46 protein-coding genes (1 of these 46 running past the window's edge) are annotated in these 57,671 nt (G+C 40.7%); 19 read left to right on the forward strand and 27 right to left on the reverse strand.

From position 1 onward, the window contains the following. The 4 genes from pheS to K1X56_05460 all read left to right on the forward strand — a co-directional run. The coding region (gene pheS, locus K1X56_05445; protein ID MBX7094145.1) for a phenylalanine--tRNA ligase subunit alpha at positions 1–747 on the forward strand (747 nt) is incomplete at its 5' end. Beyond that, positions 744–1,079: a hypothetical protein gene (locus K1X56_05450; protein ID MBX7094146.1), complete on the forward strand. Its 336-nt coding sequence runs from the start codon at positions 744–746 to the stop codon at positions 1,077–1,079. The genes pheS and K1X56_05450, both read left to right, overlap by 4 nt. 61 nt (positions 1,080–1,140) lie before the next feature. Then, entirely contained in the window at positions 1,141–2,208 is a 1,068-nt protein-coding gene (locus tag K1X56_05455; GenBank protein ID MBX7094147.1) for a T9SS type A sorting domain-containing protein, read from the forward strand. A 286-nt stretch (positions 2,209–2,494) separates the two neighbouring features. Then, positions 2,495–3,772, forward strand: coding sequence for a hydroxymethylglutaryl-CoA reductase (locus tag K1X56_05460; GenBank protein ID MBX7094148.1), 1,278 nt, complete (start codon positions 2,495–2,497; stop codon positions 3,770–3,772). On the opposite strand, the gene K1X56_05465 is transcribed toward K1X56_05460, so the two are convergent. Beyond that, complete coding sequence (locus tag K1X56_05465) at positions 3,773–4,129, reverse strand: response regulator (protein ID MBX7094149.1); 357 nt, start codon at positions 4,127–4,129, stop codon at positions 3,773–3,775. It abuts the gene before it with no gap. A 235-nt stretch (positions 4,130–4,364) separates the two neighbouring features. On the opposite strand from K1X56_05465, the gene K1X56_05470 reads away from it, so the two are divergent. Then, positions 4,365–5,291, forward strand: coding sequence for a bifunctional hydroxymethylpyrimidine kinase/phosphomethylpyrimidine kinase (locus K1X56_05470; protein MBX7094150.1), 927 nt, complete (start codon positions 4,365–4,367; stop codon positions 5,289–5,291). Between the two features lie 41 nt (positions 5,292–5,332). On the opposite strand, the gene K1X56_05475 is transcribed toward K1X56_05470, so the two are convergent. From K1X56_05475 to K1X56_05485, 3 genes are read right to left on the reverse strand one after another with little or no spacing between them, the layout of a single operon-like run. Next, positions 5,333–6,178 (reverse strand): hypothetical protein, encoded by an 846-nt coding sequence (locus K1X56_05475; GenBank protein ID MBX7094151.1) that lies wholly within the window; start codon positions 6,176–6,178, stop codon positions 5,333–5,335. Between the two features lie 3 nt (positions 6,179–6,181). Continuing rightward, positions 6,182–6,655 carry a T9SS type A sorting domain-containing protein gene (locus K1X56_05480; GenBank protein ID MBX7094152.1) on the reverse strand — a complete coding sequence of 158 codons (474 nt, stop codon included), beginning with the start codon at positions 6,653–6,655 and terminating at the stop codon, positions 6,182–6,184. Beyond that, on the reverse strand, positions 6,652–9,012 hold the full coding sequence (locus K1X56_05485; protein ID MBX7094153.1) for a gliding motility-associated C-terminal domain-containing protein: 2,361 nt from the start codon (positions 9,010–9,012) through the stop codon (positions 6,652–6,654). Before K1X56_05485 ends, K1X56_05480 begins: the two co-directional genes overlap by 4 nt. Before the next feature lie 161 nt (positions 9,013–9,173). Between K1X56_05485 and K1X56_05490 the strand changes: the two genes are divergently transcribed. Together K1X56_05490 and K1X56_05495 are read left to right on the forward strand one after the other, a co-directional pair. Beyond that, a complete protein-coding gene (locus K1X56_05490) occupies positions 9,174–10,490 on the forward strand; it encodes a DNA photolyase family protein (GenBank protein MBX7094154.1) in 1,317 nt (438 codons plus the stop codon). Then, positions 10,487–10,936, forward strand: a complete 450-nt coding sequence (locus K1X56_05495) for a peroxiredoxin (GenBank protein ID MBX7094155.1) — start codon at positions 10,487–10,489, stop codon at positions 10,934–10,936. Before K1X56_05490 ends, K1X56_05495 begins: the two co-directional genes overlap by 4 nt. Positions 10,937–10,940: 4 nt before the next feature. Here the strand turns inward: K1X56_05495 and folE are convergent, their stop codons facing one another. Genes folE through K1X56_05530 form a run of 7 tightly spaced genes read right to left on the reverse strand, consistent with a single transcriptional unit; the run spans position 10,941 to position 15,916 of the window. Then, entirely contained in the window at positions 10,941–11,633 is a 693-nt protein-coding gene (gene folE / locus K1X56_05500) for a GTP cyclohydrolase I FolE (protein MBX7094156.1), read from the reverse strand. Next, the gene (locus K1X56_05505) at positions 11,593–12,003 is read right to left on the reverse strand and encodes a 6-carboxytetrahydropterin synthase (GenBank protein MBX7094157.1); all 411 of its coding nucleotides are present in this window, start codon (positions 12,001–12,003) and stop codon (positions 11,593–11,595) included. The genes folE and K1X56_05505 overlap by 41 nt, the downstream gene beginning before the upstream one ends. Then, positions 12,000–12,542, reverse strand: coding sequence for an isopentenyl-diphosphate Delta-isomerase (gene idi, locus K1X56_05510; GenBank protein MBX7094158.1), 543 nt, complete (start codon positions 12,540–12,542; stop codon positions 12,000–12,002). The genes K1X56_05505 and idi overlap by 4 nt, the downstream gene beginning before the upstream one ends. A gap of 16 nt (positions 12,543–12,558) precedes the next feature. Next, positions 12,559–13,071: a hypothetical protein gene (locus K1X56_05515; GenBank protein MBX7094159.1), complete on the reverse strand. Its 513-nt coding sequence runs from the start codon at positions 13,069–13,071 to the stop codon at positions 12,559–12,561. After that, the gene (locus tag K1X56_05520) at positions 13,068–13,910 is read right to left on the reverse strand and encodes a phytoene/squalene synthase family protein (protein MBX7094160.1); all 843 of its coding nucleotides are present in this window, start codon (positions 13,908–13,910) and stop codon (positions 13,068–13,070) included. The genes K1X56_05515 and K1X56_05520 overlap by 4 nt, the downstream gene beginning before the upstream one ends. A 1-nt stretch (position 13,911) precedes the next feature. Further along, positions 13,912–15,396 carry a phytoene desaturase gene (crtI, locus tag K1X56_05525; GenBank protein MBX7094161.1) on the reverse strand — a complete coding sequence of 495 codons (1,485 nt, stop codon included), beginning with the start codon at positions 15,394–15,396 and terminating at the stop codon, positions 13,912–13,914. 10 nt (positions 15,397–15,406) lie between these two features. Then, entirely contained in the window at positions 15,407–15,916 is a 510-nt protein-coding gene (locus K1X56_05530) for an RNA polymerase sigma factor (GenBank protein ID MBX7094162.1), read from the reverse strand. Between the two features lie 225 nt (positions 15,917–16,141). Here K1X56_05530 and K1X56_05535 point away from each other — a divergent pair, with 225 nt between their 5' ends. After that, a complete protein-coding gene (locus tag K1X56_05535; GenBank protein MBX7094163.1) occupies positions 16,142–18,226 on the forward strand; it encodes a CotH kinase family protein in 2,085 nt (694 codons plus the stop codon). Position 18,227: 1 nt separating this feature from the next. Here K1X56_05535 and K1X56_05540 read toward each other — a convergent pair whose 3' ends face one another. Next, positions 18,228–19,874: a hypothetical protein gene (locus K1X56_05540; protein MBX7094164.1), complete on the reverse strand. Its 1,647-nt coding sequence runs from the start codon at positions 19,872–19,874 to the stop codon at positions 18,228–18,230. A gap of 114 nt (positions 19,875–19,988) precedes the next feature. On the opposite strand from K1X56_05540, the gene K1X56_05545 reads away from it, so the two are divergent. After that, a complete protein-coding gene (locus K1X56_05545; GenBank protein MBX7094165.1) occupies positions 19,989–21,371 on the forward strand; it encodes a CapA family protein in 1,383 nt (460 codons plus the stop codon). On the opposite strand, the gene K1X56_05550 is transcribed toward K1X56_05545, so the two are convergent. Then, the gene (locus K1X56_05550; protein MBX7094166.1) at positions 21,361–21,975 is read right to left on the reverse strand and encodes a LysE family translocator; all 615 of its coding nucleotides are present in this window, start codon (positions 21,973–21,975) and stop codon (positions 21,361–21,363) included. The two genes, K1X56_05545 and K1X56_05550, sit on opposite strands and share 11 nt — an antisense overlap. An 84-nt stretch (positions 21,976–22,059) precedes the next feature. Between K1X56_05550 and K1X56_05555 the strand changes: the two genes are divergently transcribed. The 3 genes from K1X56_05555 to K1X56_05565 are packed head-to-tail and all read left to right on the forward strand — an operon-like array spanning position 22,060 to position 25,971. Beyond that, entirely contained in the window at positions 22,060–22,935 is an 876-nt protein-coding gene (locus tag K1X56_05555; protein ID MBX7094167.1) for a sterol desaturase family protein, read from the forward strand. A gap of 54 nt (positions 22,936–22,989) precedes the next feature. Beyond that, entirely contained in the window at positions 22,990–24,222 is a 1,233-nt protein-coding gene (locus K1X56_05560) for a sodium:proton antiporter (protein MBX7094168.1), read from the forward strand. A gap of 51 nt (positions 24,223–24,273) precedes the next feature. Beyond that, entirely contained in the window at positions 24,274–25,971 is a 1,698-nt protein-coding gene (locus K1X56_05565) for a multicopper oxidase domain-containing protein (protein ID MBX7094169.1), read from the forward strand. Here K1X56_05565 and K1X56_05570 read toward each other — a convergent pair whose 3' ends face one another. The 3 genes from K1X56_05570 to K1X56_05580 are packed head-to-tail and all read right to left on the reverse strand — an operon-like array spanning position 25,972 to position 27,618. Beyond that, entirely contained in the window at positions 25,972–26,391 is a 420-nt protein-coding gene (locus K1X56_05570; GenBank protein ID MBX7094170.1) for a PaaI family thioesterase, read from the reverse strand. 51 nt (positions 26,392–26,442) lie between these two features. Next, a complete protein-coding gene (locus tag K1X56_05575) occupies positions 26,443–27,108 on the reverse strand; it encodes a YceI family protein (protein ID MBX7094171.1) in 666 nt (221 codons plus the stop codon). 9 nt (positions 27,109–27,117) lie between these two features. Continuing rightward, the gene (locus K1X56_05580; GenBank protein MBX7094172.1) at positions 27,118–27,618 is read right to left on the reverse strand and encodes an acetyl-CoA carboxylase biotin carboxyl carrier protein subunit; all 501 of its coding nucleotides are present in this window, start codon (positions 27,616–27,618) and stop codon (positions 27,118–27,120) included. Positions 27,619–27,728: 110 nt separating this feature from the next. Between K1X56_05580 and K1X56_05585 the strand changes: the two genes are divergently transcribed. After that, positions 27,729–30,413: a HEAT repeat domain-containing protein gene (locus tag K1X56_05585; GenBank protein MBX7094173.1), complete on the forward strand. Its 2,685-nt coding sequence runs from the start codon at positions 27,729–27,731 to the stop codon at positions 30,411–30,413. Between the two features lie 30 nt (positions 30,414–30,443). Here the strand turns inward: K1X56_05585 and K1X56_05590 are convergent, their stop codons facing one another. The 4 genes from K1X56_05590 to purN are packed head-to-tail and all read right to left on the reverse strand — an operon-like array spanning position 30,444 to position 32,519. Further along, entirely contained in the window at positions 30,444–30,839 is a 396-nt protein-coding gene (locus K1X56_05590; GenBank protein MBX7094174.1) for a hypothetical protein, read from the reverse strand. 47 nt (positions 30,840–30,886) lie between these two features. After that, the gene (gene rnhA, locus K1X56_05595; GenBank protein ID MBX7094175.1) at positions 30,887–31,366 is read right to left on the reverse strand and encodes a ribonuclease HI; all 480 of its coding nucleotides are present in this window, start codon (positions 31,364–31,366) and stop codon (positions 30,887–30,889) included. Then, a complete protein-coding gene (locus tag K1X56_05600) occupies positions 31,363–31,953 on the reverse strand; it encodes a MarC family protein (GenBank protein ID MBX7094176.1) in 591 nt (196 codons plus the stop codon). The genes rnhA and K1X56_05600 overlap by 4 nt, the downstream gene beginning before the upstream one ends. Further along, positions 31,947–32,519 (reverse strand): phosphoribosylglycinamide formyltransferase, encoded by a 573-nt coding sequence (purN, locus tag K1X56_05605; protein ID MBX7094177.1) that lies wholly within the window; start codon positions 32,517–32,519, stop codon positions 31,947–31,949. The genes K1X56_05600 and purN overlap by 7 nt, the downstream gene beginning before the upstream one ends. 51 nt (positions 32,520–32,570) lie before the next feature. On the opposite strand from purN, the gene K1X56_05610 reads away from it, so the two are divergent. From K1X56_05610 to K1X56_05625, 4 genes are all read left to right on the forward strand, one after another. Beyond that, complete coding sequence (locus tag K1X56_05610) at positions 32,571–33,236, forward strand: nitroreductase family protein (protein MBX7094178.1); 666 nt, start codon at positions 32,571–32,573, stop codon at positions 33,234–33,236. A gap of 42 nt (positions 33,237–33,278) precedes the next feature. Then, a complete protein-coding gene (locus tag K1X56_05615; GenBank protein MBX7094179.1) occupies positions 33,279–38,060 on the forward strand; it encodes a carboxypeptidase-like regulatory domain-containing protein in 4,782 nt (1,593 codons plus the stop codon). 331 nt (positions 38,061–38,391) lie between these two features. After that, the gene (locus tag K1X56_05620) at positions 38,392–41,946 is read left to right on the forward strand and encodes a gliding motility-associated C-terminal domain-containing protein (GenBank protein MBX7094180.1); all 3,555 of its coding nucleotides are present in this window, start codon (positions 38,392–38,394) and stop codon (positions 41,944–41,946) included. A gap of 100 nt (positions 41,947–42,046) precedes the next feature. After that, positions 42,047–44,908 (forward strand): glycosyl hydrolase, encoded by a 2,862-nt coding sequence (locus K1X56_05625; GenBank protein ID MBX7094181.1) that lies wholly within the window; start codon positions 42,047–42,049, stop codon positions 44,906–44,908. A 2-nt stretch (positions 44,909–44,910) separates the two neighbouring features. Here the strand turns inward: K1X56_05625 and K1X56_05630 are convergent, their stop codons facing one another. The 7 genes from K1X56_05630 to K1X56_05660 all read right to left on the reverse strand — a co-directional run bounded on the left by K1X56_05630 (position 44,911) and on the right by K1X56_05660 (position 55,352). Then, positions 44,911–45,885, reverse strand: coding sequence for a polyprenyl synthetase family protein (locus tag K1X56_05630; protein ID MBX7094182.1), 975 nt, complete (start codon positions 45,883–45,885; stop codon positions 44,911–44,913). Between the two features lie 65 nt (positions 45,886–45,950). Beyond that, positions 45,951–47,564, reverse strand: a complete 1,614-nt coding sequence (locus K1X56_05635) for a hypothetical protein (protein ID MBX7094183.1) — start codon at positions 47,562–47,564, stop codon at positions 45,951–45,953. After that, positions 47,564–48,622, reverse strand: coding sequence for a 23S rRNA (adenine(2503)-C(2))-methyltransferase RlmN (gene rlmN / locus K1X56_05640; protein ID MBX7094184.1), 1,059 nt, complete (start codon positions 48,620–48,622; stop codon positions 47,564–47,566). Before rlmN ends, K1X56_05635 begins: the two co-directional genes overlap by 1 nt. 91 nt (positions 48,623–48,713) lie before the next feature. Then, entirely contained in the window at positions 48,714–52,220 is a 3,507-nt protein-coding gene (locus K1X56_05645) for an efflux RND transporter permease subunit (protein ID MBX7094185.1), read from the reverse strand. Between the two features lie 21 nt (positions 52,221–52,241). Further along, positions 52,242–53,318, reverse strand: coding sequence for an efflux RND transporter periplasmic adaptor subunit (locus K1X56_05650; GenBank protein ID MBX7094186.1), 1,077 nt, complete (start codon positions 53,316–53,318; stop codon positions 52,242–52,244). Positions 53,319–53,340: 22 nt separating this feature from the next. Further along, positions 53,341–54,693 carry a TolC family protein gene (locus K1X56_05655; GenBank protein ID MBX7094187.1) on the reverse strand — a complete coding sequence of 451 codons (1,353 nt, stop codon included), beginning with the start codon at positions 54,691–54,693 and terminating at the stop codon, positions 53,341–53,343. Beyond that, positions 54,693–55,352, reverse strand: coding sequence for a TetR/AcrR family transcriptional regulator (locus K1X56_05660; GenBank protein ID MBX7094188.1), 660 nt, complete (start codon positions 55,350–55,352; stop codon positions 54,693–54,695). The genes K1X56_05655 and K1X56_05660 overlap by 1 nt, the downstream gene beginning before the upstream one ends. Before the next feature lie 235 nt (positions 55,353–55,587). Here K1X56_05660 and asnS point away from each other — a divergent pair, with 235 nt between their 5' ends. Both asnS and rpoN read left to right on the forward strand, forming a co-directional pair. Beyond that, entirely contained in the window at positions 55,588–57,021 is a 1,434-nt protein-coding gene (gene asnS / locus K1X56_05665; protein ID MBX7094189.1) for an asparagine--tRNA ligase, read from the forward strand. 62 nt (positions 57,022–57,083) lie between these two features. Beyond that, positions 57,084–57,671, forward strand: partial view of an RNA polymerase factor sigma-54 gene (gene rpoN / locus K1X56_05670; GenBank protein ID MBX7094190.1) — the 5' end (the start) only. The gene runs 870 nt beyond the window's last position; the window shows 588 of its 1,458 coding nt (coding positions 1–588); it begins with the start codon at positions 57,084–57,086; its stop codon lies beyond the right edge, outside the window.

Below are 57,671 nucleotides of genomic sequence, written 5' to 3' on the forward strand. Positions count from 1 at the left end.
GCAGAAGTGATGGAATTAGGTGCTCGTCACCCCCTCTCCATTGTGCGAAAAGAAATCGACGCGATTTTTTCCCGTCTCGGATTTATTGTGGCTGATGGTCCAGAAATTGAAGACGACTGGCACAATTTCGGCGCATTGAATTTTCCGGAAAATCACCCTGCACGCGATATGCAGGACACCTTTTTCATTGAAAGCGGAGAACGCAATATTGCTTTACGCACTCATACCTCCTCCATCCAGGTGCGCATAATGGAGAGCACCAAACCTCCGATCCGAATGATTATGCCCGGAAGAGTTTACCGGAATGAAGCCATTTCGGCACGTGCACATTGCTTCTTTCATCAGGTGGAAGGATTGTATATCGACGAGAATGTTTCGTTTGCAGATTTAAAGCAGACGCTCTTATATTTTGCACAGGAAATGTTCGGAGAAAAAACAAAAATCCGTTTGCGTCCTTCTTATTTCCCTTTTACTGAACCCAGCGCAGAGATGGATGTTTCCTGTTCATTATGCAATGGCGATGGATGTAATGTTTGTAAATATTCCGGCTGGTTAGAAATTATGGGTTGCGGAATGGTAGATCCTGCCGTCCTGGAAAATTGCGGAATTGACTCGAAAAAATACAGTGGATTTGCATTTGGAATGGGAGTTGAGCGTATTGCTCAGTTAAAATACCAGGTAAAAGATTTACGACTCTATTCGGAGAATGATGTCCGCTTTTTAGACCAGTTTAAATCGGCGCATTGATGCAGTATCTTTTCTTTAAAGGAAAAACTTTAGGATCATTTTCTCCCGATGAAATGGATCCGCCATTCGGTAGCGGAATGTTTCATGCAATAGATAGTGAAGACCTGCCGGTGATTGATGCGCAAAGCTACCTTGAATTCACGCACAAAGAATTTGAACTTTCGGAAAGCGGAAAAGCCTATGCCGAATTTGAACGATGCCTGGAATGCGATTACGGCGATTTTTATTTTTCCAACCAGTGGCAAATCGGCGAAACACCCGAAAATGCCTATACCATCCTGCAACCGATGTTAAGTCGCGAAGGTTTATTGGTTTTTCAGATGGAAGAATAATTTTTTCTACGCCTTTGAACCCGGAACGGATCTGCGTGTACAGATTCGAAAACCAAAGGCCATGTCTTCACTTTTTATCCCTGAACCCTGCCACGAAAACTGGGGGAAAATGAATCCAACCGAACAAGGACGCTTCTGTGCGGTGTGCACTAAAGAAGTAATGGATTTTACCCGCAAAAACGAAGCGGAAATTCTCCAGCATCTAAAAGAAGCCGACGGCAAAACCTGCGGACGATTTTTACCTGAACAACTGGATCTGAAACTAACACCGCATAACCAAACCTCCAAAAAAGAAACCCGTATTAAACGATGGGCCATTTCGTTGCTGGCTATTGGCGGACTCTTCTCCCTCCAAAAAGAAGCACAAGCTCAGAAGATGGGAAAAGTTGCCATTAAAGGCGAAGTAAAAGCAATAGAAACGCATAATACCAATACACAAACAAGTGTGGTTTACGGACAAGTTCTGAATATGGACAACAAAGGCGTATCCGGTGCCTATGTTTCTGTGTATTCCGGAACAGAACTCATTGCAGAAACAAAAACCATGGCCAACGGAACATTCAGAATTGAGTTGCTTCCCGGAAAAATTATCAATGGAAAAATTTCTGTACACGCATCGCATATCAACCGCTATCGTTCTTTAGAAGATATTACCATCACCAAAGAAAGCACCCGCCTGTCGATCCGGCTGGAAGAGACTTATGCTATAATGGGTGATGTGGCCTATGTGGAACCGGAACAAGTGATTAAAGAAACTACGATCGACAGTTTAGCTGCCGATACTCTTTCTACATTGCCTGTGGTGTGCGAATCCACTCCTGAACGTATTCAGGAAGAAGAAAAAATTCAGGAAGAAATCCGTTCCTTTTCCATTGAGGAAAGCACTAAAATTCACTTCACCCAACTATACCCTAATCCGGGATCTTCTTATCTCAATATTCAACTTGAGCAGGAAAACACATCATTGGTGGAAGTATATAATCTCGAAGGAAAACTGATGTTATCCGCTCAGTATTCCAGTTCATTCATTACCATAGATACCCCGGGATTTAGTCCGGGCACCTATATCATCCGAATTGTTTCTGATGGAAAAACAGATTTGCATAAATGGATAAAAATGGCCGATTGATGCTTTTCGGAATTCTTCATTTTTACAACTGATTTTCCAATTTCCTGTTCCTTCCGAAGGGGGAAGCGATGTGTTTGTAGTGCACGCAACCATTGCTTCTCCCGTTTTTTTTATCACCCTGCGGGTGACAAAACCATTTTCTTTTTTCTGCGTACAAGCCATTCCGGCCGATTATCTAAATTAAATTTGAAAGCTTGTTTAGGTGCTAAAGCCGCTCATTTTCAATCCGTCCGAAGCACATTGGGGGATTTAATTTTGATGTATATTTGTTATAAATCTTTTCGTTATGAGCGCTTCGTTGGAGAAAGCAAAAAAGAACATTGAAAAACTCGTTCGCAATAATAAACTTGGTAAACTTTCTGATGATGTAAAGAATAGAATCATGCTTAATCGTGATGATTCTTTACAAAGTGATGAGCAGGTGTGCAACGCAGGTCAGATTCGCAGAATGGAATTGGTATCTGACAGCACCGGAAAAAATTATGCTGTATTACGTTCCAATGGCGGATTGAAAGATCTTGCCCACATGCAGGGAAATATTGAAAATTACATTGGAATGACCATGATTCCAACCGGAGTAATTGGTCCTGTTAGTGTATTAGGAAGTGAAGCAAGCGGTGAATTTTTTGTCCCCATGGCCACGAGTCAGGGTTCGCTTGTGGCGGCATACAACCGTGGAGCTAAAGCTTGTCGTTTGGCAGGAGGAATTACATCGGTTTGTGTTTCCGAAGGTGTGCAGCGCTGTCCGGTATTTAAATTCAACGACCTGTCTGAGGTGATGAATTTTTTGCATTGGGTATTGCAACAAGAAGTTATTTTCAGAAAAATATCTGCAGAAGAAAGTCGCTTTGCCGAATTATCGGAAATGAAAGCGCACGTTGAAGGGAATCACGTTATCCTCACTTTTGAATTCAACACCGGTGATGCGGCCGGACAAAACATCATCACTTTTTGTGCCGATGCCATTTGTAAATACATTGAAGAAAAATCGCCGGTTACGCCGAAAGAATGGTTTGTAGAAGGGAATTTCAGCGGAGAGAAAAAAGCGACGATCAATTCTTTTGTTGGAGTACGCGGTAAAAAAGTTTCTGCAGAAGTCCTCTTACCAAAGTCCATTGTGACTTCCGTTTTAAAAACCACTCCTGAACGTTTAGAAGAATATTGGAGAACCTCAACGCTTGGTGTTATTCAAAGCGGCGCCATTGGTGCGCAGGGACATGTTGCGAATGGACTAGCAGCTATTTTTATGGCTTGTGGTCAGGACGTAGCCTGTGTTTCTGAAGCCAGTGTAGGAATTACCCGAATGGAACGCACGCAGGAAGGCGACATTTACGCATCGGTTACTTTACCTAACCTTATTGTGGGAACCGTAGGTGGCGGAACACATTTACCCAGTCAACGTGAATGCCTTGAAATGATGGATTGTCTGGGTGCGGGTAAATCACGAAAATTTGCAGAGATCATCACCGCGGTGGTGTTAGGAGGCGAATTGAGTATTTCCGCTGCATTATCTGCCGGTCATTATGCCAAAGCGCATAAAGAATTGGGAAGAAAAAAAATCTGATTATTTCATCATTTCGCGAATCTTCCGAAGAAGCAATTCCGATTCAACGGGTTTGGTCATAACAAAACAATTCGGGATATCGGAAATATCCTGATTGGTTTTGATGTAACTGTTTCCTGTTGTAAAAACAATGGGACCATTCCATGATTTTCGCAATAAGCGCGCAAAACCGATTCCGTCTGCTCCACCCTTAAGCTGAACATCCAATATAATGGCATCAGGTGTTTCATTTTTCATGATTTCAATGGCATCATCCGGATGAGTGACGGTGGCAATAACCTGCACGCCTGATTTGGAAAAATGAATGGAATACACTTTTGCGATCAGGAGCTCATCTTCTACAATAAGGACTTTCATAAAGTAGAGAATGAGGTGATTATTATTCCATTAAGTTGTTCGCCGAATAATCGATTATCGCGCAAAAGCCCAATAGCTATAGGTGTTGGCCTGGTTTTCATATTCTGAATATATTAAAAAAATTGAAAATTTCCAAAATTGGGAAAGAGGAATTCGCGATAAATTATTTAGTCGGCTAACTATCAATGGTTTTCTAATGCGATGAATCTCTTATATTTGCAAAAAAAATTAAACCATGAGTCTTTTAATTGTAGGAACTGTTGCCTTTGACGCCATTGAAACGCCTTTCGGAAAAACAGATAAAATTGTTGGCGGAGCGGCTACTTATATTTCTCTTGCTGCTTCATATTTCAACAAAAAAAATCAATTGATAAGTGTTGTTGGCGACGACTACGATATGGGAATGCTGGATAAATTAAAATCAAAAGGCATCGACATTGAGGGACTGCAAATTAAAAAAGGCGAAAAATCTTTTTTCTGGGCCGGTAAATACCATTACGATTTAAACTCGCGTGATACTCTCGATACGCAATTAAATGTGCTCGCCACTTTTGATCCTGTAGTTCCGGAAGCTTATAAGAACGCAGAATTTCTGATGCTTGGAAATCTTGATCCGAAAGTCCAAATGCGCGTGATAGAGCAATTACCTCAGCGTCCGAAACTGGTGGTGCTCGACACCATGAATTTCTGGATGGACATTGCAATGGATGCACTGCGTGAGGTGATGAAAAAAGTAGATGTAATTACCATTAACGACGAAGAAGCGCGCCAACTTTCCGGTGAATATTCATTGGTAAAAGCTGCACGTAAAATTCTTACGATGGGTCCGCGCTATGTGGTAATTAAAAAAGGTGAACACGGAGCCTTGTTGTTCGATAAGGAACACATGTTCTTTGCTCCTGCTTTACCATTAGAAGAAGTTATGGATCCAACCGGAGCGGGTGATACATTTGCTGGTGGATTTATCGGATTTATTGCACACACGAAAGATATTTCATTCGAAAACATGAAACGTGCGATTATCATCGGATCATCGCTGGCTTCCTTTACCGTTGAGAAATTCGGAACGGAACGTATTGCCGATTTAAAAGAAGAAGAAATCGATGCCCGTATTCAAAGCTTTGTTGAATTGGTCGATTTCAATATTGAGTTTGTTGAGTGATTCTTCTTTAATCTATCACTTAAAACTGAAGAACACTGCGATTACAATCCGATTACAGTAACTGTTAATGTCCCCTGTAATTGCGGAGCGCTTCCTGAACTTACATTGGCAGTAGAAGCTCCGGTACCGGTTGGATAAACCGCTTTCACCTGAAAGGTGTGTGCACCCGCAGATAAGGTGAGGACTCTATCCATGGACCAGTTCTCAATCACCTGTGCAAGTCCTGTAGTATTCGCTGCAACGATTCTGCGTTCGGTTTGAATGGTTCCATTCACTGCGATTCCAACATCAACAATTGAATACGCATTACCTGTTGCTGTACATTGAATTCCTCCATCGGTATGCACAATCACTTTTGCATTTGCAGGAATAGTGATGTTAAGCGATAAGCCCGGAATGAGGGTATACGTTGTTACTCCACTTGTAACGGAAAGTTGTCCTGTTCCTGTAGCCTGATATGCATTCTGACCCAAACTACTCACGCTCGCCGCCGATTGTGCGTGCAGTGCATAAGGAACCGATAACAATTGAGTGGTTCCCATTAACTGATACGCTGTACCACCGCTGGCATCCATTTCTACTTTAATGAAAAAATTATTTCCTGCCCATTGGATGGTAGAAAAGGTTCCGCTAATTACTGTTCCTAATCCGATTTTTAGATTAGCTAATCCAAAATCATTGGTTGTTACATTATGACTTTCGGAATACACGGTTGTTCCCACTACACTGCCTTGTAAAATAGAAATTCTGAAGGACACGTTTTGTTGGCCCAATACATTTCCGCTTAAATCACGCGCCACGGCCTGATAGGAAAATGATTGCGGAGCTTGTGCCTGAGTGAACAAAAACTGAATAGAGAAGGCTAAAACTGCTAATGCTTTTTTCATGGTTTATTGTTTGATCAATGTAAAATGTTGTTTGAATTCATTGTTTCTTATTTCCAATAAATAAATTCCGGAAGGATAGGAATTCATGTCGATTTGAAAACTTGAGGCTATGTTATACCCGGTAGAATAAATCTGTTTTCCATCAATGGTAAATAACTGACATTCCAATAAAGAATACGTTTGTGTTGAACTGAGTTTTACCATTCCGGTTGTTGGATTTGGAAATGCACTCCAGGAAAATTGCTGACTCTGCTCTTCTACCGAATTGGCGTTTAAATCGGACTGATGAAAGCCTTGCGTTAAGATTGCAGATGCGCTGCCCACGGTTTCGATAACCGTTTCGCCGAGGGTCCAGCTGATTTGTGCAGTGGCTGAAGAAAAATGATCCCCTGCCGAAGCAATAACCGTTGGAGTTATACTTTGGGAATAACCTGTTGCAAGGGAAATAAAAAACAGAATTGTAAAAACTTTTCTCATTTGTTTCTCATAATATGAAAGTATCCGGAATAATCCTGATCGCCGGCATGGAGCACAAAATAATAAACTCCGTCGGGGTGACCATCACCTGTCCAGTCATTTTGATAATTATTTTTTTCGTAGAGTGTTTGTCCCCACCGGTTCATAATAACCAATGTATTTCCATTATAGAATTCAAGATACGGAAATACCAGTGCATCATTTATTCCATCACCATTGGGTGAAATAACATTAGGTGGTACAATGGTTAAAGGCAGTACATTGATTAAGCGGCAAAGTGTATCTACACAAGCATTGCTGGTTGCCGTTCCTAAGCAAATGAGATATTCGCCCGGAGTGGTGTAGATGTGTTGCGGATCAGAAAGGCTTTCTGTGGTTCCGTCGCCAAGATTCCAGTAATAACCAAGCAATGTTCCCGGTGTTTGAATCTGGGGATGAAAAGTGGTGTTCTGCGTAATGAAAACAGGATCGGGATCACTGGTAAAATTGATGTTCAAATTTGGTTCAACGGTAACCGGAATAAGAATGGTATCGCTGGTACAACCGTTCATGGTTACAAATGCCGAATAATTACTGGTATGAAGTATAGTATCGGTATTGCTCAGCAAACTGTCTGTAATATTTCCGGTACCTGAAATTCCATTTCCAAACCAATTGATTGTTGCACCGGGCAAGCAGGCGTTTAATGCGAGGTTCACATCTGCGCCGTTGCAAATGGCGAGACTATCCGGTGTAGCGGTGACTTGCGCAACCGGTTTAATGGTAAGTGATAAAGACGGCCAGCCACTCACTGAATTTCCGCAGGCATCAGTCACCGTTGGTGATGGAACCGCCAAGGAAGTTGCCGGATCGCAATAGTTGGGACAATTCGGAAGATCGAGGGTGAGATGTTCAATTTCATTTACGGGACTACAACCTACCGGCACACCCGCAGTTGAAGTTGTTCCACTCCAAGGATGCGAAAACGTAAACGGCGGAACACCATAACGCGCATAAATGGTAGCGGTGGTTTGACAAGTATTGGCACAAAGTGTAGCAGGATTGAGGTACACCTGTGATGTATAACTTTCTACTGTGTTGCCTTCGATATAAGCAGAAAAAGGCCAAAGGGTGGATGGTGTATAGTAGAGATAGGTTGTATTGCAACTGCTACCGTTGGAACTGCGCGACAAATGCATTCGCAGATAGAATGTGTATTGATTACAGGTTTGCGGATAACAACACATCAAAGGACTTTTCATATTAAAATCTTCGAGGTAAGCCGTACCCGGTGTATTTCCCGTTGGGGGTTGAACGGTGAAAATGGTGGACTGATTACAACTGGTGCTAAAATACATGGAACCATCTCCCATCACGGTAGTGGTAAAAGGATCGGCATAATAACTGGAAGTAACACTGAGGTTGTTAACCGTAATTGCTGCAGGAACCGTTATTAAAATACTATCCACATTATAATTGGGCGCGAAACAAGAGGGCATGTAAAAATTCGGATAGGTAGTGGTTGGTCCCACCACCAGCGGATCGATGGTAATGGGAAACTGACGCGCAGGATCGTGCATCCACTGATCGTTGACGATCAATTGAAGCTGAACCCGATTGCCGCGTTGCACAAAACGATATTCCCCAACGGTCCAGTTATTCGCTGCATCATAACAAAACACGGTATTGAGGTGCAAAATTTCTTTACCGGCAGAATTGATCATTTGTAAATGACCCGCCACTCCTTTTGCGCGCTGTTCACTTAATTCTTCCGCTGCAGAAATAACAAAGGGTTCATCCGCTGTATATTCTTCTTCAATAATTAAATCTCCCTGAGGAACGGCGGATGCATTTTTAAAAATGTAATTGTATTTAACTGCGCCCTGACGAAACAAAATAAACTTGTCCACACCATTCACCACATTGTGAAAAATGGCTGTATCGCCATGAACATTGGCAGAACCGGAAGAGAGGGATTGTCCGTTAATTTTTACAGCCGAAGAAAAAACAATTTGTTTTTCATTATAGCGAAACGACAATTCTCCTTTGGTATTGACAAATGCAGGCAGCGGTTGTTCGCTGACAGACCATCCTTCCTTTTCCTGTTTTAATTCGATATTAACGGGGATTAATTTTCCCTCCGGTGAATAATAATTCACCAGCTCTTTCGAAAAATAACTTACGTAAGTACCATCCGCTTTGCGAAAAGCAGAAGAATGTAATCCACGTTCCGAAACGATTTCATTCCATTGCTGTTTTCGCAAGCGATAGGGCAAGGATTCGATGGTTCCTGATTGAACAGGAGAGGAGATTTGAGCAAATAAAGATCCCGAGCAGAATAAGCCCGATAGAATCATAGCAACAAGGCGCTGTTTCATGTTCTTTTGGCAATAGGAGAAGCTATCAATGATACCTAAAAAAAGGGAGAAATCAAAGGAAAGAGGGTTGAAAATTCGGGTCTAATTATCAAGCAGGTAGTGGCCGGGAATGGAGGTAATATTCACCTTAAACAAAATCGGGACGCTGTTGTTTACCCTTTATGAGTTCATCCATCAGCATTTTCTGGCACCGGCGTGATTTAAGAACAGAGGATCTTCGTCCCCTCTCCGAAGCGCTGCAAAAAGAAAAAAACGTACTTCCCTTATTTATTTTCGACACGAATATTCTGAACCGACTGGAGAATAAAAAGGATGCCCGTGTAGAATTCATTCACCGGAAATTAAAGGAAATAAAAACGACCTATCAGGAACACGGCTCAGACCTATTGATAAAAATTGGAGAGCCCTTAAAAATCTGGAAAGAAATCCTGAATGAATACAAGGTGGAAGCAGTATATGCGGGGAGGGATTATGAACCCTATGCATTGGAACGCGACAAAGCAGTTTATGAATTTTTGCAAACAAAAAACATTCGCTTTTACGGCTTCAGAGACCATGTGATTTTTGAAAAGAGTGATATTGTTAAGGACGATGGAAAACCATATACTGTTTTTACTCCTTATTCGAAAAAATGGAAAAGTAAATTGCAGGACAGCGATCTTGCTTTGCAATCCTGCACCCCGCACTTTAAAAAACTATATTCCACTTCTCCCCTATACTTTCCATCCTTAAAGGAATTGGGATTTGAAGAAGCAGGCATTCCTTTTCCTGAGGAAAAATGCAGTGATGAGATCATCAAAAAATATCATGAAACCAGAGATATTCCTTCGCTGCATGGCACTTCACGATTAAGTCTGCATTTGCGGTTCGGTACCATTTCGGTTCGTCAACTTACCCGTGCCGCCTTAAAGTTGAACGAAAAATACCTGAACGAATTAATCTGGCGGGAGTTCTACCAAATGATTCTATATCATTTTCCCCATACGATAGAAAAATCATTTAAACCCGCGTTCGATAATATTCAATGGGAAAATAATGAAGCCCATTTTGAAGCCTGGTGTCAGGGAAAAACCGGATATCCGCTGGTGGATGCGGGTATGCGCGAATTGAATGCAACAGGTTGGATGCACAATCGTACCCGCATGGTGGTGGCATCGTTTCTCACCAAACATTTGCTGATTGACTGGCGTTGGGGCGAAGCCTATTTTAAAGAAAAATTACTGGATTATGAATGTGCCTCCAACATAGGCGGCTGGCAATGGGCATGCGGATCAGGAACCGATGCGGCACCCTATTTCAGAGTGTTTAATCCCACTACACAGCAAGAAAATTTTGATCCTGATAAAATCTATATTAAAAAGTGGATTCCGGAATATGGCACTAAAAAATATCCCGACCCCATAATTGATCACACCTTCGCGCGCGATCGTATTCTAAAACGCTTTAAGTTTGCGCTGGACGAAAAAAAAGCTGTATGAAAACCGGAGATTTAATTCCAGATTTATCCCTCAGCAACGAACAGGGGGAATTGATTTCACTACGAAAATTTATCGGGTTAAAATCGATGGTAGTTTACTTCTATCCGAAAGACGATACCACCGGCTGCACCCGTGAGGCTTGTGCCTTTCGCGATCATTATGAAGATTTCACTGAAGCCGGAGCAGAAGTGATCGGAATTTCTGCCGATGATGAAAAATCGCATCAACACTTTGCAGCAAAAAATAAATTGCCTTTTAATCTACTTAGCGATCCCGATAAAAAAGCCCAACAAGCTTTTGGTGTGAAGCGAGGTTTATTGGGATTGGTTTCAGGAAGGGAAACCTTTGTATTTAACCGGGAGGGGAAACTCATTCACCAATTCAGTTCACTCATTCGCTTTGAACAACACGTGAAAGAGGCGTTGAAAGCGATAAAGGGGGAGTAAAGGGTTAACCCATCTTCACATAAGAAAAAAATTCTCTGCGGGTTTCTTCGTTTAAAAACTGACCATGATAACTGGAGGTAACCGTTGAAGAATTTACATCTTCTATTCCGCGTACAGAAACACACATGTGTTTTGCGTCAATAATCACCGCTACGTCTTCTGTTTTTAACACGCGTTTTAATTCCTCCGCAATCTGAATGGTGAGGCGTTCCTGTACTTGCGGACGCTTAGCAAAGTATTGGACAATGCGGTTAATTTTCGATAATCCGATTACATTTCCATTGCTGATATAAGCCACATGCGCTCTTCCGAAAATGGGGACAAAATGATGCTCGCAAAAGGAATGAAGCGTAATGTCCTTTTCCACCAACATTTCCTTGTAATGGTATTTATTCTCAAATAAAGCAATCTTTGGTTTGTTGGCGGGATTCAATCCACTGAATACTTCCTCCACATACATCTTGGCAACACGATGCGGTGTTCCTTTTAAACTATCGTCGTTTAGGTCGAGACCAAGCGTCTCCATGATCTCGGAAAAGTGATAGGCGATTTTTGAGATTTTTTCAGCATCGGATAATTCAAATGCGTCTTTTCTCATGGGTGTTTCCACACCAGTGAAAAGGTGTTCGTTTCCTTCTTCTTCCCAGATGCGGATTTTATTGTCCGCTATATTCAACACTGTTTCTGTCGGTTTCATGCAATACAATTTTGAGTTGCATAGAACTAACAATGTGTGGACGTAAAATGTTCCAGATAACTACTGCAATATTTTCGGCGGTGGGATTTAAATGCGCAAATTCCGGAACGTCGAGATTTAAATTCTTGTGATCGAAACGTTCTTCAATTAATTTCTCCATTAAATCACCCAAAATTTTGGTGTCCATAACATAACCCGTTTCCGGATCTATTGGACCCGTTACGTGAACAAAAAGAGAATAATTATGCCCGTGGTAATTCGGACGATTGCATTTACCGAAAATCTGATTGTTTTTTTCTTCTGTCCACTCCGGATTATGCAAGCGATGAGCAGAATTAAAGGATGATTTACGGATGACGGTAGCAATCATGATGCGCGTTTGTTTTTAATTTTTTTATCGTAATAGTCCATTAACTCATCAAAGCAAATTCTGAACCAGGCTGTATATCTATTCGGAAATTCTTCCAGATCAGATTTTAATTCATGCAACGAAATCCATTTGTAATCGGAAACCTCTTCCGGATTAATGGAAGGTTGCTGGTTATAGGAGCCAATGAATACATGATCGAATTCATGTTCCGTTAATTCATTTTCGAATTTTGCTTTGTAGATAAATGAAAAAGCCGGATCGATGTCGCACTGAATTCCCATTTCTTCTTTGAGTCTGCGTAAAGCCGCATCCTGTACAGACTCTCCCGGACGAGGATGAGAGCAGCAGGTATTGGTCCACAATCCCCCTGAATGATACTTACTCAATGCTCTTTTTTGAAGCAGCAATTCGTTCTGATCATTAAACAGGAAAACAGAAAATGCACGATGCAATACGCCCTGACGGTGCGCTTCCATTTTTTCCATGGTGCCGATCTGATGATCATTGGTATCTACCAATACAACGTGTTCCTGATGAATGGGATTCATGTTCCGGTTATTGGAGTGACTTTTTCTCCGCTTCAGTGAGGTGTTTGGACTGCAGCAAATATTTTTTCACCTGGTTAATATAATACGAATCATTGGTTTTTTCGCGGAAAGAAGACCAATTGTTTAAAATGAGCTTTTTGTCGCTCTCTAATTCCGATGAATATCCGAGAAAAGAAGGACATTCTGCCTGAACGGTAAATCGTATAAAGCGCAATTCGGTATCGGATTGTTTTTCTTTAATGGCACTTTCTATGAGCGATTTTCCTTCGTTAAAGCGTTTCAGTTTTTCGAAAGGATTATAACTTTGATCGGCCGTCATGGTAATAGCCGCACCTTTATAAGCCCGTAAACGAAAATCGGATTTGGCATCGTTATCTGAAATAGATTGTATGATTTTATCCACCACGGAATTATTCGTGGATGCCTGAAAATACCATTTCCGCACTTCTGTAATTGTGGGTGAAGCAATGATTGAATTCGCGGCGACAATAAAAAGAAGAAAGAGTAATTGTTTCCTCATATCAGATTAAAACTGTGGCGTACAAAAGATGAAAGAAACAAACTGTATTTTTTTCCATTGGGAATACGCACACGCTCATTCATGATTTTATTAGCCGGCAATGATTTTATTTTTGTGAACAAGCGATAATAATACACATAGGCCACATATACCCCAAAACGGGCATCTTTGGGTAACTGAAGAATTCCGGTGTAGCCTTCATGAAAATCTTTTTCAATATCCTTTTCAATCTGCTTTTTGGTTGCTTCGTTGAATTGCGACATGTCCACTCCCGGAAAATAAATTCTTCCGAGGGCGTTGACATCTTCATTGATATCGCGCAAAAAATTTATTTTCTGAAAAGCCGATCCCAGTTTCATGGCAAAAGGTTCAAGCTTGTTGTAAAGCGCATCGTTTCCTTCTACAAAAACACGAAGACACATACAACCGACTACCTCAGCAGATCCAAGAATGTATTTTTCATAACCATGCTGATCGTAGCTGTTTTTATTTAAATCCATTTCCATGCTATCGAGAAACGTATCAATAAGGTGCATCGGAATCCGGTATTTATTTACCACTTCCTGAAAGGCATTCAGAATGGGATTGAGTGAAATTTTATCTTCAATCGCTTCATAGGTATCCTTTCTGAATTTTTGCAACAAGTGTTCCTTGTCATATTCATGAAAGGTGTCCACAATCTCATCTGCAAACCGTACAAATCCATATACGGCATAAATCGGATTTCTGAACCGGGAGTTCAAAAAGCGGATTCCCATCGAAAAGGAAGTGCTGTAAGATCTCGTTGTCATTTTTGAACAACGCACCGAAACTTCATCGAATAAATTTTTTCCTGCCATGTTAGATTGTATTTGGAATACCAGTTTCTTTTGCAATTAATCGTGCAGCTACTTGTCCGCTTATTAATGTGGGCGGCACTCCCGGACCGGGAACGGTAAGCTGTCCGGTAAAATATAAATTGGAAATTTTTTTGCTTTTCATTCGTGGTTTTAAAACTGCTGTTTGCTTCAGCGTATTGGCTAATCCGTATGCATTGCCTTTAAACGCATTATAATCATGAATAAAATCCTTGTGCGCATACGATCGTTTTAAAACAATGTGTTCACGGATAGTTTGATTGGTCAGTTTTTCAAAACGATCGATCACCAGATTAAAATATTTTTCACGGATTTCTTCATTGTCTTCCAATCCGGGCGCAACGGGAATTAAAATGAAAAATGCTTCATGTCCCTCCGGTGCTACCGAGGGATCGGAGACGGATGGACAACTGGTATAAAACAATGGTTTTTCCGGCCATTGCGGATGATCGTAAATTTCTTTGGCGTGCTGACCAAAATCTTCATCGAAAAACAAAGTATGATGAAGCATTCCCTTCAGCTTTTTATTTAACCCCAAATAAAAAATTAATGAAGAAGGGGCCATTACGCGTTTATCCCAATAACGGGCGGAATAATTTCTGTCCTTTTTATCCAGCACTTCCTGATCGAGGTGATGATAATCTGCACTTCCAACAATGACATCTGCTTTATAAATTCCATTGTTGGTGTGAACGGCAGTAATTTTTCCGTTGTTGGTTTCGAGCTTTTCTACGGTTGTATTCAATAAAATTTCTACACCCATTTCTTTAGCTATGCGTTCCATCCCTTCAACAATTTTTCCCATTCCTCCCACCGGATACCAGGTACCCAATGCCATATCGGCATAATTCATTAATGAATAGAGCGCCGGTGTTTTTTCGGGCTTGGCTCCTAAAAACAAAACCGGAAATTCGAGCAACTGAAGTAAACGCGGATGAGAAAAATAACTGCGTATATAGGAAGAAAACGATTTTAATAAATGCATCTTCATTAGTCCACCCAACACTCTGCGGTCTGCAAATTCCATGAGTGATAAACCGGGACGATACACCAGGTCGTTAATTCCTACTTCATATTTATACTGCGCGTCTTTTAAAAATTTTCTCAATTTTTCTCCGCTTCCTTTTTCGTACGATTCAAACATCGCTTCGAGTTCCTTCATGTCGGAAGGCACATCCATATAATCACCCGGTGAAAAATAAATGCGGTAAGAGGGACTCAATCGTTCAAGTTGAAAATAGTCGGATGGTTTTTTTCCGAACAATGAAAAATATCGTTCAAACACATCGGGCATCCAATACCACGATGGTCCCATATCGAATGTAAATCCATCTTTACGGAACACGCGTGCACGTCCGCCTGCCGATTCGTTTTTTTCAATCAGCGTAACTTTCATGCCTTGCTTTGCCAAACACGACGCGGTGGAAAGTCCGGCAAAACCTGCTCCAATAACAATGGCTGTTTTCATTCTGATTTTATCAATTAAAACGGTAATCGGTAAACTTTTCCATCAGTATTTGACGGGCAAGAAATATTCTGCTTTTTACCGTACCAATGGGAATTCCCATCTTATCGGCGATGTCTTTGTATTTATATCCGGCCAGATGCATATTGAATGGAACTTTATATTCATCAGCCAATTCATCAATGCCTTTTAAAATTTCTTTCTCCGTTAATACAGAGTCGGGAGAAATCGATCCCTTGGTTTGTGGAATATTGACATAATGTAAGTCTTTTGTTCCGTCCACAATCGTGTTCGATTTTTTTCTTCTTCTGTAATTATTAATAAAGGTGTTTTTCATGATGGTGAATAACCATGCACCGAGATTGGTACTATCGGCAAACTTTTCACGATAAGTGAAGGCCTTTAATACAGTATCCTGAAGTAAATCCTTCGCGTCCTCCTGATCGGAAGTCAGACTAATGGCAAACGCTTTTAATCGCGGTCTCATCATTAGCACATGCTGATTGAATTCAATGGCAGTCATACTCTTTTGTTTTTTTGTTGAACAAATCTATGAAAAGATTAAACAAAACCAAGCATTTTGTTTAACTATTTTCATCACATTGTGAAACAATAAGTGTTATTTGCTTGATTTTCAACAATAGTAATACTACCAGACGCCGGCTTTTAAAGCTTAAACAAAAGCAGGTAAACGGATTTAGGGCTTGGGCCTAACTTATCCTTAACTTTCGGCACACAAGAACGCAACATGAGAATCGCTTTATTGGCAGCTCTTGCATTTACGGCTGCAAGTGGAATAGCACAAACCTTTAACGGAAGCGGGGGATTAATTCCTGATAACAATACTGCCACCGATTTTATCATTAATGTAGGCGGACTATCCCCTTCAACCCTTGACCAATCTCATGGGCTTGTTGGTGTTTGCATCACTATTACACATACCTGGGATTCGGATTTAGATGCCAAGTTAATTGCACCGGATGGAACGGTGATGACCTTGTTTTCGGGCGTTGGTGGCGACGGTGATAATTTTACTTCTACCTGTTTCGATCAGAATGCTGCTTCATCCATCAATACCGGTAGTGCACCATTTACGGGAAATTTTAAACCACAGTCCAATTTAGGAAATGCGAATAATGGTCAAAACGGAAATGGAAACTGGATTTTAAGAATCACCGATCAGTGGGCGCAGGACCAGGGTAATCTTTTAAACTGGAGTATCACCTTTGGAAATAATGCACCTATTCCATTTGCATTTTCCAGCACCAATATTCCATTGGTGATATTAAATACCGGAGGTAACACCATTCCCGACGAACCAAAAATTAACGGAACCATGAAAGTCATCGATTATGGTCCCGTACTTCGTAATCACCCCAGTGATATCGCCAATATTTACGATGGAAACATCGGAATAGAAATGAGAGGTGCTTATTCGCAATCTTTACCGCAAAAACCTTATAATGTAGAACTGCGCGATAACATTGGAGCAAAACTCGACAGCGTAATTTTAGGAATGCCGGCCGAGCACGACTGGCATTTGATTGCAAACTACAACGACAAAAGTTTTTTGCGCAATGCACTTGCCTATAAACTTTTTGCAGAAGCAGGAAATTATGCAACCCGTTTTCAGTTTTGTGAAGTCCTCCTCAACAACGAATACCAGGGAATTTACATGTATACCGAAACCATTAAGCGCGATGCAAACCGGGTGGACATTGCAAAACTCGACACCAATGAAAATGCAGGTCGTGATTTAACGGGTGGATACATTATTAAAAATGATTACTGGGATAATTCCAATTCATGGTTACTCAATTATCATCCTATCGATCATCCATCCTACGATGTTCACCTCGTTTACCATTATCCAAAACCCGATGTAATTACACCGCAGCAAAAAACCTACATCGCTACTTTTATTAATGATTTCGAGACGAAATTATATGATGTCAATTTTCAGGATACCAGTAACAATTATTTGCAGTACGCCGATTTAACTTCCTTTCTCGATTATCTTATCATTAATGAATTAGCCAGAAATAACGACGGGTTTAAAAAAAGTTCTTATTTCCATAAGGACAAAGATCCGGTAAGCGGATGGAATAAACTATTTGCAGGTCCGGTGTGGGATTTCGACTGGGCATGGAAAAACATCTGGGGCTGCAGTATTTTCGAAGCGACCGACGGATCCGGTTGGGCACATCATATTAATGATTGTGGTCCGGATGTAAATTCTCCCGGTTGGTATGTGCGTATGATGAGCGACACCAATTTTCAAAATTCGCTGCGTTGCCGTTATGAAAATTTACGCCACTCCATTTTAGACACCACCTATCTTTTTAATTATATCGATTCGATGTCAAACGTATTGGACGAATCGCAACAACGCCATTATGAATATTGGGGACACATGGGTCTAAACACCGGCGCTCCCGAAGTGGAATCGCCATCGGTGAGTTACAGCGAAGAAGTGTTGCGTTTAAAAAACTGGATCCGGTTGCGCATTGAATGGCTCGATAATAATATTCCGGGAAATACAGTAGCTTGTTCCTGGACGTCCACGCCTGAATTAACCCTGGAAAAAACATTTCGGATGTTCCCTAATCCCGCCAACGAATTTGTGGTCATTGAAATCAATGAAAATGCTTCCTCCATCGATGGATTTGTATTGCGCGACATGCAGGGCAAAATGCTGCTTCAAATTCCAAATACAGGCGCAAAAAATCATATCCTTCAAACCTCCGGATTATCTTCCGGAATTTATCTGCTGGAATCAGTAAACAGAGACGGAATTACCAATGGTTATTCCAAATTAATTGTTGCGCACTAAATTACCGCAAGCCTTCGAAAAAGTGAGGGAATGATTGTACATCGTGAATGTAGGTCAACTCACTTTTCGCTTTAAAGGCATATACTTCTAAAAAGGCTTTTAATTCTGAAGCAGAACTTTTTTCAATATAACCTGTGGCATCCGCTAAAACGGCAATGGCAGCAACGGAATGATGGGGTGAATATTTTCTCGCGCATTTCGCTTCTATTTTTTCCAGCGCATTTTTTAGTGCGAGCGAACGGTTTCCCTGATAATTTTTATTGATAAATGCAGTTACTTTATCGCCACATTTATCAGGAGAAATAAATTTTCTGTCGCTCCGTGCAGGATGTACCCAACGCATACTCGAATGGGCTAATTGCAACAATATTTTTTCGGAGCTACGGTATCCTTTTTTGCTTGTGATTTTTTTGAATTCGCTTTCTGCCAGCTTAAACAAAGAGCTTTGTTCGGGACGAAATCCCAATCGGTAATAAAACCAAAAGCTGCCGGATTGAATTCCATCCGGATTGTCGAGTCCGATTTGATATGGATCCACCGTAAATGTATCGGCGCGGAAATGCAGGGCATATAAACGCAGCAACTGACAAACCACATTGGCAGATTCGCCTCCACGGAATGGAGGAAAAATATTTACGCCAAATCCCGATTCTTTATTCAGCAACCAACCTCCTCCGTAAGCACAGGGAACACCATTTTTAAACAGCATGTATCCTGCATACGATTGCAAACTCATTTTCATTTCCGGTTGCATATAATATAACGCAATGCTGATTCCTCTTCCCATATCAAACAACTCGGTCTCCTGCACCTGCGCATAAGTAATGGGATCGGTCTCCCGTTGCAAACCGGCCAGTGTTCCCTTTCCTAAATCAATCAATTTCTCTTTATCACTTCGTGAAAGTGAAATCTTTTTAGGCACGCCTTGTGCGAGTGCAGTGCTAATATCCATTCGTTTCAAAATGCCGTCGCTATGAATAAATCGTTTACTCTTTGGTGCCCGGGCTCCAAACATGGTGGGTGCATCGGATTTTGTTTTCCAGGATGTATAGGTTTTAAACTCCGAAAAAATAAATTCTTTGGCAGCCAGCGGAAGGGATAAACGACGGGTCTCCTGCACTACGTGACGCAATAATTGGTGTTTGCTTTTTTTACTTCCTGTTATTTCTTCCGACCAAACATCCCATTCTGATTTTGAAGCATTCATCACTTCCTGCTCCATCGGATTTAAATTGAAATTTAAAAGTCCCGCAATAAACGCTTCGTTTTGTCCTTCGGAATACCATGCCGCCTGTTCGCCAAATTTTTCGATCAGCCATTCATTATGAACTAATGAAAAATTAGCGCAGATTTCTGATCCGGGAATTCCGGAATTATAATAAAGCTGTTCTTTGTGCTTTTTACCAAACTGCTCTACCTGAGCAATAATTTCTTTCAATCGTTTCTCTGCTAAATCAAACAATTCGCGTGTTGCAGGATAGGCTAGTGTAAACAAACATAATTCAGCATAATGAATCATTTCTTTACCATGTTCCATTTTGCGGGGCGATAGCTCTTTAAACAACTGAAGACATTTTATAATATCCTCTTTCGTAAAGGAACGTTGGATTTGTTCCAGTTTTTTTAATGCTGCGCGGTGACTAGCCATAATTTCCCTTTTTTGAAAAATAACAAAAAGCCAGCTTGGTTGAGCTGAATTTCTGATTTTGATTTAGAAATCGTTTTATTACGTCCGATTTAACTGTATTTTTCGAGTCGCAAAATGACATTCGACAGAAGAAAATATAATCCGGTAAGGGCCTGGTCGGCAAAAGGAAAATTTCTAACCGCTACCGTGCGGGCTTTATTTGGACTGCGAAGGCTTTTTGGTGCAAAAGACTGGGAAAGTGTTTGGCCGGAACACCACGAAGATCCCTTGCACATGAAGAAAGCGGAGCAGCTTTATTTCGGACATAAATATTATTACCGCGCCATTACCTCAGCAGAAAAAGAACTGAATACCGAAACGCGATTCCATTTGTCGGACGCTGTTTTTAAAAAGGACTCCTCCTTCCTTCCCGATTCGGAAATTACCTTAAGTGCAGGTGGAGATTTAATGCCTTATGCTTCCATTCATCCGGATCATTGTGCCGGACTCTGGGATGAAATCGGAAATGATTTTTTTGGAAGCGATCTTGTAACAGCCAATTTGGAAACGCCACTCGATAGAAGTAAAAAAGCATCCTTTGTTCCTGAAGTGATGCTTAACCATATGTATTTTAATGCCAATGAGGACATGTTTAATGTGTTCAACGGAAATCTGAAATACAAATCGTACAATGTGTTGTCGGTTGCCAATAATCATTCGCTGGATATGGGAGTTGAAGGACTTCGTTCCACTATGCAATTTTTAGATGAAAAAGGAATTTCGTTTTGTGGGGCGAGAGAACAAGAAGGAGATGTGTTCAGCATACCCATCATCGAAAAAAAAGGAATTAAAGTAGGGTTTTTAGCCGCTACCTTTTCGTTGAATGCGGAACAACTTCCTCCGGATAAAACGTGGATGTGTGATCACCTTGCCTTGAACCTTCCTCATCCGGATATTTCGCGACTGGTTCAACAAGCAAAATGGGCCCGCGAGCAAGGTGCTGACTTTTTGGTTGCGCATTTACATATGGGTTGCGCTTACCAGCCTTATCCTTCCATGCATTCTGTGAACAACATCAAACAAATTATAGAAGAAACGGGAATAGATCTGGTGCTTGGTGGTCACCCTCACAATGCTCAACCTTCGGAACTGATCCATGTTACCGATCCATTCAGTGGAGAAAAGAAAGAAAGTTTTGTGGTTTATTCCATGGGCGATTTTGTAGCCTACGATATTTTTAAATGGTGTCACCTCCCCTTAACCTTTCGTTTTTCCATAGGTAAAAAAGGGAATCGAACCAAAATTACGGCTATAGAAAGCCGATTGCTCTACTTGCATGCTTCCATTGAAAAAGGAAAAATTCGTCACTTAAAATTCAGAGATTTTCAATCCTGCTTTAAAGCTGAAACACGAAATGCGTTTGATGCCGAAACACGAAAAGAATTAGAGGAATTAAAATGGTTTGCGGATCGTTATTTATATCGCGGTAACCTGGAGAATTATCCCTTTACTTCGTAAAAAAAGGTAAAATCAGGTAGAGCGCAAATCCGATGAAAATCACACCGACAATCCGGTCGATGATGGTTAAAAAACGATCGGTAATAAATCGTTTCAACTTAGAGGCTCCTAAAGCAATTAATGTCTCCATACCGAATATGGCGCTCAATGCACCGGAATAAAAAAATACACTTTCTGTAAGCGAATATCCGGCCACCTGAGTGATGTGCGTAGAAATAGCGGTCCAGCCAATAAAATTCCCGGGGTTTAATCCGTTGAGTAAAAATCCCATTCCCGCAAAATGCCAAAACCGACCTCCATTGGTTTCGGGAAATGCCGCCTTCTTCCGTGAGCGGAAATTATTTAATCCGTAGAGCAACAAAAATATTCCTCCGGCAATCCGGACATAGTTTTCTGTTGTTCCTCCTTCGGGAATATAAGCGGCTCCAGAACGTGTTATTAATATAAGCATGGTATCGGAAACAATCACCCCCATGGAGATATAAATCCCACTACGAAATCCGTTGTCGATCGAGTTCTGGATCAATGCAAAAAAAACGGTACCGAGCATGACGCTCATCACCATTCCGGTGCTTAATCCATAAAAAATCGGTTCCAAACTCATTCTTTTCTCAAATCTACGGATTAATCCCTGCAATTTCTCTTATCCTTTAAGAAACCTTTAGTTCACATTAACTAAATTTGCTCCATGGAAAATTTTCTGGAAACAGTCCTCTTTCTCATTACCACGCCACTGTTTGTCATCTTTATCGGATTAGAAATGTATGTGTCCAATAAAGAGCGCAACCACCGTTATTCCGTTGCGGGATTTTGGGAAAACATGTATTTGATGATTGTAAATACAGGACTCGATTTATTAATGCGTTTGTTTGCCATTTATTTTTTTACGGAAATTTTAACTTATCGCGCCGTTGAATGGAATGAGGGAATTGCTTATTGGATTTTACTTTTTCTATTTGAAGATATCACTTTCTGGACCATTCACTATGTGGATCATTATGTCCGCCTGTTCTGGGCCGTTCACATTACCCATCACAATTCGGAGGAATATAATTTAACGGTTGGACTCCGCTCTTCCTTGTTTGAGCCGCTCTATCGTTTTATTTATTTTATTCCCATGGTGATTCTCGGTTTTAAAGTGGAGCACATCTTCTTTGCTTATTCGGTAACTCAGCTTTATGGTGTTTTTCTGCATACTCAATACGTAAAAAATTATGGCTGGTTCGATCTTATTCTGATTTCTCCTTCACAACATCGCGTGCATCATGGATCCAATGTTCGTTATCTCGATAAAAACATGGGGATGTTTTTAAACATCTGGGATAAACTATTTGGCACCTATGAAAAGGAAAGCGAAGCGGTAGTCTATGGCATTACCAAAAACATCCATTCTCACGATCCGCGCGTGGTGGTTTTTCATGAGTTTAAAAACATAGCTGAGGATGTAAAAAAAGCTCCGGGTTTAAAAGCGAAATTCATGTATATATTTGGACCTCCGGGTTGGAGTCACGATGGATCCCGCAAAACCTCAACGCAACTGCGAAAAGATGCGGGACTGGAATAATGTCCGTTTGTAGCGTTTTTCTGTTATTTTTACTCCACCAAACCGGAACATTCCATGAGCACCGAAATTATCATAACGATTTGCGTATTGCTGCTCATCGCCTATGTTTTCGATTTGAGTGCTTCTAAAACAAAAATTCCTTCCGTTATTTTATTGCTTGGTCTCGGCTGGCTGGTTCGCCGGGGAACGGAACTTTTTCATCTTCGGATGCCCGACCTTAATTCACTTTTACCCATTCTGGGAACCATCGGATTAATTATGATTGTTCTGGAAGGTTCAATGGAATTAAAAATAGACCGAAGTAAAAAGAAAATTGTCATTAATACTTTCCTTCTTTCGCTTATCCCGCTCCTATTGCTATCGTTTTTGATGTCGTACGGATTTTACCTGGCTTATCATGTAGATTTCAATAATGCGCTTTTAAATATTATTCCGCTCACCATCATCAGCAGTGCTATTGCAATACCCTCGGTAAAAAAATCGCGCCCATATATCCGCGAGTTCATTACTTATGAAAGTAGTCTTTCTGACATTCTCGGAATTTTGTTTTTCAATTTTATGTTGGCCAATGAAGTGATCGACGGAAGTTCGTTTTTACATTTTGGACTTGATCTGATCATCATCTTTTTAATTTCATTGGTTGGCACCATTGGATTGGCTATGATGTTAAACCGGATTGATCATCACATCAAGTATACGCCCATCATTTTATTGATCATTTTAACCTACGCCATCACCAAGGTGTATCATTTACCAGGACTAATTTTTATTCTCGTATTCGGAATTTTCCTGAGCAACCTTAATCTTTTGCAACGATTCAAAATCATACAGCGATTTCGTTTTAATGAAATTGAAGATGAAGTGTATGCCTTTCATGAAATCACAACAGAAGCCGCATTTCTGATTCGCTCCTTGTTCTTCCTTCTGTTTGGATATCTCATCGAAACGCAGTCGCTGCTCAACATTGAAACATTAGGCTGGTCGCTGGCGATTGTTGGCGTTATTTTTATCGTTCGCTTATTCCTCCTGTTTGCATTCCGACAACCCCTTATGCCCACCCTGTTTATTGCGCCAAGGGGATTGATTACGATTTTACTTTTTTATTCCATCCCCGATGCCCGCAAAATTACAGGCGTAAACGATTCGCTGATTATTCAGGTTATTGTGCTTTCTGCGTTGTTAATGATTATCGGATTTATGTTTACCTCGGGAGAAAAAGAACTGAAAAACCCGGTCGCAGAAATTCAAGAGGAGAGTCCTGAAAGCAGCAGCAATGAAGAAATGTGACTTAAATCACATTAGCAGATTTTGATTCTTATTAAGTTTAAAGAAAAAAACATGCGTTATTTTCTGGCTGGAATCATTCTTTTAAATTCCATATTTTCCTTTTCACAAAATGCTCTTTTTATACCGGATACGATTTCGGGAACTTCATTTTCGCTTCAACTTCAACAAGGAAGCACTAATTTTTATAGCGGAATCACCACCTCCACCATGGGAGTAAACGGCAATCTACTTGGCCCAACTTTATTTATGAATCAACATGATTTCGTAAGTATCCAGGTAGAAAATCAAATAGGCGACACCACAACGATTCACTGGCATGGAATGCATGTTTCGCCAAGTAACGACGGGGGACCACACACCGTGATATTACCTGGTCAAACCTGGAATCCTCAATTCACTGTTTTAGATAAAGCATCTACCTATTGGTATCATCCGCATCTTCATATGCGAACCAATGAACATGTTCAAAAAGGAATAGCGGGATTAATCATTGTAAGAGACCAGGAAGAAGCAGCTTTGTTGTTACCTCGTAAATATGGAATTGACGATTTCCCAATGGTAATTCAAACCAAAGCATTTGATGTTAATGGAGAAATCGTTACAACGCAAACCGCACTGGACACTTCTTTAATGATTAATGGAACGGTTGATCCGTATCTGGATGTTCCTGCTCAGGTGGTAAGATTCAGGGTTTTAAATGGCTCCTCCGAGCGAGTATATTATTTAGGCTTGAGTAACAATCAAAGCTTTTACCAAATCGGATCAGACGGAGGATTATTATCCTCCCCCGTTGCATTAAGCCGATTACAATTAGCACCAGGAGAACGCGCAGAAATATTAATTGATTTCAGTGCATTAAATGGTCAAAATATTTCTCTGATCAGTTATGGTGCCGAACTCCCGAATGCTATTTATGGTGCTGCTCAACCAGGCATGGGCGGTGGACAAGTAATTCCCAATTACACGTCTAATCCTCTAAACGGTTCAAACTTCAGCTTAATCGAATATCACGTTGGATCACCAACGTCAAATCCAATTTCTACCATTCCAACCAGTCTGGTTACCCATAGCCCCTGGCAGGAAGCAAATGCTCAAGCCACAAGATCATTAACATTTACACCGGTGACCATGGGCCCTGGTGCAATTAATGGTCCCTTTTTAATCAATAACATGGCTTTCGATATGATGATGATCAATTATTATATTCCTTTTGAAAATATCGAAGTCTGGTCCTTAACCAATCAATCTCCCATTGCGCACCCATTCCATATTCATGATGTGCAGTTTTATATTCTGGATATAAACGGCGTACCCCCTTCGCCATCATTACAAGGAAGGAAAGATGTAGTATTAGTTCCGGCAGGAAATACAACGGTTCGTTTTATTACCCGTTTCGAAGACCATTTTAATGATACCCTTCCCTATATGTATCATTGTCACATGTTAACTCATGAAGACATGGGAATGATGGGACAGTTTATTGTAAATGGCCCAACCGCTATCCAGGAAAATGAAAAACCTGCAGCAACAATAATTTATCAATCCAGTCTCTCTTCCATCCTTATAGAAACGCCCTCAATTTTAAATAATGAAATTTTAGAAATTTTTGATGTGAGCGGTAAAAAAATCAGTCAACACTTTTATTCAGGAAACAGATTGCAAGTTGATGTTTCATCATTTTCCGATGGGATTTATTTTATCCACTTTAAATCGGATGTGTACAAAAATGAAAAGTTTATTAAATGGTAATTATAAACTGGCTATTCTAATTTTTGAGCGGACAAATTCTCCGCTTCCGGTTGCGACTAATTTATTTTCTTCATTTCTGATTTCACTCTCCGCATAAAACACATTGTTTTCTTCGCGCAGAAAAGTCCCTCTTGCAAAAAGTTTTCCGCCACTTACCGGTCGTAATAATTTTACCTCGAACCGCGTGGTTAGAATAAAAAATTCTTCTTCACGTGAAGAACAGGCAAAATAAGCTGAGTCGTCGAGCAACTTAAAATACATAGCGCCGTGCATGGCCATTCCTGCATGAAAGTGGGAAGGCTGTACTTCAAATTCGATGGTGCAGCTGTTTTCGCTTACAGTAATTTTTTGGAGAAGGGATTGATTAATGGGGCCACCATAATAAATCTGTTCCAGCTTCCGGTAGTGATGTTCATGCATAAAAAAAACGGTCACCTTGTGGATGACCGTTCAATAATAACAGATTTTATTTTATTCTGCGCATGTTTTATGCAATGTGGTAGAAATAATAATGGTAACATCCGGCCAAACCTTCGTAATACCATCTGTTCCGGTATGGTTCTTTTTACACGCTTCGGTAATCGCTTTAACCGATTCTTGTCCATTCCAATCCTCCAGATTAATATCGGCTTTCAGCGTAACTTTTTCACCTTCCCAGGTAGCAGGAACTTCAACATCTTTTTCAATTTCGTTCATCTTGATGCTGATGGTAAACATTGATCCATCTGCATTGATGCTTTTTACACTTCCTGTGATTTCGGAAGTCGATTTCATTTTGCCGAATACAAACTTTACAATTTTTTCATTTCTGCCTTTATCGTTTGTCTCTGTACTTGCGGTATAAATTTTAAATGCGGCATTTTTAAACACATTTTGCATAGTGTCCGCATCACCGGTACCGGTGACCTCGGTAGAATCGAAGCGACCTTTTACGCCCGCTTTTTCGGTGAATTTATAGGCAATCCATTCAACACGGGTAGAATCGTGCTGATAAGAATAAGTACAAACCGGCGCTTTGGGTTCTTCTACTTTTGCTGTAGAGTCGGCCGATTTTTCTTCTTTTTTTTCTTCTCCTCCGCCGCAGGAAACCATCGCCAGGGAAGAGATTGTAAGTAATGAGAACAGAATTTTTTTCATAATGATTTTTTATTCAAAGGTGATTAGGACCTGATTTTTTTCTACGGCAGTACCTTTCGTAACAACAATGGATTTTACGACTGCATCACCGGGTGATTTGAGTACGTTCTCCATTTTCATTGCTTCTAAAACAAGTAAAGCCTGATCTTTGTTCACGCTATCGCCGGGTTTAACCATTACATCCAATACCATTCCAGGCATTGGAGCTTTCATTTCTTTTACGGCTTTGGCGGTAACGTTCATTCCGAGAGAGGACAATAACTCATCGTATTTGTCGCGCAACTCAAGATTGTATTTATTCCCGTTCACCAATACCTGCATCGTTTTGGTTTGCGGATCGTGCTTTATCACATCCACCGTGTAAGAATGGCCATCCTTTAACAGATGAAACGTTCCTTCCTTTACGGGTTTCAGATCTATAAACGAAGTATTGCCATTGATTTCAACACTTTCGTCCCCGGGGTTTGTAACAACAAACTCCTGCTTTCCATTTACTTTAACTTTTATCACAACCGTTGGTAATTCAAAAACAACGCTAAACTACGAATTTGGCCACATATACAAAGGACTTCGTCAGAATCCCTCTTTTTCAGCATATTTGATGAGCGAAAATCCACGATATGAAACATGTAATTACGGCCGGCCTGAGCGCCCTGTTATTAATGAGTGCCTGTAAAACAGGATCCAAAGAAACAAGTAAGCAAACCGGAGGCAAAGATCCGGTATCGAACATTGCCCCTACGGCCAATAACCAGAAGAAAGACGGCGACCCCGAACCGCACCGTCCGCGTTACAATCCTTCGGCCACCCGCGAAAACGATATTATTCATACCAAACTCGAGGTAAAATTTGATTTCAGCAAAGCCCATTTGCTCGGAAAAGCCACCATCGATGCGCGTCCCTATTTCTATCCCACCTCCATTCTGGAACTCGATGCGAAAAATTTCGACATCCATAAAGTCCAGATCCTCAACGGCGGAAACGCTAAGGATCTCACCTATGAATACGATGGTCTGAAATTGAAAATTAAACTCGACCGCGAGTATAAAAACACCGAGATCTATCAGGTAATGATCGATTATACCGCTAAACCGAACGAAAGAGAAACCGGAGGAAGCGCTGCCATATCGAGTGATAAAGGATTGTATTTTATTAATCCCGATGGTAAGGACGGCAACAAGCATGTTGAAATCTGGACGCAAGGAGAAACGGAAGCAAACTCGTGTTGGTTTCCGACTTTCGATAAGCCCAATGAAAAAATGACACATGAAATTTACATCACCATTCGTGATGATTTTAAAACGCTTTCGAATGGATTATTGGTTGAATCGAAAAAAAATTCCGACGGCACACGCACCGATCATTGGAAGATGTCGAAACCCCATGCTCCCTATCTCGTTATGATGGCCATTGGTGATTTTGCTGTAGTAAAAGACAAATGGAAAAAACAAAACGGCCAGGAAATGGAAGTTTCCTATTACGTGGAAAAAGAATACGAACAATACGCCCGCGATATTTTTGGAAAAACTCCGAAAATGATTGAGTATTTCTCCAAGCGTTTAGGTGTGGAATATCCATGGGAAAAATATGCGCAAATTGTAGTCCGCGATTATGTATCAGGTGCAATGGAAAATACAACGGCAACTATACATGGCGACTTTTTATATCAAACCAAACGTGAGCTTTTAGACGGACACAATGAATCCATCATTGCGCACGAATTATTTCACCACTGGTTCGGCGATTTAGTTACCTGCGAATCCTGGGCGAATCTTCCCCTGAACGAATCATTTGCAAATTACAGTCAGTTCTTATGGGACGAGTACGAACATGGCGCTGATGAAGCAGATCACTATGCCTTTGTAGAAATGAACGGATATATTTTATCTACCAAACAAGGTGGTTATGCCGATATGATTCGTTTTAATTATTCCGACAAAGAAGAAATGTTTGATGGTCACTCCTACAATAAAGGCGGACGTATTTTACACATGCTGCGTAACGTTGTTGGAGATGATGCATTCTTTGAATCGATCCGCGTTTACCTTACGGATAATCAATTTCAACCTGCCGAGATGCATCAATTGCGTTTGGCTTTTGAAAAAGTTACCGGCGAAGACATGAACTGGTTTTTCAATCAGTGGTTTTATGCAAAAGGACATCCTCTTTTAAAATTCACGCAGAAGTATGAGGAGTCGAAAGGCAGAGTTGCGGTAATGATAGAGCAAAAACAAAACTTTCAGGAAGTTCCTTTGTATTTACTTCCCATTGATATCGATGTTTATACTTCAACCGGAAAATTCACTCATAGTGTAAAAGCAGAGAACAGAATTGATACTTTTTATATCAACGTAAACGAAAAACCATTGCTGGTAAATGTCGACTCCCGCAAAATTCTCCTCTGCGAAAAAGAAGACGTTAAACCGCTTGAACAATGGATTTACCAATATTATAATGGTCCGAAATACCTCGACCGCAGAGAGGCCATTGAAGAATGCGGAAAAAGCAGCGATGAAAAAGCGCACAAAGTTTTAGTGGATGCCTTAAACGATAAATCGCCTTTCCTTCGCGAATTGGCTATGAAAAATTTAAAGCGCGCCATGAAAACGCAAAAGGATGCTATTCATGATAAGCTTGCCGGTATATCTAAAAACGATCCGAAACCAAGCGTTCGTGCTACTGCGATTCGTCAACTTTCTAAAAACTTTAGCGACGATAAAAGCTTAACTGATATTTACGAAATGGCGGTTAAGGATTCTTCCTATAATGTTTTATCTGCGGGATTGGAAGCTATTTCTCATGTGGATGAAAAACGTGCCATGGAATTATCGAAACAATTTGAAAAGGAAAAGAATAATGATGTCCGCATGACCGTTGCAGAAATTTATGCAGAACATGGTGGTGTGGCAGAACATGAATTCTTCCTTGAGAACCTTCGCAACATGAGCGGTTTTTCGAAATACGAATTCCTGACCATTTACAGCAATTACTTAAAACGTCAGCCTGATGCAGAAATCGAAAAAGGATTAAAAATCTTTGAAGAAACTGCAAGAAATGGAAGTCCATGGTGGCTCAAGTTTTCCGGTTACCAACAATTATCTTCTTTCCAGGGCTATTACAGCAAAGTTGAATTAGAAATGACAACGAATGCAGAAAGCCTGAGAAAAGAAGGAAAAAACATGGAGGCAGATCAGGCACAAAGTGAGGCTGTAAAAGCGAAAAACAAGAGTGAAGAAATTGCCAAAATGATTAATGATTTAAAGGCCAAGGAAACCGATAAAAACATTCTTCAATTCATTAAATAAAAAAGAAAGCCCCGAAGTACCGGGGCTTTTTTATTCTACCTGTGTAATCGGAAGATTTGTCCACGCCGATAAATCGCGCTGCAGATTTTCATTTCCTTCCAATAATACTAAGCGATTACTGTTTAGTTGTAGTGCAAGGACTTTTGTTTTTGCTTTGTGCTCATAATACAACAGCGCCACGATTTCCTCTTTAAAAATGATTTCCGTATTCTGTTTGTAGCGGGTAATTTTCAACTCGCCATTATTCATTTCAATTTCGATAATCAGCGAAAATTTTTTACGCACCCAGTAGGCTAGTCCACCTAATACCACCAGCAATAAAGCGGAAAACAAGGCATTGCTTAAAGCAGATTGTTGATTGGAGAAGGCCACTATCGTGAACCAAATAGCAAAAGCAGAACACAACACAAATAATAATAAGGTCATTCGGTTGCGTTTTTTTTGCAGTTCTATATTATGGGGAAACGAATGCCTCATTCGTCGAACATGGATTTATCCTGTGCATTTTCATATCCTTCATCCACCAATAAAATAGGCAGGTCGGCTGCTGCAACCGCCATTTGGTCGCATCGTTCGTTATCCTTATGTCCGTTATGTCCTTTAATCCATTTGAACTTCACTTTGTGACGTTGATAGGCAGGGATAAATCGTCGCCACAGATCTGCATTTTTAGTTTTTTCAAATCCTTTTTTCTGCCAGTTCCATAACCATCCCTGTTCAACCGAATCCACCACATACTTCGAATCGGAAAACACCGTGACTTCATCTTGCGTTCCTTTCAGCATTTCCAGTGCAACAATTACAGCCATTAATTCCATCCGGTTATTCGTGGTTAAACGATAACCTTTTGCAACTTCTTTATGGTGACCACGCTCGGAGCGCAATACAATTCCGTATCCTCCTCTTCCGGGATTTCCTTTCGCGGCACCATCGGTATATATGTGAACTTTCATGCGTGAAGTAATCCTTGAATATTTGAACTGAATAATTTAACCGCCAGTGCGAGACAAATAATTCCGAACACCTTGCGAAGTACAATTAATCCTCCGGGTCCCAATAAACGCTCAATGCGATCGGTCATCCGCAACACCACATATACAAACAAACTATTGAGTACAATCGCTACAATAATATTTACCGCTTCAAATTCTGAACGTAAAGATAAAATGGTGGTCATGGTTCCTGCACCGGCAATTAATGGAAAAGCAAGCGGAACAATGGATGCTACTTTTGGTGTTTCTTCTTCGCGGAACAAGCGTACACCTAAAATCATTTCGAGTGCCATAAAAAACAAAACAAAGGCTCCGGCAACTGCAAAAGAATTGACATTGATACCAATGATATGAAGAATGGATTCACCCAAAAACAAAAAGGCAACCATGATAATTAAAGAAACGAAGGTTGCTTTTGCAGGATGAATTTCTCCGGCCTTGCGCTTTATTTCAATGATAATGGGGACCGAACCAATAATATCAATCACCGCGAACAAAACCATAGAGGCTGTTGCAATTTCGGAGAGATTAAAATTCAGGTTTAACATTGCGCTACAAATTTTTCTACCACTAAAGGAAAATGCAGATGTTCCAAATCATGAATTTTTATCGCCAGACTTTCTGCCGTATCCTGGTCATTAATGGAACACTTCGCCTGAAAAAGAATATCTCCTTCATCGTAATGTTCTGTCACCCGGTGAATACTTATTCCACTTTCTTTTTCTCCGGCAGCAATAACTGCTTCGTGTACACGCATTCCATACATGCCTTTGCCACCGAATTTTGGTAATAAAGCAGGATGAACATTCAGCATGCGTTTTCCAAAATCGCGGATAAGTGCCTGAGGTATCATTCTCAAAAACCCGGCAAGCACTATGAGATCGATTTGTTGACTTTTTAACTCCGCAGCAATCATTTCTCCCTGATCGCGGAATGCAGCATTATCATAAATCAATACATTGACCTGATGTTGCTTTGCTTTTTGAACGGCACCACAATCAGGTACATTACTCACGAGCAATTCCACTCTCGCCACATCACTCTGTGAAAAATGCTGGATGAGACGTTCCGCATTGGAACCAGTACCTGAAGCAAAAATGGCAATCTTTTTCATTATGATAATTCAAGGCAAATTTAGAAATTAAGCCACCAATAGCCAAGCGCCATGACAAAGTATCCGTTTATTCCTTATGCCCAGCTGCATTTTAATCCCGAAGAACAAGCCGAAAGGGTAGATTCTTATTTGGAACTCATGCAAAAAAGAAGAAGTGTACGCCATTTTTCGGATAAGGAAGTCCCACGAAGCATCATTGAAAAAATAATTCAAACTGCCGGTACCGCACCCAGTGGAGCGAATAAGCAACCGTGGACATTTTGCATAATCGAAAACGCAGAATTAAAGAAGCAGATTCGCGAAATGGCAGAGGAAGAAGAAAAGGCCAGTTATTCGGGAAGAATGAGTGAGGAATGGTTGAGGGACCTGGAACCGCTGGGAACGGATTGGGAAAAACCATTTATTACCACAGCACCTTATATCATTGTTGTTTTTAAAAAAGTATATGATTTGGTTGATTCGGAAAAAAGGAACAATTATTACGTGAATGAATCGGTCGGTTTGGCTTGTGGCTTTTTATTGAGCGCCATTCATAATGCGGGACTCGTCTCTCTGACACATACCCCAAGTCCGATGAATTTCTTAAGCAAAGCGTTAAATCGCCCCGAAAACGAACGTCCCTTTCTTCTTATTCCCATAGGTTATCCCGCTGAAGAGGCAATGGTTCCGGACATCAAGCGCAAGAATTTAAATGAGATTGCAGTTTTTTACTCCTGATGTATGGAATTTCTCTTTTTACTGCATCTTATTTAAAAAAACATGAAACGATTGCTCCTTTTGTTAAGTGGACTTGCAGGATTTGCCATGCTTTGGCCCGATGAAGATCCCGCACTGAATCATTTAGAAAACATTCTCAGCAAATGGAGAAGCGCTTATCCGGATGAGCGAATTTATGTGCAATGCGATAAATCCATGTACAATCCGGGCGACGCTGTTTGGTTTACAGCATTTGTTCGCAATGGCGAAAATTTATCGCAGCAAAGCAGCAGTCAGACTTTAACCCTTAAATTAATCAACGCATCTGGCAATTCCATCGCAGAAAAAATTTTTCACCTTAAAAACGGAATCGTAAGCGGGAATTTCGATCTGCCCAAAAATTTCCCCGGCGGGAATTATTATTTAGAATGCAGCACACCGATCAGCGAAATCCTTTGGGATAAACCTGCCTACAAAAAAGCGTTTAACGTATATACACAAGAGAGTCCCGAATTACTAATCACCGCCCGCTTCAAAGAAAAAATGTATTCACCGGGTGATGAGGTACAGCTGGAAATTGAAATCCGCACTCCGGAAAATGAAATTGCTTCGGGAGCAACCATTGACTATTCGATTCTTCAGGGTGAAGAAGAATTACTTTCGTCCCGTTTAAATGCAAATGATTCAGGAAAAGCTGTTGTGCAATTCCATATCCCGGATACCATTTCAAAAAACAATCTCCACAGTTATATAAGGGTTACCCATCAGAATAAAAAAGAAGGATTAGGAAGAGCAATCCCCTTAAACATTAATCTTCCTCACATTGAATTTTATCCTGAAAGCGGATATCTCATTCCCAATTCGCCAACTGTAGTGGCTTTTTATGCGCAAAATGAAAATGGAATTCCGCTTAACGTTTCCGGCACCATAAAAGATGAAAACAATCAGCTTATCACTTATCTGCAAACCTTCCATCATGGAATGGGAAAATTTCATTTTACACCAATAGCCGGCAAACGATATTACGCTTTTATAAGAAACGGAAATCGTCTCGAAAAATTTCCATTACCGGAAATCAGAGACAGAGGTGTGGTGCTAAATCTGAAAGAAAACAACAAGGATTTTCTAAAATTCGTCCTTCATTCGAAGGAAGAAGATGCGTTGCTTCTAACTGCACAATCGAGAGGTAAAATAGTTTATTCAACCCGATTATCTGCACAAGCCCAACAGGAAGTACGTATTCCTGTTGGCGATTTACCCATGGGAATTGTCCAAATTACCGTTTTTAATTCTCAAAAAACGCCACTGGCAGAACGACTGTGTTTTATTCATCCTGAAAAACAAATGCGCATCAGCTTCGAGCAAATCAATGAGGAATATGGTCCACGCGAAAAAATTAATTTTAAAATTAAAGCAGAGGACTCCAAAGGAAATCCCGTTTCGGGCGATGTAGCGCTTTCGGTGAGTGATGAAAAAGCCTGGGTGTACAATGACGACCGCAGTGGAAATATTCTCACCGAACTTTTGGTGGAATGTGAATTGAACGGAGAAATTGAAGAACCTGAATTTTATCTCGACACAAAAAATCCGGAATCTGAACTGGCAATGGATCTTTTAATGCTTACAAGAGGTTACCGGCGGTTCGACTGGAAAACTGCATTAAAATCGAAAATCCCCGACAAGAGCATTATCGAAGCTGAAAAAACGATTGCGGGCACTGTCTATAATTTTGAAACAAACTTGCCAGAACCTCGCGCCAAAATAAAAATATTGGAAACGGGACAAAAATTCCGCTGTGATGAAAATGGAAAATTCTCGATCGAAAATCTCGATTTAAGCAGCAGAAAAACCTTGTATGTTCAACAAAAAGGAAGAACCGTTTCTTACGTCGTTCATCGTCCGGATACCAACTTATCCATTTACTACTCCGAAAACAAATCGAGTTTTAATAGTTATGTATCGAGCGATAATACCAAAAGCTTAAAGGGTGTGGTTATGGATGGAGAAACCGGAGAACTGCTTCCTTTTGTAAATATTGTTATCCGTAAAGATGGAAAAACAATAACCGGATGCTCGAGCGATTTGGATGGGAAATTTGCAATGAACACCATTCCCGATGGATTTTATGATGTGTTGGTTGCTTACGTTGGTTATGAAAAATATGAAATTAAAAACATACAAATAAGTCAGGGAAAATGCATCAATTTGAACATTACTTTAAATGGACAGATCTATCTGGAAGAAGTAGTAATTGTAAACGAAAGCAAAAAATCTAAAAAGCCCAAACGAGAAAATAAAAAAGAAATTGCTTATAATTCAAACGTCACTCTGGATGAAGTAACGATAGTTAATTATTCCGTTCCATTAATAAACGCAGATCAAACCAATGCTATAGAAATTAACAGGAAGGATATTATTCATTCAGCAGCCGCACGAAAAAATTTTGCAAGCAATGTGGTCCTCTCCTACCTCAGCGATAATATCGATCCCAATCAAAACGGAGTATTAACCATTCGTGGTGCGCGCGAAGATGCCACTGTATTTTATATCGATGGCGTAAAAATCAGGGGCGAAGCAAATGTTCCCGCTTCATCCATTGAATCTATCGTTGTTTATACCGGCGGAATTCCCGCTAATTATGGTGATGTAACCGGTGGGGTAATTGACATCCGAACGCATTCTTATCGCTCAATGTCTAATTCCTATTATTCCAACGATAATACGCACCGCACCATTCTGCAACCGGGAGAAATCATTTACGCCACTGAGCGAAAATTTCCGGAAATCAACCACCATCATTCGGAGCAATTTGAAACAATGGTGGATGACCGTACAACGTTGTATTGGAATGGAAGAATTCAATTAAACGAAAAAGGAGAAGCGGAAGTGTCGTTTTATGCCGGTGACCTTAGTGGTCCGTTCCGAATTACCGCCGAAGGAATTTCGTCCGGCAATGAAGTGGGAAGAACGGAAAAAGTGATCATGGTTCAACCGGATATTAAGCTCGCAACCCCTATTCCTTCTACACTCACCTCCGGTGATGAATTAGTGCTTGAATCCACCATTCATAATAACAGTAAAAAAGAAATAAAAGGCCGGTTATTTTTGACCCTTCCCCTAACATGGAAAATGCTTATGGCCGATAGCAGTGAATACAGCATTGCGCCCGGCGAGAAAAAAACGATAAGCAATAAAGTCAGAGTAAATGGAAATAATCAGGACTTTTCATTAGCATTTCATTTTAAAGGGAATAAAAACTATTGCTCAGAGCGACAAAAAATAACGATTGTACCTCACGGTTTCCCCAAAACAATCATGCTGAGTTCTGAAACAGAACAGGAAATCGAATTTAATCTGGATGCAAATGAACTTCGGTCTATGGATTTAGCCTTGACCTTTTATCCGGATCCTGCTGCCAATTTTGCCGAAGGTGTAAAATCAATGATTCGCGAACCGCATGGATGTTTTGAGCAAGTTTCCTCCTCTACTTATCCCAATATTCTTGCAGTAAACTACCTGCAACAACAAAACGATTTAAAGCGGGATGAATATAATATTGCGATGAATTATATTAAAAGCGGATATCAGCAGCTGGTAAAATACCAAACATCAGAAAAGGGATTTTCATTATACGGTCAATTACCAACGAGTCCCTACCTCACCGCTTATGGAATAATGGAATTCACTGCCATGAAAAAAGTTTATGGCGGCGTAAATGAAGTAATGCTCCAACAAGCCAAAGATTGGTTGTTGTTGCAAAAAGATAATAAAGGTGGATTTCATTCTTCTTCCGAAGATCATTTTTATCACGTTCAAAGCGCTTACATCATCCGTGCGCTTGTTCTATCCGGAGAGTTTTCGCTGGTGCCTGAAATTATCGCTCAATATAAATATGCGTTAAAGAAAAAAGATGCTTATTTGTCGGCCTTAATGATTGATGTCCTGTTTAAAGCAGGAAGAAAAGAAGAAGCCGACGAGCTCATTCAATCACTTTCTTCGCAACAAAAAGAAAATGGATCATTCAGCTGCGAAAAAACGATTACTTATTCCTACGGAAATCAAAAAGAAATTGAGTCGACCGCTTTAATGCTTATCGCTTTAATAAATGATGTAAAATCGAATTCCACATCCATTCACCGCTGCTTTCAGTTTCTGATGAAATCGAAAAATTCATTTGGAGGATGGGGCAGTACGCAGTCGACGGTTCTCGCTTTGGAGGCCATCAATTTATATTACGAAAAATTTCCTTTAAAAAATGATCCGGAAGAAGTAACGGTTAGCATTAATGGAAAAGAAACATTTAAAAAAGTGTTGAATCCAGGTAATAAAGAATCGTATGCTTTTCATTTACCGGTCGCTGCTTTAAAAGTAGGGAAGAATCATATTAAGGTCAGCAGTAAACAACAGTTTGTTCCGTGGACATTAAACGCATCTTATTTTGTTTCATCCCCCGAAAATCATCAAAACGCTTTGTCCTTATCCTTACAATGGAATAAAAAAGAATTTCAAAGCGGAGAAATGGTGCGGGCCTTAATGAAAATCAATAACTCAAAAAATGAACAGATTCATAATCCCCTCGTTGAACTTTCTATTCCCGCATGTTTCCGTTATGATCCGCAACAATTACGAGAATTAGAAAAACAAAAGATCATTGAACGTTATGAGGCAAGGGGAAATCAACTCGTCTTTTATTTTAAAGCGATTTCTCCAAATGGAACCCTGGAGTTTCCCATTACGCTCACCGCTACCCAAAAAGGTCTTTTCAGAAGTCCTGCTTCACGTGTATTTCCTTATTATTCTACCGATGTATTCTGGACACAAGCCGGCGAATTCGAAATAAAATAGGCACGCCTTTTGATTTAGGTTGAAGATCTGCGATGGAATTTTATTCCATTTGGTTTGTCGTTTATTAAACGGTGTAGGTCGAAGCCTTCGGTTCGCTTTTGCATTTTGCGTTTCTGATTTCATTGTTAAATAGTATGCCATGCATAACAATATTGTTTGGCAAAATGTGGTGCATTACAAAATTTTATTCTGCACGCATACCTTTTTTCAAAAGATAAAAAAGGTTTTCTAAAATTAGGAAACGGTTGCTAAACCCGAGTTTTCGGTCGTCGTTAAACAGAACAAGTCATCGTTCTTTTAAACCGAACCTAAAAAAGAAAGGAAGGTCGTCATGAAATCATCTCTCCTCCATTTCATTGCGCGATTTTTTGGATTAGTTGCTTTTTTACTTGTAACAAAAGCGGCTTATTCTTCACACGCACAGAGTGCCGACATCACATATACCTGTGTTGGCGGAAACACGTACAACGTACGTTTATCCTTCTACCGCGACTGCGCCGGGGTTGCTGCTCCAAATACAGTGACCATCAATATTGCGTCGGCCAGTTGTAATGAAAATTTTAATATCACCATGAACCGTATTGCAAACACCGGAAATGATGTTACACCCATTTGTCCGGGTATTACCACAAATTGCGATGGCGGATCGTATCCCGGTGTTCAGGAATGGATCTATGAAGGACCCGTAACCTTACCTGCACAATGCACCGATTGGGTTTTAAGCTTCACATTGTGCTGTAGAAACAATGCCATCTCTACCATTAATAATCCGGGTGGAGAAAATATTTATGTTGAAGCGCATTTGGATAATGCACAGTTTCCCTGCAACAATTCGGCACAATTTTCCAATAAGCCGGTTCCTTTTATTTGTGTGAATCAAACCTATTGCTTCAATCACGGAGCAGTGGATCCCGACGGAGATTCATTGGTGTATGAATTGGTTCCTCCTGCAACAGGACCCGGAACTAACGTGACTTATTTTGCGGGCTATTCTGCCAATCAACCTTTATTAAGTATTCCCGGAGTTACCATTAATCAGCAAACCGGAGATATATGCATGACACCAAGCATGCTTGAAGTAACCGTAATGGCGGTAAAAGTTTCTGAATTCAGAAATGGTGAATTTGTGGGAAGTGTGGTGCGCGATATTCAGGTACGTGTTATTGCATGTTCAAATTCAAATCCATCAGTAAGCGGAATAAATGGAAGTAATAATTACAGCACCAGCATTTGTGCAGGAAACACACTTACATTTAATGTACAAGCATCAGATCCGGATGCAGGTCAACTGTTAACACTTACCTGGAACAATGCCATACCGGGTGCAACATTTACCAGCGCAACAGGAACAAATCCGGTAGGAACATTTACATGGACTCCCACCGCAAATCAGATTTCAACCAATCCATATTGCTTCACCGTAAGTGTAAGCGATGATAATTGTCCCTTGAACGGATCTCAAACCTATTCGTTCTGCATTACCGTAAATGGATTTACACTTACCACCAATAGTACAAATGCCAATTGCGGCGCATCGAATGGTACAGTGAGTGCAAGTGTGAGTGGTACGGTTGGACAAGTAAATTATGTTTGGTCGAGTGGACAAAATACGCCAAATGTAAATGGACTATCTGCCGGAAACTATACTGTTACAGTAAGCGATGGAAGTGGTTGCGCTATTTCTTCTACTGCAGTAGTTGGCCAGGGCGCTGTGCCGGGAAATATTCAAATGCAATCGACCAATGTGAGTTGCTTTGGAGGCAATGATGGAACAGCAACAGTAAATGTAAATGGCGGTCAGCAACCTTACACCTATTTATGGTCGAACGGAGCAACGAGCACCAGCATTAATAATTTGTCGGCTGGAAATTATTCCGTAACCGTAACCACGGCCAATGGATGTACAACTACCGGAACAATAAGCATTACTCAACCCAATGCACCACTCAACATCACCTTAAGTGCAACAGCAGTTTCATGCAATGGCGGAAATAACGGAACAGCAACCGTTGTTGCAACAGGTGGAACTTCTCCTTATAACTATCAATGGAGTAATCAATCGGCCAACGCAAGCATCAATTCATTAACTGCAGGAAATTATTCGGTAACTGTAATGGATGCAGGAGGATGTACACAAACAGCCAACATCAATGTAGATCAACCACAAGCCATCAGTTTAATTCAAAGTAATACAACACCTGTTTCCTGCTTCGGCGGAAATAACGGAAGTGCCTCGGTAAGTATCAGTGGTGGAACAAGTCCATATTCGTATCAATGGAACAACGGGGTAAATTCACTCGGTGCAAATGCCAATAATCTTACAGCCGGAAATTATACGGTAACTGTTACGGATGGAAATAATTGTCAGCAGTCCTTCAACCTCGCCGTAACACAACCACAACCCCTCACCGCAACAATTGGAAATTCCTCCAATGTAAGTTGCAACGGTTCCAACGATGGTAGCGCAACATCAATGGCAAATGGCGGAACTGCTCCGTATGTTTATCAATGGAACACCGTACCTGCACAAAACACACCAGGCGCTGCAGGATTAGCAATGGGATCTTATACTGTAATGGTAACCGATGCACATAACTGTACAGCAAGTGCCAGCGTAAACATTTCACAACCAACACCTCTTACACTAACTTCTGCGGGATCAGCAACAATTTGTCCTGGTATAGTTACCACCATCAGCGCCAATGCAAATGGTGGAAGCGGAAATTATTTGTATCACTGGAACAATGGTAACAACACCGCATCTTCGCAACAGGTTTCTCCAACGGCAACAACAACCTACTCCGTGTATGCAACAGATGCTAACGGTTGTATTTCTCCAACGGAAAATATTACCATTACGGTGAACGATATTAATATGATCAGTTTTGGAATTACGTTAACACCTTCCATTTGCGAAGGACAAGCCGCTGTTGTTCTTGCAGAAATTGCAGGTGGAATCGGAAACTATTCCATTACCTGGAATAACGGATTACCGGCAAGTGTTGGTCCGCACACGATTTATCCAACCAACTCCGGATACTACACTGCCACCATTACTGATATTTGTAATAACCAACGTACCGAATCGGCATGGATTGATGTACATCCATTACCACAGGTGCAGTTAACGCCACAAAATGCAGATGAATGTGGAGAAGCAAGTTTAACCTTGTTCAATGATTTCTCCAATGATCCTGGATCGGATTACAATTGGAATTTCGGAGATGGGGCGACTTCTTCACAGGAAGTTCCAACACATATCTATCATCAAAGCGGAACGTATGTAGTAACGCTTACCGTAACCAATACGTTCTCTTGTGTAAATTCCGACAGCACCGCTGTAGTCATTAATGTTCGTCCACGTTCTACAGCAGAATTTTCGATGAACGATAATGATATTTCCATCTTCGATCCGGAAGCGCAATTCATCAATAACAGTGTACAGGCAAGTACTGCACATTGGGATTTTGGAGATGGAAGCAGTTCCAGTCTTTATTCTCCTAACCACACGTATGCCACCACAGGAACATACACCGTAACATTAATTGCGAATAACAATTTCAACTGTCCCGATACCATTTCTCACATTCTCATTGTGAGTCCCGAATTCACCTACTACGTCCCCAACGCATTTACACCCGATGGCGACGGAAGAAACGATGTGTTTTTCGGAAAAGGGGAGAACATCGATGAATTTGAAATGCTCATTTTCAATCGCTGGGGAGAGTTAGTGTTCAGCACGCAAAGCAAGGACGCAGCATGGGATGGAACATACAGAGGAAGCGAAGAGCCCAAACAAGATGTGTACGTGTACAAAATAAAAATTAAAGACAGCGTAAAAGGTGATTATCACTTTTATGAGGGACACGTTGCCATTGTGAAGTAAGCAAGAGGACCAACCATAAGAAGAGGAGTGGCCGGTAACAGAGCAATCTTTATCGGTCACTTTTTATTTAGAATTACTATTTTTAGCTAATTCCATTTTTATGCGCCAACTCACCTACCTCTTTCTGTTTCTTTCTGTGTCGACCATTGCACAAACTAAAAAAGGAAACACTAATGCATTATTCACTCCGGCTTCCGAACGGGAACAAGCCATGAAACAACATCTGGAAATGGAAAAAAATTCCCTTTTCGATGGAATAGCATTCAGAAGTGTTGGTCCCTCCATTATGAGCGGACGCGTAGTAGATATCGAAGTAGATCCTTCGGATGCCACTCACTTTTTTGTTGCCTATGCTACCGGGGGATTATGGGAAACCAAAAACAACGGAACATCTTTCGAATGTTTGAGTGATAAAAACTGGATGTTTGGAATTGGAGATATTGCCATCGATTGGAAAAGCGGAAGAATTTATTTGGGAACAGGCGAAAACAATTCCTCACGCTCCTCTTATTCCGGAACGGGTTTATATATTAGCGATGATCACGGAAAAACATGGAATTATTCCGGTTTAAATGAGAGTCACCATATCGGCCGTATTCTTCTTCACCCGGGTGATGCCAATACAATTTGGGTTTCGGTACTTGGACATTTATTTACTCCGAATAAAGAACGCGGCGTTTACAAATCGACCGACGGAGGGAAAAGCTGGAAGCAAACTTTGTTTATCGACGAGAACACCGGCGTGATTGACATGGCGGTAAATCCGCAAAACCCGAATGAACTTTATGCCAGCGCATGGCATCGTGAACGCAGGGCCTGGAATTTTGTTGAATCGGGTGCCAGCAGCGGGATTTACAAAAGTAGCGATGGCGGAGAAAACTGGAAAAAAATCACCAATGAAGGAAGTGGATTTCCCACAGGCGAAGGAGTAGGAAGAATTGGAATTTCCATTTGCAAATCGAAACCCGAAACCATTTATGCGCTACTCGATAACCAGGCACATCGTGTTACCGATAAAAAAGAAGTGGACAAAGAAAAATTGAGCAAGGATGAATTAAAAAAAATGTCAAAAGACGAATTCCTTTTGCTCAATGATAAAAAAATTAACACGTTTTTGCGGGAAAACGGATTTCCAAAATCAATAACGGTTGAGCTGGTAAAAGAAAAAATAAAAAAGAATGAAATTGCTCCTTCTGCACTGGCCGAATACCTGGAAGATGCGAATTCACTATTGTTCGACACACCGGTAATTGGAGCAGAAATTTACAGGTCGGACGACGGAGGAAAAAGCTGGAGAAAAACGCACAATGGATATATTGATGATCTGGTGTATACCTATGGTTATTATTTCGGACAAATTCTTGCGGATGAAAAAAATCCCGATAAGTTTTATGTTGCGGCGTTTGTCATTATCACTTCCGAAGACGGAGGAAAAACATTAAAAAGTATAAACCGCGACAATGTGCATGTAGACCATCACGCCATTTGGAGTGACCCGAACAAAGCGGGCCATCTCATTAACGGAAACGATGGCGGAATTAACATCAGTTACGATAACGGAGAACACTGGATAAAATGCAATCAGCCTTCGGTGGGTCAATTTTATACCGTAAATGTGGATATGGACAAACCCTATAACATTTATGGCGGATTGCAGGACAATGGTGTATGGACCGCTTCATCGCAACATTATGAAAATGTATCCTGGCATCAGGAAGGTGTTTATGGATGGAAAAACATTATGGGAGGAGATGGAATGCAGGTGATGATTGATCCACGCGACAACAACACCGTATATACGGGATACCAATACGGAAATTATTTTCGCATCAATAAAACAAGCGGAGAAAGTTTTTACATGACACCCAAACACCAATTGGGAGAGCGTCCTCTACGCTGGAACTGGCAAGCTCCAATCTGGTTATCGGAACATTCTGCAGACGTGGTATACATGGGCGCCAATAAAATGTATCGTTCGCTTAAACAAGGAGAAGATTTTGTGTGCATATCGCCCGATTTAACCAAAGGCGGAAAACCCGGTGATGTTGCATTCGGAACGATTACTGCCATTCATGAATCGCCTTTAAAATTTGGATTGCTCTATGCAGGAACCGACGATGGAAATATTTGGGTAAGTAAAGATGCCGGTACCAATTGGAAAAATATCAGCTCAACATTACCTGCCGATTTTAATATTCGAAAAATTCAGGCATCGCGATTTAAAGAAGGAAGAGTTTATGTTTGCTTAAACGGTCACACCCGCGATTTATTTGCCAGCATGATTTATGTTTCGGAGGATTACGGAACAAGCTGGAAAAAAATCGGAAATAATTTACCGGCTGAACCCATTAATGTAATTAAGGAAGATGTAGAAAATGAAAATTTAATTTTTGTCGGCAGCGACCACGGATTGTATGCAAGTCTCGACCGGGGAGAACAATTTTATTTAATGACAAACGGCCTTCCAAAAGTTCCCGTCCACGATTTGGTCATTCACCCCCGCGATCACGACATCATCATTGCCACACATGGAAGATCCGTTTATGTTGCATCCATTGAAGAATTACAATCTGCCAACATCGAAATTTTAGCTTCTGCTCTACATGTATTTCCTGCAGAAAAAATTCGTTTCAGCAAACGTTGGGGAAGTAAATCTTCGTATTGGGATGAAGCCTGGAAACCTTCCACCACTCTACGTTGCTGGGTAAAAGAAAAAGGGAAATACACGTTGAATGTCCAAACAGAAAATGGTACTTCGTTGTTTACTCAGGAACTGGAATTAGAAAAAGGATTCAACGCCATTCCTTATTCCTTAGAATGTAATCTGAAGGATCTCGATGAAAAATTATTCTTTACAGGCGAAAATAAACAACGCTATCTGACTGCAGGAAAATATATACTTCAGCTAAAAAGCAATTCGGCAGAATCGAAAACCGAACTGGAAATTGAAGAGAAAAAATAAACTTATTTTTCGCGGTTAACCGTATATAAAACCAAACCCTCTAATGCTCTTCTCGATTCAGAATCGGGGAGAGTGTTTAATGCATTCAGGGCTTTGTCCTTGTACTCATTCATGCGTTGTGTTGCATATTGCACGCCTTTGCTCTGCAAAACAAAATCGATCACCTCAGCAACTTTACGTGGATTTTCATTGTGGTTTTTTACAATGTTTATCATATCACGACGTTGCGATTTTTCGGCATTGTTTAAAGCATAGATCAGAGGAAGCGTCATTTTCTTTTCTTTGATATCGATTCCGGTTGGTTTACCGATATTATCTCCACTACCAAAATCAAAAATATCATCCTTAATCTGAAAAGCCATTCCTACGTCTTCACCAAATTGTTTCATCAATGCCACGGTAGACTCATCCGCACCCGAAGCGGCGGCTCCGCAGGCACAACAGGCGGCAACCAGACTGGCGGTTTTCTGGCGAATGATTTCGTAATAAATATCTTCGGTAATATTCAGTTTTCTTGCTTTCTCAATTTGCAGCAATTCGCCCTCACTCATTTCACGAACGGCATCCGAAACAAGTTGCAGCAAACGAAACTGCCCCTGATCAATCGATAACAACAATCCTTTCGATAATAAATAGTCGCCCACTAAAACGGCGATTTTATTTTTCCATAAAGCATTCAGCGAAAAGAAACCGCGACGTTCATTCGAATCGTCCACCACATCATCGTGCACCAATGTAGCCGTATGCAAAAGTTCAATTAACGAAGCGGCTGTATAAGCCGGATCTTTCATTCCGCCACAAGCTTTTGCGGAAAGAAAAACAAACATCGGCCGCATCTGTTTCCCTTTGCGGCGAACAATGTAGTGCGTGATTTTATCGAGTAGAACCGTACGGCTTTTCATGGCTTCCCTGAAACGGATTTCAAACTCATCCATCTCAGCAGCAATCGGTGCCTGTATGTCTTTAATACTCATCATCGGGACACGAATATACGAAGGGGAATCATCGGATTTGCAAAAAATGAAAATTCCTGTTCAAGCCTTTATTTCGGTATGGTAATGCTTCCGAATTTATACATGGAACCTTTCTGACTAAAAATCACCAGGTGATCCGGAGAGCTCTGGAAATGAAGCTTGGGACGCAGCACCATTTGTACATCTTTCTGCGCAAATAAAGGAGCATAGTGCACCTGACCATCATTACTAAGCGCAACAAAAACAGCAACGCTTTTAGAAGGGCGCGTCATGATATACGGCTCCTCCCCGCTTTTCCGAAGGGCTGGCGTATTGCGCGGATTATCGTTAAACAAAAGATAAACTCCACGTTCATTGGAGGCAATGGCATAAGAAGAATAATACCCGCCATCGTTCGACGACATCTGACGTTTCGGTATTTTTCTCGCCCATTCAATTTCACCATCCTTACTCACACGAACAATGATGATGTCGTTATAATAATACTGATAATTATAATTGGAACGATTGTAAGGAGAATAACCCCATGGTCCGTAAGTAGGACCGTAAAACCCTCCGTACATGTAAGGATCGTTATAATTATAACTGATTTGCATGTAATACTGTTCAGCAACCAGAATTGCGCTGCCGTCTTGCTGAACAATAAGATGATCGAAATAAAAATCTGACAATTCCTTTCCTTTTTTTATTTTCTTTTCCGGAATAAATTCCATCATAAAACTTTTTTCGAAAGGTTTAAGATTCGATTGCACCACCTTGCGGGTGATAGGATCCATGCGCAAATAAAACGTTCCTGCAATGGAATAACTGGCGGAGTTGCTGTAAAATCCGGCAATAACCAAACTACCATCCGGACCCATATCAAACGTAAGAGCAGAAATATATTTTTCACCGAGTGATATTTCGAATTCCTTGAGTCGGTTTTCGTTGGGATAAAATGAAAGCAGGTTGTACGAATGATTTACAAATGAATTCGAGTTGTTTTCACCTTTATTCCGTTCATAGTTCAACGCCGTGATCATATGTACATTTCCATTCTGATCAATCAGATGGTGACTCACCTTAAAACTTCTTTCCTTATACGGAAGCTCCAACTCGCGGCTCCAAATTAAATCCATGGAAGGATTCAGAACTTTGTAAGAAAATTTTTCATTGGCATATTTTTCGAAGGGATGATTATGTAAAACCAGCAATGATTTTCCGTTATACGACTCAACCAACGTAAATTCACCACCACGATTCATGTCCAGTTCATCAATCAACTTCAATTCCCCTACCGAATCTTTCTCCATAAAAATTTCTGCCGCATACAATCTTCCGTTTCTGCCTAGCTTAATGTATCCCTCAAAAAAAATCCAGAGACGATTATCAATCACCATTAAATCAGAAAACAAAACACCAGATGAAGAAACAGCTTTCATTTTCCATTCAAAAATTTCCATCCGGTGATTCAGATTCATGTTGCTCTGCGAAAAACGTTCGATAATTAAATCGGGTACGCCTTGCTTTTTGGAGGTGTTCTCTTTGTATACAAACACCGAAAGGGAATCGCTTAACATCCCTGCAATGCGGGTACGTTTTTCAAATTTGTAATCGGAACCCCAATTCACGGAAGGTTGAATCTGGGCAATAGAAATAAGGCTGTATAAAAAAAAGAATGATGCTATGTAAATGCCTTTCATCACTTGAGGGCAGCTTTGTTTTTATTGGCTAATTGTCCGCAAGCCGCATCAATATCTTTTCCGCGGGAGCGGCGTACATTTACTATGATGTTTTTCGATTCCAGGTAACGCGCAAAAGCATCCACTTTACTTGCATCCGCCTGTTGGTATTCGCCATCGTCGATGGGATTATATTCAATGATGTTTACCTTACAGGGAACATGTTTACAAAATTCTGCCAGTTCGCGGGCGTCCTGTATCTCGTCATTAAAATTTTTAAAAATGATGTATTCGAACGTGACCCTGGTTCCCGTTTTAGAATAAAAATACGTCAAGGCCTCTGCTAATGATTCAAGCGAATTCTGCTCATTAATGGGCATGATCTTATTCCGCTTTTCATCATTGGCAGCATGCAGCGATAAAGCAAGATTAAACTTTACCCCGTCATCTGCCAGCTTCATGATCATTTTTGCAATTCCCGCCGTAGAAACTGTAATGCGCTGGGGCGACATTCCGAGTCCTTCCGGCGAACAAATAAATTCGACCGACTGCAGTGTGTTTTTATAATTCAACAAGGGTTCTCCCATGCCCATGTAAACGATATTGGACAAAGGAATTCCATAGGTATTTTCTGCTTCATGACGTAATGTAACCACCTGGTCGAAGATTTCGGAGGCATCCAGATTACGCATGCGCTTTAATTTTCCGGTGGCGCAGAATGCACAGGTTAAGGAACAACCCACTTGCGAAGAGATACACGCCGTCATACGATTTGTAGTTGGAATTAAAACCCCTTCTACCACATTGCCATCATATAAGGTGAAAGCACATTTTATCGTTTTGTCGGAACTCACTTGTCGGTCGGCCAGCGAAATATTTCTGATTTCGAATTCCGCTTTTAATTTCTCCCGTAACTCTTTCGAAAGATTGGTCATGGAATCGAAATCATGTGTAGCTTTTTTCCACAACCATTCATACACCTGCTTCGCACGAAACGATTTCTCACCCATTGCTTCGAAACGGGATTTTAACTCTTCGAACGAAAGAGATCGAATATCTGTTTTGGTGCTTACATTCATAGTACAAAGATACACTATTCCCTACTCAAAAGAAAAGTCCCTGCTGCATTATACAACAGGGACTTCCCCTAAACCAAACGAAAGCCTTCCATCAATAGGTTTTCAATAATTTCCATTTTGTTCTCTTGTAAATTTTCACCTTGGTGCGGTAGAAAAGCAAGAAGACAATAGGAACAATTACAAGCGTTAAGAACGTAGCAAAAGAAAGACCGAAAATTACGGTCCAGCTTAAAGGACCAAAGAACATCACATTATCGCCGCCAATAAAGAATTGCGGGTTGTATTCTGAATACAGCGTAACGAAATTGATATTGATTCCCATCGCCAGAGGAATTAATCCCAATAAGGTGGTAATGGCAGTTAATAATACAGGACGCAACCTTGTTCCTCCTGCTTCGGCAATGGCTTTGATGACTTCATCCATTGGCAGATTTTCATCTTCCGGCGTTTTCAACTCTTCTCTCCGGCGGTTAATTAACAACACGGTGTAATCGATTAACACAATCGCATTGTTTACTACTACCCCTGCAAGCGAAATAATACCAATCATGGTCATAATAATTACGAAATCCATTTGGAAAATCACCAGACCAAGAAGTACTCCAATTAAACTCAGAATTACGGAGGTCATGATAATCGCCGGGGAACTGATGGAGTTAAATTGCGCCACAATAATGAGGAACACCAGGAACACTGCAATTAAAAGTGCATTCGACAAGAAGGCCATTTCTTTTGCCTGATCTTCTTGCTGACCGGTAAATTTCCAGCTAACATTATTTCCGACTTTATACCCTTTTAGTTTTTCTTTCAGATTATTTACCACTTCATTCGGATTAAAGCCTTCCGAAACATTCGAGAAAACCGTAACAACCTTATCGAGGTTTTTATGTTTTACCGAAGAGTAACTCGATTTTTTAACCGGATCTTTAATTACGGTACGGATAGGAATTTGAACAAGTTGTCCACTCAACATATCCCTGAATGTAATTTTCTGATCAAGTAATGCATCGAGATGGTGACGTTCTGCATCGTTGTAACGAAGATTGATATCATAATCTTCATCACCAATTTTATAGGTGGAAATATCCTTACCAAAAAGTGCAGTACGAATGGCCATGGCAATTTGTGCAGTACTTAAATCCATTCTTCGCGCAATTTCACGATCCACTTCAATTGGCAATTCAGGTTTACCGGTTTCAACATCAAGTTTTAACTCATCGACACCTTCAACTTTTTGACCAGCAAGAAAATCTTTCATTTTTTCTGCTTCAACAATCAATGAATCGTAATCATCACCTACTAGCTCAATATTGATTGGTGGTTGTTGTGGTGGACCCGCCGCATCTTTACCTACTACAATACGTACATCAGCCGGAAATCTTCCATCAAGGGCTTTATCCATTTCCTTCATAATGTCGGACGTTTTATGTCCTTTTCTATAAGGCGCTTCTGCAAATGAAATGGTAATCCTTGCCTTATTAGGTGTATTCCCCATGGCAGGACCCTCCATAGGATCGGAAGTCCCCTCACCAACTTGTGCAATCATAGATGAAACTAAACGGAAGGTATCCTTCACCACAGTGTCTCCCAATTGTTTATCGGAAACCATGTATACATCTTTATACTTCGACAAAGTAGAATCGAGAATTGCTTCCGCTTGTAGTGTAATTTCATTGGTGCGAGAAATATCTGTTCCCACCGGCATTTCAATAAACACATTTACATAGGCGGGTTCGTTTTCGGGGAAGAATAACACTTTAGGTGTAAATAATCCAACCATAAAGAACGACACAAACAACATCGCTACGGTGCTAAAGAAAATCAAGCGTGGACGTTTAACAAGTGCCATCAAAAGGAAGTTTTTATAAAAACGCTCCAGGGCAGGTAATAATTTATTCTGCATTAAATCCGTTGCGGGATCCAACAAGAAATGATTCAGCAATACCATCACCGCATAGGTGAATAATAAATTACCGAGTGTAAGTTTTCCTGCTATTGCCAACAGAAGTCCCAAACCAAAAGTGATGGCCACATTGCGCATTTGCTTGGTGAAATTCGGACGAGTTTCTTCTGTCTTCATCAACATAATAGCAAGCGCAGGATTCACGACTAATGCAACAAACAATGAAGAACTTAATACAATCATTAATGTGATGGGCAGGTACTGCATAAATTCTCCCATGAGTCCGGGCCACATTGCCAATGGAATGAATGCTGCTACAGTTGTTGCCGTAGAAGAAATAATCGGCAAAGCAATCTCACCGACACCATATTTCACAGCATCGTACATTTTATAGCCCTCTCCGGAGAGACGATAAATATTTTCGATTACAACAATACCGTTATCCACCAGCATTCCCAATGCCAATACCAGTGAAAACAAAACCATGATGTTGAGTGTAATTCCCATTACACTTAAAATCAGGAAGGATAAAAACATGGATAAAGGAATAGCAACACCCACAAATATCGCAGAGCGCAAACCAAGGAACAATTGAAGAACCAGCACCACCAGAATTACTCCGAAAATAATACTGTTCTCCAGATTCGAAACCTGATCCCGCGTTTTAAAACTCTGATCATTCGTATAAGTAATGGATACATCCGAAGGAATTCGTCCCAATGCTTTTGCATCACTCACTGTTCTGAAAATTTTATCACTCGCATCAAGCAAATTGGTTCCCGAACGTTTAATCACGTCAAGCATAACCACCGGTTGACGGTTCTGACGTGCATAGGAACTGGTGTCCTCATCGCCGAAACTTACTTTCGCTACATCGCGCAAACGGATAATATTAAAGTGATCGCGTTTTACAATGATGTTGCGAATTTGTTCAAGGTTTCCGAATTCACCTTCAATACGTACATTTCGTGCAACTCCACCCATTTTTACTTCACCGGCCGACATCGTCATGTTCTCGGATGAAATGGCTTGTTCAATATCGCCGAAGCTCACCATTCGCGATTCTGCTTCATATTTATCGATCTCTACACGTACTTCCTTTTTCTGAACACCACGGATTTCAACTTTAGAAATCTCATCGATTTTTTCAATTTCTTCTTCGAGGTATTCGCCAATTTCATTCAACTCATCCACCGAATAATTTCCGGACAAGTTGATATTCATAATCGGGAATTCAGAAAAATTCATTTCAAACACATTCGGTTCAGCAGGTAGATCAGTTGGAAAATCCTTATCACCACGTGCTTTATCTACAGCGTCTTTTACTTTGCGTAATCCCTGTTCCGGAGTAACATCAAAATTGAATTCTACAATGGTTGTTGAATAACCGAAAATACAGGTTGATTTAATTTTATCTACACCCGTAATGGTATTTAATTCCTTTTCAATTTTACGGGTGATTTTATCTTCAATCACTTTCGGTCCCGCACCCGGATAAGCTACTCCAACATAAATTGTTGGAATATTCATTTCCGGAAATGCTTCTTTAGGCATACCCACATAAGCGCTTAATCCTGCAAAAACAATCATTACCGTAATGAGTAATACAGTTTTTACATTATCAATGGCCCAATTGGTAATGCCGAAACTCTTGAGGAGAAATCTCTCCTTTTCTTCTGGTTGTTGGCTTGACATATTCTAGTTTTTTTGGACCAATTATTTTTTAATTTTTACTTCCATTCCCTGCTTCACACCGCGTGCTCCTTCTACCACCACTTTATCACCATCCGCAACACGATCACGGGCTGTTTCTAAGGGATAAATAACCGTTCTGAAATCATCGGATGGACCTGTTTCAACATCTACCTTTTTTACGATGTTTTTCTTGTCCTCATTGCGTACTACATAAACATAGTTAACACCGGCCGACGATTGCAACACAGACCCTGTAGGAACTGTAATAACACTGTCGATCACTTCGTGTTTAATACGTAAAACAGTGACCATATTCGGCAACAACATTTCATTGTTGTTATCTACGTCAACCTGAATTTTAAACGTACGGTTGCTGGGATTAATGAATTTACCGGTACGAACAATGGGTGCATTTTTTATTACGGTGTCGATAGAACGAATGTAAACGTCCACCAATTTATTTTTACTGACCGATTTCAAATAGGATTCCATTACATCCGCTTCGATGTGAACCTTGTTCAAATTAATTAAACGAATAACCGCCATGCCGGGAGCAGCCATTTCTCCAACTTTCGGAAAAATATCATCCACAACTCCGTCAAATGGAGCCGTAATAACACTCATGCTACGTTGTGCTTCCAGTGTTTGTAAGGTTTGCTCCAAACGTTCTTTATTGTTTTTCGCTTGTTGGTATTGCAACTCGGAACCAATGTTTTGATCATGCAGATTTTTCTGCTTTTCAAAAACAAAATTGGCGAGCTCTAAACTTTTCTTTACTTCTTCGATGTTTTTTGAAATCACATCGGAGTCGAGAATGACTAAAGTTTGACCGGCACCAACTTTCTGTCCCTTTTCTACTACAATCTGACGGATGAGTCCGCCGGTTTCTGCAGTAACGTTGGCAATTTTATCGGCCTGTACAGTACCTTGAATTTCGATGTAATGCTGAAAATCGCCGTGCGCAGCGGTTTCGGTGGTAACAATCGGGAGATTATTTGCAAGACTATCTTTCTTATCTCCTTCTTGTTTTTCTTCTTTTGTGCCGCAGGACTGCAATGCTGTTGTTGCAATTAGGGCTGCAATAAAAATGCGTTTCATTTTTCTTCTGGTTATGGGTTGGTTATTTGGTCGTGCTTGGTTGTGTTTTAGAGTTGATCTTATCGAGACCAACTTTTGCGCTTAATAAATTAAACAGCGCCGAAATATAATTTGCCTGCTGAGTGAGGTATTGGTTTTGAGCAGTGGTTAGCTCCATACTTGATGCAAGTCCCTGCTTATATTTTATCAGCGTTTTATTCTGAATGCTTTCTGCAAGCGCAAGTGATTCTTTCTGTAATTTAAATGCATCTAATGATGTTACATATTCTGTTCTTGCGAGGTAGGATTGTATTTTTAATGCCTGATCGATTTCCTGCAAATTGATTTCCGATTTTTCCATTTCAATACGGGTCTGTGCAACTTTAGCATTGCGCATTCCGGAGCTGAAAATGGGAATCTGCATTTGAACACCCCAAAAAGTGGCTGGATACCATGGTTTATCCTTGAAAAAATCGAAGTCGTTACGGAAAGCCTGGTACTGGTGTGTAAAAAATGCATTTAATGAAGGATAATACTTCATTTTTTCATTTTGCATATTGAGTTCGTTCAACTTCACCTGGGTGGCCAGCATTTGATAATCGACATTTCCCGACGGATCAAATCCTTCTAATGAAATCTGCTCTAATCCCACCGAACCGATGATTGCGTCGGTGTTCTCTCCAATAACCAATTCCTGTTCTAAAGGCATCCCCATTTGCAACTTCAAACTCATGATGGATGCATCCTTCATCAATTTGGCGCGCGATAATGCATTTTTAAGATTGGTAACCGTAAGTTGAATCTGATCCACATCTTGCGATTCAGTTAAACCGTTCTGAAAAACTGCTTTGGTTTCATTCAGCAATTTTTCCATCAGCGCAACTGTATTTTCTAATGTCTTTACATTTTCATCTGCTACAACAGCCGTGTAATAGGCTTTTGAAATTTCTGCCTGTGCTTCACGTTGTGTGCGCTCCACATTTAAACGAGAAAGATTGGCCAGATTCTTGGTGGCTTGTAATCCCACTAAATAAGAACCGTCGAAAAGCAATTGCGATGCTGTTACAGATCCGGTGACATTATAATCTGTACCGAATTTTAATCCGATTAACTGATCGGCAGGTGCTGAGGGATTGAATGCATTGGCGGGGACAACCGTTGTAGGAAGATTCAGGTAATTCATGAACTGACCACTCGCATTGATTTGCGGTAATCCGATGGCAAGAACTTCGCGAACTTTCTTTTCCGATTTTTCCATGTCGGCCTGACTCATCTTTACAGAATAATTGTTTTTCATTCCGTAATCGAGCGCATCTTTTAAAGTCATGCTTTGTTGTCCGTATGCCGACAATGCAAATACACAACTCAGGGTCAGAATAAATTTGCTGGGTTTCATTAGTGGGAGAGCTTTATGATTTGGTCGTTTTTGAGTTTCTGTTTTAATAATTCAATTCCTTTTTCATTGGCAATTCCGTGAATATGATAGGTCATCATTTCGCGAAACACATCACCAAAGTGAAATAAAGAAGGAGGGAATAATTCACCGTCGAATACAATATCAATTCTTGAAATATGAATGCGGGTCATGATTTCCGGATTGAGGTCTTTCCGGTAATATCCCTCCCGAATTCCTCGTTTGAGATTTGCCAGTACGGTGCGGTATGCGGTGTTCTTTTTGTAATTGCTGAACACTTCCCATGCCTCCGGATAATATTTTTCAAGATCGAAGTGAATAGAAGGATGCACGGCACTCACCTTTTCACCAATGTGATGTGTAATGCGCAATAACTCCTCAATGGCAGAATCACTTTCAGCAGCAAATTTTTCCACCATTTCATGATCCGAGTCGCACTCAAATTGCAGGACTTTCGTAACGAGATCTGCTTTATCGGTAACATACTTATAAAGCGTCTTTTTCGAAATCTTCAATTCGCGCGAAACATCGTCCATTGTCATGCTCTTAATTCCATAACGCATAAAAATGCGCAGAACCTGTTCAAGCATTTCTTTGTCCATTTTTTCCATCATCTCTGTTCTGTTTTTTATTCCGGCCACAAATGTATAAACACAGAAACATAAGAAACAAATTTTATGTGTAAATGTTTCCAGTGTTTTTTCGGTTTCCTACAAAATCCTGTTTATCAACGTTTTAATATATATGAATTTTACAGTATATTCTTTAGACGAAGAAGTCGGGGCAATATTTTAAGGTTCCGGCACATTTTTACAAAACAAGTAGAAAAGCCTGAGGGAGAATTTTCGTTTTTTTGCAGTCCAAATACATTCAACCGTGAAAAGAACCAAAATCAAGGACCTGCTTCAAATGGAGCCGGGCAATCAGGAAGTTGTTGCTAAGGGATGGGTTAAAACCTTCCGTAACAATCAGTTTTTATCGCTTAATGATGGTTCTACCTTGAATAATATTCAAGCCGTTATTGATTTTGAAAATACTCCGGAGTCGGAATTAAAGCGGTTAACCACCGGTGCTGCTGTTTCGGTTAAAGGGATGTTGATTGCTTCACAGGGTAAGGGTCAAAAAGTAGAATTAAAAGTTTCTTCTTTTGAAATTCTTGGTGATAGTGATGCAGAAAAATTTCCGCTTCAACCTAAAAAACATTCGCTCGAATTTCTCCGTGAAATTGCACACCTGCGTTTTCGCACCAATACCTTTAGTGCAGTATTCCGTGTTCGTCACGCTTTAGCATTCGCCATTCACAAATTTTTTAATGATAAAGGATTTGTCTATTTGCACACTCCGGTGATAACAGCTTCCGATGCAGAAGGTGCCGGAGAAATGTTTCGTATTTCTACCCTGGATCCAAAAAATCCGCCACTCACCGAAAACGGTGATATCGATTTTACGCAGGATTTTTTCGGTCGACAAGCCAACCTCACAGTATCGGGTCAACTCGAAGCTGAACTCGGGGCCATGGCTTTAAGTGAGGTGTATACCTTCGGACCCACCTTCCGTGCAGAAAATTCCAACACCACGCGTCACCTCGCCGAATTCTGGATGATTGAACCTGAAGTTGCATTCAATGATTTAAACGATAACATGGACTTAGCAGAAGACCTGCTGAAATATGTGATTCGCTATGCGATGGAACATTGTGCCGAAGACCTTGAGTTTTTGCGTACGCGTTTGCTGGAAGAAGAAAAACAAAAACCACAGAACGAACGTTCGGAAATGGACCTGGTACAAAAACTGAATTTCTGTCTCGAAAACAATTTCGAACGACTCACCTACACCGAGGCGATTCAGATTTTGATGGATAGTCCGAATAACAAAAAGAAAAAATTCCAGTATCCCGTAAGCGGATGGGGAACCGATTTGCAGAGTGAACACGAACGTTACCTGGTAGAAAAACATTTTAAAAAACCGGTTATACTCACCGATTATCCCAAACACATCAAGGCCTTTTATATGCGCATGAATGAGGATGGAAAAACGGTTCGTGCCATGGATATTTTATTCCCGGGTATTGGAGAAATTGTTGGTGGATCACAACGTGAAGAGCGTCTTTCTATACTGGAAGAACGCATGAAAGAAATGCATATTCCCACCGAAGAAATGTATTGGTACCTCGATACCCGCCGGTTCGGAACTGTTCCGCATGCAGGATTTGGATTGGGATTTGAACGTTTGGTATTGTTTGTAACGGGAATGACGAATATTCGCGATGTAATACCTTTTCCCCGTACACCCAAGAACTGCGAGTTTTAATCTTAAATTTTCTACTGATGATTTTCATCTTTCTTATGGGATGAATTCATTATATTTACATCATGCTCAAGCAGTCCTTACAACAAAAACTCCTACAAAAGCTATCTCCGCAACAGATTCAGCTCATGAAATTGTTGCAGGTACCAACCGCTGAGCTGGAGCAACGGATTAAGGAAGAAGTCGAAATCAATCCCGCTCTGGAAGAAGGGGCATCGGATGATGAGAAGGAGCGTGATGATGATTTTTCTGAAAACGATGAATACGGTGATGATGATGAAAGCAGAAATGATTTCGACATCAACGATTATCTCGACGACGATATGCCCTCGTATAAAACACAGGCCAACAATCGCGGTGCGGATGACGATGACGATAAGTTCATGCCCATTTCATCCGGAGATTCCTTTCAGGAAGTATTGATCAGCCAGGTAAGCTTGCGTCTGCTTAACGAAAAGCAAAAACAAATTGCGACTTATATTATTGGTAATCTCGACGACTCCGGTTATTTGCGTCGCGAAACCGAAAACATTGTGGATGATTTAGCCTTTTCCTTAAATATTTCCTCCACACAAGAAGAAGTAGAAAAAATATTAGCCGTAATTCAGGAATTAGATCCTCCGGGTATTGGAGCACGCACATTGCAGGAATGT

Source organism: Flavobacteriales bacterium, assembly GCA_019694795.1.
In the GTDB taxonomy this organism is placed as follows: domain Bacteria; phylum Bacteroidota; class Bacteroidia; order Flavobacteriales_D; family UBA2798; genus UBA2798.

Bases quoted from the DNA above. Each gene is read 5' to 3' on its own strand.
- K1X56_05535 (MBX7094163.1), top strand. From the start codon at position 16,142: ATGAGAATCGCTTTATTGGCAGCTCTTGCATTTACGGCTGCAAGTGGA.
- K1X56_05480 (MBX7094152.1), bottom strand. From the start codon at position 6,655: ATGAGAAAAGTTTTTACAATTCTGTTTTTTATTTCCCTTGCAACAGGT.
- rlmN (MBX7094184.1), bottom strand. From the start codon at position 48,622: ATGAATGTAAGCACCAAAACAGATATTCGATCTCTTTCGTTCGAAGAG.
- K1X56_05505 (MBX7094157.1), bottom strand. From the start codon at position 12,003: ATGATTGCTACCGTCATCCGTAAATCATCCTTTAATTCTGCTCATCGC.
- K1X56_05520 (MBX7094160.1), bottom strand. From the start codon at position 13,910: ATGGCAGGAAAAAATTTATTCGATGAAGTTTCGGTGCGTTGTTCAAAA.
- K1X56_05585 (MBX7094173.1), top strand. From the start codon at position 27,729: ATGAAACATGTAATTACGGCCGGCCTGAGCGCCCTGTTATTAATGAGT.
- K1X56_05570 (MBX7094170.1), bottom strand. From the start codon at position 26,391: ATGCATGAACATCACTACCGGAAGCTGGAACAGATTTATTATGGTGGC.
- K1X56_05555 (MBX7094167.1), top strand. From the start codon at position 22,060: ATGGAAAATTTTCTGGAAACAGTCCTCTTTCTCATTACCACGCCACTG.
- K1X56_05550 (MBX7094166.1), bottom strand. From the start codon at position 21,975: ATGAGTTTGGAACCGATTTTTTATGGATTAAGCACCGGAATGGTGATG.
- K1X56_05560 (MBX7094168.1), top strand. From the start codon at position 22,990: ATGAGCACCGAAATTATCATAACGATTTGCGTATTGCTGCTCATCGCC.
- K1X56_05540 (MBX7094164.1), bottom strand. From the start codon at position 19,874: ATGGCTAGTCACCGCGCAGCATTAAAAAAACTGGAACAAATCCAACGT.
- K1X56_05455 (MBX7094147.1), top strand. From the start codon at position 1,141: ATGTCTTCACTTTTTATCCCTGAACCCTGCCACGAAAACTGGGGGAAA.
- K1X56_05655 (MBX7094187.1), bottom strand. From the start codon at position 54,693: ATGAAACCCAGCAAATTTATTCTGACCCTGAGTTGTGTATTTGCATTG.
- K1X56_05470 (MBX7094150.1), top strand. From the start codon at position 4,365: ATGAGTCTTTTAATTGTAGGAACTGTTGCCTTTGACGCCATTGAAACG.
- K1X56_05615 (MBX7094179.1), top strand. From the start codon at position 33,279: ATGAAACGATTGCTCCTTTTGTTAAGTGGACTTGCAGGATTTGCCATG.
- K1X56_05530 (MBX7094162.1), bottom strand. From the start codon at position 15,916: ATGACTGCCATTGAATTCAATCAGCATGTGCTAATGATGAGACCGCGA.
- rnhA (MBX7094175.1), bottom strand. From the start codon at position 31,366: ATGAAAGTTCACATATATACCGATGGTGCCGCGAAAGGAAATCCCGGA.
- K1X56_05465 (MBX7094149.1), bottom strand. From the start codon at position 4,129: ATGAAAGTCCTTATTGTAGAAGATGAGCTCCTGATCGCAAAAGTGTAT.
- K1X56_05545 (MBX7094165.1), top strand. From the start codon at position 19,989: ATGACATTCGACAGAAGAAAATATAATCCGGTAAGGGCCTGGTCGGCA.
- K1X56_05630 (MBX7094182.1), bottom strand. From the start codon at position 45,885: ATGATGAGTATTAAAGACATACAGGCACCGATTGCTGCTGAGATGGAT.
- K1X56_05565 (MBX7094169.1), top strand. From the start codon at position 24,274: ATGCGTTATTTTCTGGCTGGAATCATTCTTTTAAATTCCATATTTTCC.
- purN (MBX7094177.1), bottom strand. From the start codon at position 32,519: ATGAAAAAGATTGCCATTTTTGCTTCAGGTACTGGTTCCAATGCGGAA.
- K1X56_05600 (MBX7094176.1), bottom strand. From the start codon at position 31,953: ATGTTAAACCTGAATTTTAATCTCTCCGAAATTGCAACAGCCTCTATG.
- K1X56_05650 (MBX7094186.1), bottom strand. From the start codon at position 53,318: ATGAAACGCATTTTTATTGCAGCCCTAATTGCAACAACAGCATTGCAG.
- K1X56_05460 (MBX7094148.1), top strand. From the start codon at position 2,495: ATGAGCGCTTCGTTGGAGAAAGCAAAAAAGAACATTGAAAAACTCGTT.
- K1X56_05610 (MBX7094178.1), top strand. From the start codon at position 32,571: ATGACAAAGTATCCGTTTATTCCTTATGCCCAGCTGCATTTTAATCCC.
- crtI (MBX7094161.1), bottom strand. From the start codon at position 15,396: ATGAAAACAGCCATTGTTATTGGAGCAGGTTTTGCCGGACTTTCCACC.
- K1X56_05575 (MBX7094171.1), bottom strand. From the start codon at position 27,108: ATGAAAAAAATTCTGTTCTCATTACTTACAATCTCTTCCCTGGCGATG.
- K1X56_05645 (MBX7094185.1), bottom strand. From the start codon at position 52,220: ATGTCAAGCCAACAACCAGAAGAAAAGGAGAGATTTCTCCTCAAGAGT.
- K1X56_05515 (MBX7094159.1), bottom strand. From the start codon at position 13,071: ATGAGGAAACAATTACTCTTTCTTCTTTTTATTGTCGCCGCGAATTCA.
- K1X56_05475 (MBX7094151.1), bottom strand. From the start codon at position 6,178: ATGAAAAAAGCATTAGCAGTTTTAGCCTTCTCTATTCAGTTTTTGTTC.
- K1X56_05495 (MBX7094155.1), top strand. From the start codon at position 10,487: ATGAAAACCGGAGATTTAATTCCAGATTTATCCCTCAGCAACGAACAG.
- K1X56_05490 (MBX7094154.1), top strand. From the start codon at position 9,174: ATGAGTTCATCCATCAGCATTTTCTGGCACCGGCGTGATTTAAGAACA.
- K1X56_05620 (MBX7094180.1), top strand. From the start codon at position 38,392: ATGAAATCATCTCTCCTCCATTTCATTGCGCGATTTTTTGGATTAGTT.
- folE (MBX7094156.1), bottom strand. From the start codon at position 11,633: ATGAAACCGACAGAAACAGTGTTGAATATAGCGGACAATAAAATCCGC.
- K1X56_05625 (MBX7094181.1), top strand. From the start codon at position 42,047: ATGCGCCAACTCACCTACCTCTTTCTGTTTCTTTCTGTGTCGACCATT.
- K1X56_05485 (MBX7094153.1), bottom strand. From the start codon at position 9,012: ATGAAACAGCGCCTTGTTGCTATGATTCTATCGGGCTTATTCTGCTCG.
- K1X56_05590 (MBX7094174.1), bottom strand. From the start codon at position 30,839: ATGACCTTATTATTATTTGTGTTGTGTTCTGCTTTTGCTATTTGGTTC.
- K1X56_05635 (MBX7094183.1), bottom strand. From the start codon at position 47,564: ATGAAAGGCATTTACATAGCATCATTCTTTTTTTTATACAGCCTTATT.